Origin of the sequence: Nesterenkonia sp. E16_10 (assembly GCF_017347085.1) — a bacterium.
Lineage (GTDB): Bacteria > Actinomycetota > Actinomycetes > Actinomycetales > Micrococcaceae > Nesterenkonia.
This window is the reverse complement of record NZ_JADPSA010000002.1, coordinates 77,535-135,205: the sequence shown is the minus strand read 5'-3', so window position 1 is coordinate 135,205 and position 57,671 is coordinate 77,535. Positions and strand designations below refer to the sequence as shown.

Genomic DNA, 57,671 nt, shown 5'->3' with positions numbered 1-57,671 from the left:
CCCGCGTTCCGTACTTCCTGATCGGGCGGGCCGACGCGGTCCAGGCCGCGGAGACCCCGGACCCTGCCACGGTCTCCGGGGCCGCCCAGATCGCCGGGCCCGAGCCGCACCCCACCATCCTCTACGGCTATGGCGGATTCCAGATCTCGCAGACCCCGAGCTATCTCGGGCTCGCGGGCAAGGCCTGGCTGGAGGCCGGGGGAGTCTTCGCCGTGGCGAACATCCGCGGCGGCGGAGAATACGGGCCCGGCTGGCACCACGCGGCGCTGAAGGAGAATCGGCACCGCGCCTACGAGGACTTCGCCGCCGTCGCGCGGGACCTGGTGAGCACCGGGGTGACCACCGTGGAGAAGCTCGCCTGCCGCGGCGGCTCCAACGGCGGACTGCTCACCGGCAACATGCTCGCCCAGTACCCCGAGCTCTTCGGGGCCGTGGTGATCCAGGTGCCGCTGCTGGATATGCGCCGCTTCGCCCAGCTCCTCGCCGGGGCCTCCTGGCGCGCGGAGTACGGCGACCCGGAGACCGTCGACTGGGAGTTCATGCAGAGCTTCTCGCCGTATCACCTGGTGGCCGAGGGTGTGGACTATCCGCCGGTGCTGCTGACCACCTCCACCCGGGACGATCGGGTGCACCCCGGGCACGCCCGGAAGATGACCGCCGCGCTGGAGCAGCTCGGCGCGGACGTCACCTACTGGGAGAACACCGAGGGCGGCCACGGCGGCGCGGCGAACCCGGAGCAGCAGGCGAGGATGAACGCGCTGATCTACCGCTGGCTCTGGCAGCAGCTGGGCTGAGAGGGGGTTCCCTTCCGCCGCCGGAAGACTAGACTGGAGCCGTCCAAACGGGCTTCCGGGGCCTCGCCGACTCGTGCGGCGGGTGCCGCCGCAGACTGAGTCAGCACCAATTCCAGGGGGATCGCCGCGCATGAGTGTGCCAGCCATTGAAACGCGCGGGCTGGTCAAACGGTTCGGCAGCACCGCCGCGGTGGACGGGATCGACCTGGACATCGCCCAGGGCGGCATCTACGGCGTGCTGGGTCCAAACGGGGCCGGAAAGACGACTGCGATCCGGATGCTGGCCACGTTGCTGCGCCCCGACGCGGGGGAGGCCCGGGTGCTGGGCCATGATGTCTTCACCGAGCCCAAGACCATCCGCGAGAAGATCGCGCTCACCGGGCAGTTCGCCTCGCTGGACGAGGATCTCACCGGGATCGAGAACCTGATGCTGCTGGGCCGGCTGCTCGGCTACAGCTCCCGACAGGCCAAGTCCCGCGGCATGACCCTGCTGGAGGCCTTCGGTCTCACCGAGGCCGCCAACCGTCAGGTCAAGAAGTACTCCGGGGGCATGCGTCGCCGCCTCGACATCGCCGGCTCGCTGATCGTGAGCCCGCAGCTGATGTTCCTGGACGAGCCCACCACCGGGATCGACCCGCGCAGCCGCAATCAGGTGTGGGACATCATCCGCACTCTGGTGGCGGGCGGCACCACGATCCTGCTGACCACCCAGCACCTGGAGGAGGCCGACCAGCTCGCTGACCGGATCGCGGTCATCGACACCGGCAAGGCGATCGCCGAGGGGACCCCCGGGCAGCTCAAGGCTCAGGTCGGCACCGGCGCGCTGAAGGTGCGGGTGGCGGACCCGGCCCGCCGTGAGGAGGCCGCCGAGATCCTGGGACGCACCCTGATGACCGAGGTCCTGCGCGAATCAGACCCCTCGGCGCTGACCGTCCGGCTTGAAGACGAATCGCGCGCGGCCTCGGCGCTGCTCGCCCTGCAGGACTCCGCCCTGGCGGTGGAGACCTTCGCGCTGGGCCAGCCCAGCCTGGACGAGGTGTTCCTCGCCCTGACCGGCCACAAGACAGCTCACGAGGCGACTGACGGGGAGACCGCAGACGCACAGGAGGAGGCGGCGTGACCACCACGGCGCAGGACCAGAACCAGCGGATCAGGAGCGTGCTGGTCCCGGCAGATCAACGACCGGCCCCGGCGGGCGCGATCAGCGCCTCGCTGACCTATGGCTGGCGGGCGCTGCTGAAGATCAAGCACATCCCCGAGCAGCTCTTCGACGTCACCGTCTTCCCGATCATGATGACCGTGATGTTCACCTATATCTTCGGTGGAGCCATCGCGGGCTCGGTGGACGGCTATGTGCAGTTCCTGATCCCCGGGATCTTCGTGCAGACCATGATCATGATCACCATGTACACCGGCCCGACGCTGAACCGGGACATCTCCAAGGGCGTCTTCGACCGGTTCCGTTCGCTGCCGACCTGGCGCCCGGCGCAGCTGGTGGGCGCGCTGCTCGGGGACCAGATCCGCTACATCCTCGCCGGCACGATCATCCTGGGCGTGGGCTTTGTGATGGGCTTCCGGCCCGAGGGCGGCCTGACCGGGGTGATCACCGCGTTCCTGCTGCTGCTGGTGTTCAGCTTCAGCCTCTCCTGGGTCTGGACGGTGATCTCACTGCTGGTGCGCACCGAACAGGCCGCGATGGGCATCTCGATGTTCATCATGATGCCGCTGACCTTCGCCTCGAACATCTTCGTGGATCCCGAGACCATGCCGAGCTGGCTGCAGGGCGCCGTGGAGGTCAACCCGGTCTCGGTGGTGGTGACCGCGATCCGCGAGCTCATGGCCGGCGTCGGGCAGTTCTCCTCCGTCACCCTGGTGCTGGTCTACTGCGCGGTGCTCATCGGGGTCTTCGGCCCGCTCTCGATGTACTTCTACAACCGCAAGAGCTGAGCGCTCGCGCCCGGTCGGACTCGGCGGAGGCGACTCACTTGATGAAGCGGATGGTCAGCGGGTAGCGATACGGGCGACGGTTGTACGCCGCGACGGCCGCCAGGATGCTGAACACCACGGAGAGCAGCCAGGCGAGGAACAGGATCAGGAAGCCGATCAGGATGATCGTCGTCGCCGCCCCCACCAGGTAGGCGATGAACAAGGTGATCTGGAAGTTCAGCGCCTCCTTGCCATGATCGTCGAGCATTCGGCTGCGCTGGCGGAACACCAGCCAGAGCACCAGCGGCACCAGCCAGGACAGGAAGACCCCGCCCAGGTGCATCGCCACGCCCCAACCCTGCTCCTCGCCCGCGCTCACCGGCACGCCCGGCGCGCCGCTGGGTCGAGCCGACGGCTGGCCGGGCCCCGCCCCGGCGGGGTGCGTCCCCGGGCTGCCGGGTGCCGTGACCGGCTCCCTGGGCACCTTGTGCCACTGACCATCGGGACCCTGCTGCCATTCACCATCGGCACCTGAGGGGTGGGTGGGCTGACTCATGATTCCTCCAGGGTCTGGTGCAGGTCTGGTGCAGGTCTGGCTCCTGGGGCCGCCGTGGGCGGGCCCGTGGAGATCAGCGTAGTCTCCGCGCGCCATGATCGATACGGTGGAGGACATGTCTGCTGCATCCGAGGCTCCCCCGATTCCCGAAGAAGTCCTCACCCTGGCCCGGGCCGCCCGTCGAGTCGCGGTCTTCAGCGGCGCCGGGATCTCCGCGGAGTCAGGCGTGCCGACCTTCCGCGAGGTCCAGGCCGGCCTGTGGGAGCGGTTCTCCGCCCAGGATCTGGCCACCCCGGAGGCGTTCGAGAACGATCCCGCCCTGGTGCACACCTGGTACCGCTGGCGCGCCGGGCTGATCCAGCAGGTCGCACCCAACCCCGGCCATCGTGCCCTCGCCCAGTGGCAGCAGGCGCTGCGCGAAGCCGGGGGCAGTCTCAGCATCGCCACCCAGAACGTCGATGACCTGCACGAACGTGCCGGCGCCGAGGTCCTGGCGCATCTGCATGGAAGCATCACGGCCCACCGCTGTGCCGACTGTGAGGCCCCGGTGGAGCTGCCGGCGTCACGCTACGACGGCGCCGCCGCGCCCAGCGAGCCCGAGGACGCCCCGCTGTGCCAGGTCTGCGAGCAGGGGCTGATCCGGCCCGGTGTGGTCTGGTTCGGCGAACCCCTGCCGATGGCGGCCTTCGACGCCGCGGCAGAGGCGATGCGCGCCGCGGACCTGATCCTCGTGGTGGGCACCTCTGGACTCGTCCAGCCGGCCGCCTCGCTGCCGCTGCTCGGGATGGAACGCGGAACGGCGCTGATCGAGATCAATCCCGAGCCCACCGAGCTCAGCGACGCCATGCACCATCGGCTGCGCGGCCCGGCGGGGGAGCTGCTGCCGCTCCTGGTCGAGTCGATCACCGGCGAAGAGTTGGGGACGACCGAGGTGACGCCGCCGGACCGCACTCGATGAGCCTGTGGGAATCGGTGCTCCTGGGAGTGATCCAGGGGCTGTTCATGTTCATCCCGGTGAGCTCCTCCAGTCATCTGGTGCTGGTCCAGCAATGGATGGCGGCCGAAGGCTCACCCCTGCCGTCTCCGGACACCCCCGAGATGATCCTCTACAACCTGGTGGTGCACCTGGGCACGATGGTCTCGGTCACGGTGGTGATGTGGCGACCGCTCAAGCGCCTGGTCCAGGGCATCTGGCGCGAGTTCGGGCTGTGGCGCCGACGTCGGACGCTCCGGCACCTGATCCACCTGCGGCTCGCGCTGCTGGGCCTGATCACCACCGCGATCACCGGCGTGCTGGGCCTGCTCATCCGGGCCTACGGCACCGATGTCTTCACCACCCCCTGGGCGGTGTCACTGATGCTCCTGGCCACCGGGATCGTGCTGTGGTGGTCGGACTCGGTGAAGACCACCTGGCGCGGCGCCGCGCAGATGACGGTGATGGTCGCCGTCGTGATCGGGCTGGCCCAGGCGGCGGCGCTCTTCCCCGGGCTCAGCCGCTCCGGGCTGACCATCGCGGCAGCGCTCGCGCTGGGCATGCACCGGCGTCTGGCCGCGCAGTTCAGCTTCTTCGTGGCGATCCCCACGATCGTGGCCGCCACCGGACTGCAGTCGTTGAGCCTGCTTGACCCTGCCAGCTTCGAGGGCGGACTGTCCCTGGGCTGGGAGGACTACGCGCTGGGCTTCCTGGTCTCCGCCGTCGTCGGGGCGGGGGCGCTGTGGATGGTGCTGCGCCTGCTCTACCGCGGGCATTTCAAGGTCTTCGCGGTCTACGTGGTGGGACTGGCGCTGTTCGTGCTGATCACCCAGCCAGAGCTCAACGACGCCCCGCCGGTGGACGAGCTCCCGCTGGATGAGCAGCAGCTGAACCTGCAGCAGCAGTGAGCACCGGAACCCGCACGCAGGCCGCGGGATAGGCTGGTCCCATGCTGTGGCTCTATCTGCTCGCCGTGGTCCTGCTCGCACTCGTGGTGGCCGCTCTTCTGGGCCGTTGGGAGGGTGCGGCGGTGCCCGAGGAGGCCACCGATCTCGGGGACTCCGATGTGGATGCGCTGCTGCTGCGCGAGCCGGCGCGGCCGATCACTGCCGATGACCTCCAGGAGGTCCGTCTCGACTCGGCCCTGCGGGGCTACCGGATGGATCAGGTGGATCGTCTGCTCGACGCGCTGGGGGAGCAGCTGCGGGAGCTGCAGGGACTCCGGTCGGAACCGACCTCGGGCGCCCCAGGGATCATGCCCGAGCCTTTAATCGACAGGCCCGAGGGCACCACAGAACCTGAGCGGGGTCGCGCAGATCCCGCTCATGCCGCGCCTGACAAGGATCTAAGCTCCCCCTCACCGCCGGATCCGAGGGTCTGATTTGCTCAGGTGAAGTGACATTCCTCGCAGATGCGAGATAATGGAATCAGTTCAAGCGCTGGATCTTTGCATCGGGCATGGACATGCACGCTCAAGAACTTCGGAAGGGATGCACTCGATGGCTGCAATGAAACCGCGCACTGGCGACGGTCCGATGGAGGTCACTCAGGAGGGCCGCAGCCTCATCATGCGGGTGCCGATCGACGGAGGGGGCCGTCTGGTGCTGGAGATCAACAACGAAGAGGCCCAGGCACTCAAGCAGTGCCTGATCAAGGCCGTCGGAGAATGACCTTCGGTTCAGGCCGGTCGCGCACAGCGCGGCCGGCCTGAACTGCATCCCGGCTCCTTCTGCTGCCGAGGCCTTTCAGCGCCGTGCAGCCACCAGGAGGCCTGTTCCGGCTCCCAGCATCGCGGTCCGGAGCCGATCCTCCTCGAGCACCAGGCGCTCCAGCTCCCGCATCCGCTGGGTGGTCTCCTCGCGCACCGCAGGGCGGGGCAGCCGGTCATGGTCCAGCGCGTCGTTGACGATCAACAGTCCCGAGGGGCGCAGAAGCCGGATCGCCTGAACGGCGTATTCCACGGCATGCGTGGCCTCGGCATCGACGAACACCAGGTCATAGCCTCCGGTGGTCAGCCGTGCCAGCACCTGTTCCGCCCGGCCGGTGATCAGCCGGGTCCGCGCTGAGGCCAGCCGAGCGTCCCTGAAGGTCTCCCTGGCCGCCTGAATATGGTCGGCTTCGTAGTCGATGCTGGTCAGTACGGCATCCGGGGTCGCGCCTCGGAGCAGCGCCAGCGAGGAGACGCCGACGCCGGTGCCGACTTCGACCAGGGCCTGGGCCCTGGTGCTCGCGGCGAGCACGGTCAGCAGCGAGGCCACCCCTTGGCTCACCGGCTGCACACCGAGGCTCTCCGCGCGACGTCGAGCCTGCAGGAGCGCGGGCTCCTCTTCGGTGTGCTGTTCCGCGTAGGCCCAGCTTGAATGTTTGGCCGACTGCTGGGGGTGCTGAGCTTTCATGGGACCTTATCTGCGAGCGGATGGATGAACCGGGCGGCACGAGGCTTGACCATCCGGAGGATCGTCGCTTCTCGGAGCCGTCCTTCTGCTTCCGAGCCTGACCGATCTTCAGAAGAATTTCAGCTTCTGCACAGTTCTAGCCTTCATGATAGTCAGGATGACCAGGCACGATCGAAGCACTCCGGCCGTCCCCGGAGCCAGCAGCTCAGAGTCACACCGCAGCTGGCATCGCGGAGCGGTCGCCAACGAAGCCACTCGGCCACGCGCCGGGTGGCTTGTGGTGTTGGCCCTGCTGGTGCTCGCGATGCTGGGAGTCCTGATGTTCGTCGCCGCATGGGTCGTCGGCGGTCGGGCGCTCCCGCAGATCAATTCGGTGCAGTCGCTGCTGCCGCAGGGGGCGCAGTCCAGCCTGCAGGAGGCGGAGGTGTCCACCGACGGCGCCGCCGACGCCCCGCTGACCAGTACCGACCTGAACCTGATCCCGGTGGACGCCTCCGATGCCACGCTTCCGGGGGCTCCGGAGAGCACCGAGATCCAGCAGATCCCGCTGGAGAGCCTGAATGCGCTCAAGAGCCTGGGCTGGTCGGTGCCGCACCTCTCGGGATTCGGCCTGACCACCGAATACGCCGAGACCGGAGTGGTCGAGGACATCCGCACGGTGCAGCTGCGGCTCACCGACGGTGAGCATCGGCTGGACATCTCGGAGACCCGGCCCGAGGAGTCCGGTGTCGAGCTCGCGGCCCTGGAATCGAAGCTCGAGGGCGTGGTGGACACCTCGGCGGCCGTCCAAGAGACCCTCACCCTGCGCACCGGTGACGAGTGTGAGCTCTTCATCTCCGAGGAGGCTCAGGAGTGGACCGCGGCCATGGAGAGCGGACGGGTCCAGTACGTGGTGACCTCCGATCTGCCGGCCGAGACCGCCGAGCAGATCTCCAACTGGGTGATGGCCACCGACCGCTCCCGGGTGCAGGTGCTGCCGATCGTCCCCACCGGCTCCGAGCGGCTTGAACGCGGCTTCGAGGAGCTGCTCGCCTGGCTCACCGACTGAGCCGGCGCTGACGGTAGGGTTGGGCTGTGCCTGGAATCAACGCCTACGAGTTCGTGATCCTGATCGTTCTCGCGCTCGTCATCCTCGGACCCGAGCGGCTCCCGCAGTATGCCCGGAACCTGGCCCGCTGGGCGCGTCAGGCCCGGGACATGGCCGAGGATGCCAAGGGTCGGTTCAAGGAGGAGACCGGCACCGACTTCGACGACGTCGACTGGAAGCGCTACGATCCCCGGCAATACGATCCGCGCCGAATCATCCGTGACGCGTTGAGCAACGAGTATGGCGAGGATCTCCGCGAGGCCCGGACGGCCGTGACCGGCACCCTGGACTCGGCTCGGGCGGCTACAGACCCTCGTGAGCTCTTCCGCAGCAAGGACCCGGCCAGCCCGGGGCAGGCGCCGTCGAGTGGGGGAGTCCCTCGGTCGGTGACGCGCTCCTCGGGTGCCGTCGCCGCCGGCATGGCAGGAGCGGGGAGGAGCACCACCGAGGCTGAGTCCGCCTCCTCGGCGGCCGATCAGGCCGACGTCGCCCAGGTGGCACCCTTCGACACCGAAGCCACCTGAGGTCGCTCCGGGATCAGGCGGGGCTGAACGGGAGCTTGCGCCCGCTCATTCCGCGCGGCGCCACCGCCAGCCGCGCGGCGATCCCGCGCAGCGCGGCCCCGGCCGGGGAGTCCGGAGCCGAGAGCACCACCGGCTCCCCGTCGTCGCCGGCCTCCCGCAGGCTCATGTCCAGCGGCACGGAGCCCAGCAGCGGGACCTCGCTCTGAAGCGCCGCGCTGAGCCTCTCGGCCACCAGCTGACCTCCGCCGGAGCCGAAGAGCTCGAAGCTGGAGCCGTCGGGCAGGGTCATCGGGCCCATGTTCTCGATCACCCCGGCCACCCGTTGCTTGGTCTGGGAGCTCAGCGCGCCCGCCCGCTCCGCCACGTTGGAGGCCGCGGCCTGCGGGGTGGTGACCACCAGCAGCTCCGAGCCGGGCAGCAGCTGCGCCACCGAGATGGCGATATCGCCGGTGCCCGGGGGCAGGTCCAGCAGCAGCACGTCGAGATCGCCGAAGTGGACATCGGTGAGGAACTGCTCCACCGCGCGGTGCAGCATCGGACCACGCCAGGCCACCGCCTGGTTGCCCTCCACGAACATCCCGATCGAGATGGTCTTCACGCCGTAGGCCACCGGCGGCAGGATCATCTCATCGAGTCGGGTGGGTCTATCGGTGATGCCCATCAGGTCCGGGACGCTGAATCCATGGATGTCTGCATCCACGATGCCGACCTTCAGGCCCTGCGCCGCCATCGCGCAGGCCAGGTTCACGGTGACCGAGGACTTGCCCACCCCGCCCTTGCCTGAGGCCACGGCATAGATCCGGGTCAGATTCTCCGGCTGGGCGAAGCGATTGACCTTCCCGGTCTCACCGCCGCGCAGGTGCTCCTTCAGCGCGGCGCGCTCTTCGGGGGTCATCACGCCCAGCTGGACCGAGGCCGTGGAGACCCCCTCGGCGCGCACGGCGGCGGCGGTCACGTCCTCGACGATCCGGCTGCGCATCGGGCAGGCCTCGATGGTCAGCTTGACCCCCACCTGCGCGGCGCCGGCGTCATCGACGCTGATCTCGCCCACCATGCCGAGCTGGGTGATGGGCAGGCGCAGCTCCGGATCGATGACCTCGTTCAGGCGCTGGCGGATGCGTTCGGTGATGGCGGGATCAGACACCGCCCCAGTCTACGAGCCGGGAGCGCATCGGGGGCACCGGTGGCTGGAGGGCTCCGCCACAGGGGTCCGACCTGAGATGATGGAGAAATGTCGATGAATGCTGGAACCACTGCAGGCGGAATGTTCACCGGGGGACTGCCTCGCGGCGAGCTGCTGGGCCGCTACCGCTCCTACGAGGATGCGCAGAAGGTGGTGGACCATCTCACCGCCGCCGAAGACTTCGACGTGAAGGCGCTGACGATCGTGGGCAATGACCTGCGTTCGGTGGAGCACATCCGGACCCGGCTGACCTACCCGCGGGTCGCGCTGGGCGGGGCCGCCCAGGGTGCGATGTTCGGAGCCTTCATCGGCCTGATCCTCTACCTCTTCAGCCCGGAGGCCAGCCTCTACAACTTCGCCTTCTCGGTGGTGCTGGGCATGGCGATCTGGATGATCATCGGAGTGATCGGCTTCGGCATGCGCAAGGGCAAGCGCGAATACGCCTCCTCCTCCCAGCTGGTGGCGACCACCTTCGACGTGGTCTGCGAATTCTCCGCCGCTCAGCGTGCCCGCCAGCTGGTCCCTGGAGCCGCGGTGATGAGCCTCAACGCCTCCAACGATCCGACCTCTCAGCCCTCCGCCCGGCTCACCTCTTCACCGCCGACCTCCACACCCGCCCCGCAGGCAGCGGGCCACCAGGCCCAGCGCCAGCAGGCCCAGGGCCAGCAGGCCTCGAGTCGGCCGGAGTCCGATCGGCAGGGTGCCGGGGATCATGGTGCCGGAGATCGGGAGTCCGATCAGGCGAGCGCGTCTTCCCCAGCGCCCCAGGCGCCGGTCGCCGCGTTCAACGACCTTCCCGATGGCCGGCCGCGCTATGGCGTGCGCATGCCCGCCGCCGAAGAACCGACGGCGCACACGCCTGAGCCCGAGGAGCCGGCGGAGCAAGGCGAGTCCGAGCCGCCCACCCGGCCGGAGCAGTCCACCCGGCCGGAGTAATCCCGGCCAGAGCAGCCCACCGGCCAGACCAGGCCGGACCGGAGAACGGCCCGCGCAGCTGAGGCCCTGACCCGTCGAGCCGCAGGAACCCTCCGGCACACGCAGAAGCGCCCCGCACATCCGATGCTCCTGTGGAGCTCGGACGTGCGGGGCGCTTTTTCAGCTGTTGCCAACTCCGTGCGGTGGCGGCTCCGTCAGGAACCGTTCTTCGCGCCGGAGCGGCTCAGGCTGAGGCGGTTCAGACGGTCTTGCGACCGCGGCGACCGGTGATGGCCTGCCAGATGAAGGCCACCAGCACGCCGCCACCGATGGCGAAGAGCCATGTGGGCAGATCGAAGAACGAGTCGTTGACGTTGATGCCGAAGGCGGCGGAGGCGATGAAGCCGCCCAGCAGTGCGCCGAGCACACCGGTGATCAGCGCGGCGATCCAGCCGCCGGCCTGCTTGCCGGGCAGGATGGCCCGAGCGATGGCGCCGGCGATGAGGCCCAGTACGAGCCAAGCAATAATTCCCATGGTGTTCCTCCTATGAATTCTGAACCTGACAGGTTCGTCTTAATCCAGCGTAACGCCTGTCAGGAAGTAGTCAGGAACGCCACACGCCTGACAAACATCGCTTTCATCACAGTCGATCAGACGCTTTAGCATACTTCTCAACCGTTGAAGAACACCGTCCTCAGGAACTCCAGATTCCCTGCATCCACTGCTCGATCTCCTCCGCGGAGCGCGGCAGGGCGGCGGAGAGGTTCTCCGCGCCGTCCTCGGTGACCAACACGTCATCTTCAATGCGGATACCGATGCCTCGGAACTCCGCCGGCACCGCGAGATCCTCATTCTTGAAATAGAGGCCGGGTTCGATGGTGAAGACCATTCCGGGTTCCAACACCCCGTCGAGGTAGAGCTCACGTTTCGCCTGCGCGCAGTCGTGGACATCCAGGCCAAGGTGGTGGCTGGTGCCGTGTGGCATCCACCTGCGATGATGCTGGCCGGTCTCCTCCAGCGCCTCCTCGAGGCTGACCGGGAGCAGGCCCCAGTCATCAAGATGCTCCGCGAGCACCCGCACCGCGGCGGTGTGGATGTCCCGGAACCTGATCCCGGGCCGGACCACCGCGAAGGCGGCATCCGCCGCGGCCAGGACCGCGTCATAGATCTTGCGCTGGTTGGGGGAGAACTCCCCGGTGACCGGAAGCGTGCGGGTGATGTCGGCGGTGTAGAGCGAGTCGGCCTCGACTCCCGCGTCGAGCAGCAACAGGTCTCCGCGTCGCACGGCACCGTGGTTGCGGATCCAGTGCAGCACGGTGGCGTTGTTCCCGGAGGCCGCGATCGTGTCGTAGCCGAGGTCGTTGCCCTCCAGGCGCGCGCGGGCGAAGAAGGCTCCTTCTACGATCCGTTCGCCCCGCGCGTGCTCTGCCGCTCGGGGCAGGACCGCGACGACGTCGTGGAAGCCGGCGATGGTGGCCTCCACCGAGACCCGCATCTGGGAGATCTCCCAGGCGTCCTTGACCAGGCGCAGCTCCGAGAGCGCCTCAGCGAGCTCGCCGTCGTAGGCGTCGGAGGTCTCCAGGTCCACGGTGGTGTTGATCCGGGAGGTGTCCACCAGGGCGTCCACGTCCAGGTCGACCTCGCGCAGCAGCCTGATCCGGGTGCCGCCGAACTCCACCGGCCCGGCGTTCTTGGTCACGGCCACCTCCAGGGCGCCGGCGTCCTCGGTGCGCAGCCCGAGCCGCTGGGAGAACTCCTCCAGCCCGGGCCGGGGCCCGATCCAGAACTCCCCGTGCCGCGCGTCGGCGTAGAACTCCTGAGTGTCCCGACCCGCCATCGGCTTGAAGTAGAGCGTGGCCTCATGCCCGGAGCCGTGATCTCCGGTGCCGTCCTCCACCGGTTCAAAGACCAGCACCGCGCCGGGTTCGTGGTCCACACCGAGCCCGGAGAGGTGCGCGAAGGCGGAATGTGGCCGGAACCGGTAGTCGGTGTCATTGGAGCGGACCTTGTGCGGCCCCGCCGGGATCACCAGCCGCTCGTTGGGGAACTGCGCGGAGACCGCGCTGCGGCGCGCGGCCGCATGCTCGGCGACCTCATCGCGCTCATGCTGGACCGGCTCCGCCGGGGCCCAGCTGGAGGCCATGAACTCCTTGAACGCCTCGGAGGTGGGTCGCTGCGAGCGGTTGTTCACCCGGTCCCCGAGCTCCTGCGCGTCAGCGGGGGTGAAGCCGACTGCGGAGGCGCCGGCGACGACGTCGAACTCTTCATGCTTGTCTGAACTGGTCATGGAATCCAGTCTAGGCGGGCCCGCCCGCTGAGGCAGGTGCGCGGCGCCGGTCCTGCCGTGGGCTGGCCGGTAGGCTTGAGGCCATGAGCGTGGACCTGCACACCCATTCACACGTCTCCGACGGCACCGAGTCTCCCGCCGCGGTGATCGCCGCTGCGGCGGCCGCCGGACTGCAGGGGCTCGCGCTGACCGATCACGACACCACCTCCGGCTGGGACGCGGCGATCGCGGCCGCCCGGGAGCATCGGATCACCCTGCTGCCGGGCATGGAGATCACCACGCTGACCGAGAACGGGGTCAGCGTCCACCTGCTGAGCTACCTCCATGACCCGCGGCACCCGGGGCTCGCCTCCGCGGTCGCGCAGGCCCGGGACGGTCGGCTGCACCGCGCGCGACGGATCGCTGATCGGCTCTCGGTGGACTTCCCGCTGACCTGGGAGACCGTGGAGCAGCATGTCAGCGCGGGAGCCACGGTCGGGCGCCCGCACCTGGCCGACGCCCTGGTCGGGATCGGCGCTGTGGCGGACCGGCAGGAGGCCTTCGATCACCTGCTGCATGCGGCCTCGCCCTACTACGTGGGTCAGGACAACATGCACCCGGCGACGGCGATCCGGCTGGTGCGCGCGGCCGGGGGAGTGCCGGTGCTGGCCCACGGCATGGCCTCGGCGCGCGGTCGCACGGTCAGCGCCGAGCAGCTCGAGGATATGGTCGCCGCCGGTCTCGCCGGCGTGGAGGTCTACCACCGGGACAACCCCGAGCCCGGCCGTGAGGTGCTCCGCGAGCTCGCGGCCCGCCACGACCTGCTCATCACCGGCTCCTCGGACTACCACGGGACCGGCAAGGACAACCTCCTCGGGGAGAACACCACCCCCTGGGAGACGGTGGAGGCGCTGTGTGCGCTGGCCACCGGGAGCGAGCCGATCCGCCCCAGGCGCCGCTAGACCCCTAGACCCCTAGACCCCTAGCCCCTTAGGTCCTGGCGGGTGTGACGCCGTTGGGTGTGTTCCAGCAGCACCGCGGCGCTGGCGGCAGACCACGCCTGCGGTCGGCAGGCCGCCGGATAGGGCACCGGGTCCTGTCCCACGGGCTCCCCGGCGATCAGCTCCGGGAAGCGGTGCTGGCTGCGCGCGCTCAGCCGAACCAGCGCGTCGAAGACCTGGTCGGCCTCCTCGGTGTAGCCGCCCTGCGCCATGCCGCGCAGGATGATGGCGGTGTCGTGGACCCACACCGAGCCGGTGTGATATCCGGTGGGGTTATAGGCCGGGTTCTCTGCCGAGAGCGTCCCGATGCCGAAGCGACGCAGCATGTCCGGACGGGTGAGCCGCTCGACGACCAGCTTCTCCTCCTGATCGCTCAGCAATCCGGTGCCCAGTGCGTGGCCCATGTTGCTGCCCACTCCATCGATGGGGTCTCCGACGGCGTCGAGGCCCATCGCCAGGTAGCGCTCACCGTCGCGCTCGACCCAGAAGCGCTCGCGGACCCGCTGGGCCAGGGACCGGCCCCAGGTCCTCCAGTCCTGTGCCCCAGCTTCACCCAGGGCGTCGAGCAGCTCGGCCGCGCCATGGGCGGCCTGGACCGCATAGGCCTGGGCCTCCAGCAGGGCGATGGGTGCCGGGGCGATGGAGCCGTCGGCCCGGCGCATCGAATCGCCGGAGTCCTTCCAGCCCTGGTTGCTCAGCCCCTTGCCGCTGTGATCGACATAGCGCAGGAACCCGTCGCTGGAGGCGTTCACCGCCTCGGCCTGCCAGTCCAGGGCCGCGCGCAGGGTCGGCAGCAGCTCGCGGACCTCGCCGAGGTCGAGCCCGGCCTGCCAGGCCTCATGCAGCAGCACGATCCACAGCGGGGTCGCATCGACCGTGCCGTAGTAGACCGTGGGGAGCTCCATCTCGCCGTGGGCGTAGATCTCACGGCGCACCTCATGGAGCATCTTGCCGGGCTCGGCGGCCGTGGCCGGGTCGGCTGAGCGGGCTTGGCGTCGTGCCAGCGTCCGCAGCGTGCCGCGGGCGAGGCCCGGGCTGTAGGGCAGCATCATGCGGGCCACCCAGATCGAGTCGCGCCCGAAGAGGGTCAGGTACCAGGGGGTGCCGGCGGCGGCGTAGACGTCCTCCGGGGCCTCTGGATCCCTCTGCAGCAGGTGCTTCAGGTCGCTGAAGTTGGTCTGGATCAGATCCCGCCAGGCGTCGTCACCGGTCACCTCGAGACCGTCCCAGTCACATGCCGCGGCTCCGGAGTCGGCGTCGTGGGCGCTGGCGCGGGTCCGGATCGCCTCGAAGCGCAGGCTCACGGTGGTGCTCTGCCCAGGGTTCAGCCGCAGCGGCCAGGTCTGCCGGAAGCGACTCGGGTCCAGCTGCTCCACCGCCTGCGGTGCAGGGCTCGGGTGCACGGTGGTGCGGTGGCGTGCATCCTGCCAGAAGACCTGATCCTGGAGCGTGATCGAGGGGGCGGCGCCGGTGACCTGGCCGCCCTTGACCTCGGAGAGGTCGATGCCGTCGGCACCCACGGTCACCAGCAGGTCGGTGATGACCGGTTCCGAGGCGCGGGAGCTGACCGTGATCTCCACGAGCAACTCATGCAGTCCGACGTGGGTCTTCTGGTGCACATCCACGGTCGGGTCGGCTCCGGGATCTCCCAGGTGCCGAGCCGCGCCCCAGAAATGTGAGGTGGGCCCGGAGCTGGAGGCCGCGACCGGCACCGTGTCCTGGGTCGAGAGGCTGGCATGCAGGCTGCGCAGGATCCGGCGATCATCGACGATCCATCCGGTGGCGCCGTCGCCCATCTGGCCCGATCTGGTGCTCAGCGCCGTCGCCGGGCCGTTCACGGCGATCTCCAGATCGTGCAGCCAGGGTTGCTGTTCGGACATGAGAGCTCCAGATCTTTGCTTCGTCTTGACAGGCGATCGCCGCCGGTCCATTATGACTTGGGACACATTATGAACGTTCAAATGAACGATCTAATGCTACCCACATCGACCTGAAGATCAAGAATCAAGGTGAGCTGATGTTGAACACGCCCCACCCGGCACGCGCCACGATCGTCGATGTCGCGCGAGCCGCCGGAGTCTCCCGCCAGACCGTGAGCAATGCGATCAACAGCCCCGAACGGGTCAGCCCCGACACCCTCTCGAGAGTGCTCCAGGTCGTCGAGGAGCTGAACTACCGCCCCTCCAGCGCCGCCCGCACGCTGCGCCACCAGCGGGCGGGCGCGGTGGGCACCGAGCTCAACGCGGTCACCGGCACCCCGAGCGACGTGGCCCTGCCCTTCCTCACCGCGCTGACCCTCGCCGCCCCGGGCCACGCCTGCCATATGGTGCCCTTCGCCTCCCGAGAGGCGTTCCCGATGCTCAGCGGCTACCAGGACATGGTCCGGCGACGCCTGGTCGACGCCTTCGTGCTCACCGACACCCACCCCGCCGATCCGCGCCCCGACTGGCTGGAGCAGGCCGGCATCCCCTATGCCTCCTTCGGGCGGATCTATGACGACTCCTCGCGAGTGTGGTGGGCCGACGTCGACGGTTCCGCCGGCACGAGCGCCGCCGTCGCGCACCTGGCCGAGACCGGGTTCCGCACCGTGGGCTTCCTGGGCTGGCCCGCCGGCTCCGCGGTCGGTGACGACCGCCGGCTCGGCTGGCTCGCAGGTGTCGAACAGCATGGCCTCGCCCTGGGCCCGGAGGCGGCTGCCCCGCAGTCGCTGAGGCAGGCGATCAGCGCCGCAGAGCGGCTGCTGGATGGCCTTGCGGTCGGGGACGCCATCGTCTGCGCCTCCGACGTGCTCGCCCTCGGAGTCCAGCAGGCAGCCCTGGCGCGAGGCTGGCGGCCCGGACGCGACATCGGCATCACCGGCTTCGACGGCTCGGCCACGGCCCAGCTGCACGGCATCTCGACCCTGGTCCAGCCGCTGGATGAGATCGCCGAACACCTGCTGACCCTCGTGCATGACCAGCTCGCCGGCGCCCCCGCTCCCACCCGGGGCGCACTGTTCCTCCCGACCCTCACTGTTGGTGCCAGCACCGTCACCACATCAACGAAAGGCACACCATGAAGAACCAGAAGAACCAGAAGAACCGCCTCGCCGCACCCTTCGCGGTGGGACTCCTCAGCGCCCTCGCGCTCACCGCCTGCGGCGGCGACGGCTTCGATGACCAGGACACCGGCGACGCCGAGGAGGCCACCTCCGCCGAAGGCGAAGCCAGCCTGGTGATGCTGATCGCCTCCTCCGGCGAGGCCGAGACCGCCGCAGTGGAAGAGGCCGCGGCAGAGTGGGCCGAGGCCTCGGGCAACGAGGTGGAGGTCCGGGTGGCCGCCGACATGAACCAGGAGCTGGCCCAGGGCTTCGCCGGCGGCAACCCGCCGGACATCTTCTACCTCGACGCGGCCCAGGTCGCGCAGCAGGCCTCGGACGGGAACCTCCACGCCTACGAGGCGCAGGACAACGAGGACTACTTCCCCGCCCTGCAGGAGGCCTTCACCTATGAGGACACCCAGTGGTGTGCGCCCAAGGACTTCTCCACCCTGGGGCTGCAGATCAACACCGAGAAGTGGGAGGCCGCCGGTCTGACCGACGAGGACATCCCCACCACCTACGAGGAGCTCGCCCAGGTCGCCGAGACCCTCACCGAGGGCGACACCACCGGCCTGGTCTTCTCACCCGGCGTGGACCGGGTCGGCGCCTTCGTGGTCGGCAACGGCGGATGGTGGCTCAACGAGGACGCCACCGAGCCCACCGGCACCAGCGAGGAGGTCCTGGCAGGTCTGGAGTACGTCAAGGAGAACATCGCCGAGGGCAGCTTCGCCTATGCCGGGGACGTCGACGCCGGCTGGGGTGGGGAGGCCTTCGGCACCGAGCGCGCCGCGATGACCATCGAGGGCAACTGGATCCGCGGCGCCATGAGCAACGACTACCCGGACGTCGACTACACCGTCGCCGAGCTCCCCGAGGGCTCGGCAGGACCGGGCACCCTGCTGTTCAGCCAGTGCTGGGGCGTCGCAGCCGACTCCGAGGCGCAGACTCAGGCCGTCGACCTGGTGAACCACCTCTCCACACCGGAGCAGCAGCTGGAGTTCGCGGAGGCCTTCGGCGTGATGCCCTCGCGCCAGGCCGCGACCGAGGACTATTCCTCGGCCTTCCCCGAGGACGCACCGTTCATCGCCGGCGGCGACTACGGCCGCGGCCCGGTCAACGCCCCGGACATGACCCAGGTGGTGGCGGATCTGAACTCGCAGCTCGAGGGCATCGGCAGCGCAGACCTGCAGCAGATGATGGAGAGCTTCGACTCCAACGCCTCGGCGGTGCTGGAGCAGTGAGAACTCGAGACCCACAGCGCCAGCAGGGCGCGGGGTGGCTCTTCGTCAGCCCGGCCATCCTGGTGCTGGGCGTGTTCCTCGTCGCGCCGATCGGCATGGCGCTGTGGGTCTCGCTCAGCGACTGGAGCGGCAGCGGCAGCCCCATCTCGCGTGATGTGAACTTCATCGGCACGGAGAACTACAACGCGCTGCTCGCGGATCCCGGTCTGGCCCGCCAGGACCTGATGATCTCCTTCCGCAACACCTTCTATTACGTCCTGGGCGTCGTGCCGCTGCAGACCATCCTGGCGCTGAGCCTTGCGGTGCTGCTGAACAACCGGTTCCTGAAGGGCCGCACGTTCTTCCGCACCGCCTTCTACTTCCCCTCGGTGGTCTCCTCGGTCGCCATCTCGCTGCTGTTCCTGTTCCTCTTCGCCGGCAGCGGGGCGATCAACAACGTGCTGGGCTGGTTCGGGGTCAACGGCCCCAACTGGTTCCAGGACTCTCGCGGCCTGATCCACATCTTCGGCGACGCCGTCGGACTGTGGAGCCTGGCTGCCCCGCCCTCCTGGATGACCGAGCCCTCGGTCATGGGGCTCTCCTTTTGGGAGTGGTTCTCCGGGCCCTCGGTGGCGCTGAGCGCGATCATGATGCAGGTCATCTGGACCACCGCCGGGACCTTCATGCTGCTCTTCCTCGCGGGTCTGCAGGACCTGCCGGTGGAGGTCGAGGAGGCGGCGATGGTCGACGGCGCCAATAAGTGGCAGCGCTTCATGAACGTCACGGTGCCGCATCTGCGCCCGACCATCCTGCTGGTGGTGACCCTGGGCTTCATCGGGACCTGGCAGGTCTTCGATCAGATGTATGTCATGACCCAGGGCGGGCCCGCCAAGACCACCCTGACCCCGGCGTATCTGTCCTACCAGGCGGCCTTCACCAATGGTGACTGGGGCCAGGGTGCGGCCATCGCCTTCATCCTCTTCGCGATCATCTTCATCCTGACCACGACCCAGCGCTGGCTGATGCGCGATAAGGACGTCTCGGCCCAGAAGCGCGCCGATCGCGGCGTGCGACGGCGGCAGCGGAGCCGCCGGACCCGAGCGATCGTCGAAGAGACCCAGCGAAAGGCGCAGAGCTCATGAGTGCACTCAGCAAGGACGACCGCACCCCGATCCGGCCCGTGGTGGCCGCGGTGGGGGAGGGCAGGCCCTCTCGGGGGAAGAAGTTCTGGTTCTACGGGATGCTGATCTTCTTCGCGCTGCTCTACATCTATCCCTTCATCATCCAGCTGGTCACCTCGTTCAAGACCGACCCGGATGCGACCGGCAACGCGCTCTCGCTGACCCCCGACCCCTTCACCACCGGGGCGTGGGAGACGCTGTTCAGCTCCAACTATCCGACCTGGTTCACCAACAGTGTGATCGTCACGCTCTGCGTCACCCTCGGGCGGGTGTTCTTCTGCTCCCTCGCCGGCTACGCGCTGGCCCGGCTGAAGTTCACCGGACGGATCGCGCTGTTCACTGGTCTGCTCGCGGTCATGGCAGTCCCCGGGATCGTGCTGCTGATCCCGAAGTTCCTGATCCTGAACTACGTCGGGATTTACAACACCTACCCGGCGCTGATCGTGCCGCTGATGATCGACGCCGCGGGCATCTTCATCATGAAGCAGTTCTTCGAGACCATCCCGGAATCGGTGGAGGAGGCGGCGCGGATCGACGGGGCCAGCACCTTCAGGACCTTCTGGTCGGTGGTGCTGCCGATGGCCAAGCCGGCGCTGATCACCCTGACCATCCTGTCCTTCCAGGGGTCCTGGAACGAGCTGGGACACTTCATCGTGGCCACCAACGATCCAGACCTCTACACGCTGACCCGCGGCGTCGCCGGCTTCACCACCGGAGGGCTGGGCTCGGGGAACCAATATCCGGTGGCGATGGCGGCGGCGCTGCTGATGACCATCCCGACGGCGCTGGTGTTCATCGTGTTCCAGCGCTACTTCACCCAGGGGGCGAACGCCGGAGCGGAGAAGGGCTGAGCTCCGGCCCGGTGGCCGCTGTCCCGGTGGTCCCGGCCCCGGCCCTGAATAGACTGTCCCCATGACTCAGAGCACCAGAGATCCCGCCGGCGTCGTGCGCGCCAAGCGGCTGCCCCGGGAACAGCGCCGGACCCAGCTGCTGGAGTGCGCGCTGCAGGTCTTCGTGGCCCGGGGATATCACGGCGCGTCGATGGATGACATTGCCGAGATCGCCCAGGTCTCCAAGCCGGTGCTCTACCAGCATTTCCCCGGCAAGCACGAGCTGTTCCTGGGACTGCTGGACACCCACCTGGGCGCCCTGGAGCATGAGCTCACCCAGGCGCTGTCGACCTGTGAGAACAACAAGGACCGGGTGCAGGCCACCATGGGGGCCTTCTACGAGTTCATCTCCCGCAAGGACGAGGCCTACCGGCTGGTCTTCACCTCGGGCATGGACAACGACGAAGAGGTCGAGGACCGGCTCGAGCGATTCCACGACGACATGGCCGGCGCGATCGCCGAGGTCATCGCCGATGACACCGGACAGCCGATGGCCGAGGCCACGATGCTGGGCCACGGCCTCATCGGCATGGCGCTCTCCGCGGCCCGGCACTGGAGCCGGCTCTCCGAGCGCCCGGACCGTGAGGTCTCCGCCCAGCTGACCGCACGTTTGGCTTGGCGCGGAATCTCGGGCTTCCCGAAAGAGTCTGAAAGCGCAGACAGCGCAAGGTAGGTAGACTCGGGGGCAGGTAAATCCGCCCGCTTCTCTGCACGCTCCCGCATCCGGGCAGCTGCGGAACTCTTCGAAGTGGGCGCAGCCCATAGATTCAAGGAGTTGGCATGGAAGTACGTATCGGCATTCAGCACGTCTCTCGCGAGATCGTCATCGAGACCGACGCCAAGCCCGAAGAGATCGAGCAGGCCGTGGCCACCGCCATCGAAGGCTCACAGTCGCTGCTCAGCCTGGAAGACCGCCGCGGCAAGAAGATCGTCGTGCCCGTCGCGTCCATCGGCTATGTGGAGATCGGCTCCGACACCAAACAGACCGTGGGCTTCGCAGCCGCGGTCGCCTAATGAAAGTACCTATGACTGAACAGACCACCGAGTCCTCAGCCGCCGAGATTGACGACAACATCTCCGCCGTTGACCCCGAGCTCGTCGAGGCCGTCGAAGCCTCCAGCCTCACCTTCGCAGACTTCAACGTGCGCCCCGAGATCGTCGAGGCCCTGGCCGCCAAGGGGATCACCACCCCCTTCCCGATCCAGGCGGAGACCCTGCCGATCGCGCTGGGCGGCTACGACATCATCGGCCAGGCCAAGACCGGCACCGGCAAGACCCTGGGCTTCGGCATCCCCGCCATCCAGCGGGTGACCAGCCCCGACGACGCCGGCTATGACGAGCTCCCGGCCCCCGGAGCGCCCCAGGCGCTGATCGTGGCCCCCACGCGCGAGCTCGCCGTGCAGGTGGCCTCCGACATCAAGGTCGCCGCGGCACGCCGCGGCATCCGCGTGGCCACCATCTACGGCGGCCGCGCCTACGAGCCGCAGATCGAAGAGCTGGACCGCGGCGTCGAGATCGTCGTGGGCACCCCCGGCCGGCTGATCGACCTGCACCGGCAGCGCCACCTGAAGCTGAAGAACGTCAACATCGTGGTCCTCGACGAGGCCGACGAGATGCTCGACCTCGGCTTCCTCCCCGACGTGGAGACCCTGCTCTCCGCCGTCCCGGAGGTCGGTCGCCAGACCATGCTGTTCTCCGCCACCATGCCCGGCCCGGTGGTCGCCATGGCGCGCCGCTACATGTCCAAGCCCACGCACATCTCCGCGGCGGATCCGCTGGACGAGGGCATCACCAAGAAGGACATCCGGCAGCTGGTCTACCGCGCGCACCACCTGGACAAGGACGAGGTCATCGCCCGCCTGCTCCAGGCCGAGGGCCGCGGTCGCACCATCGTGTTCACCCGGACCAAGCGCCAGGCCGATCGGCTCTCCGCGGAGCTGCAGTCCCGCGGCTTCGCCGCCGGCGCGATCCACGGCGACCTGGGCCAGGGTGCCCGCGAGCAGGCGCTGCGCGCCTTCCGCAACGAAAAGATCGACGTGCTGGTCGCCACCGACGTCGCCGCCCGCGGCATCGACGTCACCGACATCACCCACGTCATCAACCTCACCGCTCCCGATGATGAGAAGGCCTATCTGCACCGGGTGGGCCGCACCGGCCGCGCGGGCAAGACCGGCATCGCGGTGACCTTCGTGGACTGGGAGGACATGCCCAAGTGGAAGCTCATCGACAAGGCCCTCGGCCTGGGCATCCCGGAGCCCATCGAGACCTACTCCTCCTCGCCGCACCTCTACGAGGACCTCGACATCCCCAAGGGCACCAAGGGGCGCCTGCCCCGGCATAAGCGCTCCAAGGCCGGCCTGGACGCCGAGGAGCTCGAGGACCTGGGCGGTCCCGAGAAGCGGAAGTCCAGCGGCGGACGCGGTGACCGCGACGGCGGGCGAGGAGGACGCGACGGCGGACGCGGCGGTGACCGCGACGGCGGCCGTGGCGGACGCGATCGCGACTCCTCACGCGGCGGACGCTCCGGCGGCCGGGACTCCGGCCGCGGTCGTGACCGCAGCGAGAGCACCGGTCAGGACTCCGCAGCCGAGGGCGCAGCCGCTCCGCGCAGCCGCAACCGTCGCCGCACCCGCGGCGGCGAGGACGCCGGCTCCGCAGCCCAGCAGACGCAGCAGGGTCAGCCTGCCGCCTCTGCTGCGTCCTCTGAGGGTTCAGACTCCGCCACCCAGCCCAGGCGGCGGCGTCGTCGTCGCGGCGGCTCCGGGTCCGGCGGCGAGAACACCTCCAGCGAGAGCTGAACGGCAACGATGTGAGTGCCGGGGAGAGTGCTGCGGCGCGCAGCCGCGGCTTCGACCCCGCCGGTGGTTCGCAGGTGCTCGAGGGGGAGAACCTCGAGCTCCTGCCGGACCTGCCCGACGGTGCCTTCACCGTGATCTACCTGGACCCGCCCTTCAACACCGGGCGGGCCCAGCGGGCCACCAAGACCACCAACACCCGGCGCCCCGACGGTGAGGGCAACCGGGTGGGCTTCGCCGGACGCAGCTACGACACGGTTCGCCGTGCGCTGGCCGAATACGACGACTCCTTCACCGACTACTGGGAGTTCCTCGAGCCCCGGCTGCTCCAGGCCTGGCGGCTGCTCGCCGATGAGGGCACCCTCTACCTGCACCTGGACTACCGCGAGGTGCACTACGCCAAGGTCCTGTGCGACGCGATCTTCGGGCGGGAGTGCTTCCTCAACGAGATCATCTGGGCGTATGACTACGGCGGGCGCACCAAGAAGCGCTGGCCCACCAAGCACGACACCATCCTGGTCTATGTGAAGAACCCCGCGGGCTACATCTTCAACGCCGAGGCCGTGGATCGCGAGCCGTATATGGCACCGGGCCTGGTCACCGCCGAGAAGGTCGCGCTGGGCAAGCTGCCCACCGATGTCTGGTGGCACACCATCGTCTCGCCCACCGGCCGGGAGAAGACCGGCTACCCCACCCAGAAGCCGGTGGGGCTGGTGCGCCGTATGGTCCAGGCCTCCTCGAACCCGGGGGACTGGGTGCTCGACTTCTTCGCCGGCTCCGGGACCCTGGGCGCGGTGGCCGTGGAGACCGGACGTCGCTTCATCTGCATCGATTCCTCCCCGCAGGCCATGGATGTGATGGAGAATCGTCTGGGCGAGCATGCGCAGGTCCACCGACAGGCATTGATGGAGGCGTCATGATTGAATTTCGGCAGGTCACCAAGACCTACCCGGACGGGACCGCTGCGGTCCAGGACTTCAGCCTCACCGTGCCCTCGCACACCACCACGGTGCTCCTGGGCTCCTCCGGCTGCGGGAAGACCACGCTGCTGCGCATGGTCAACCGGATGGTGGAACCCAGCACCGGCGCTGTGCTCATCGATGATGAAGACGTGGCCCAGGCCGAACCGGTCGCGCTGCGCCGCCGCATCGGCTACGTGATGCAGCATTCCGGGCTGCTGCCGCACCGCCGGGTCATCGACAACATCGCCACCGTGCCCCGGCTCAACGGCGCCTCCCGCGCCGACGCCCGGGCCCGCGGCTACGAGCTGATGGAGGTGGTCGGCCTCGACGCCTCGCTCGGCGTGCGCTACCCGGGCCAGCTCTCCGGCGGCCAGCAGCAGCGCGTCGGCGTCGCCCGCGGACTCGCCAGCGACCCCAACATCCTGCTCATGGACGAGCCCTTCGGCGCCGTGGACCCGCTGGTGCGCGTGGAGCTGCAGCGCGAGCTCTCCCGGGTCCAGGCGGAGCTGAAGAAGACCATCATCTTCGTCACCCACGACATCGACGAGGCGCTGACCCTGGGGGACCAGATCGTGGTGCTCAAGGCCGGCGGCGAGGTCGCCGCGGCGGGCACCCCGGCCGAGCTGGTGCAGAACCAGCAGGACGAGTTCGTCTCCCGCTTCCTGGGCCTGGACTCGGGCCGGCGGTCACTCACCGCGGCCACGGCCGACGACGGCGGCTGGCTGATCTCCGACGCCCAGGGCCGGCCCCTGGGCCTGGTGGACTCCCAGCCCGAGCCTGCACGATCCAACGGCGTCCGGACCAGCGCTGACCAGACCAACGCTGACCAGACCAACCCTTCCCAGCACCCATGACCTGGATCCTGGACAACCTCCCGCGGATCGGGGAGCTGACCCTGGCGCACCTGGCGCTGAGCCTGCCCGCGGTGATCATCGCGTTCGTGCTCTCGATCCCGCTGGCCTGGGGCGCGAACCGAGTGCGGGTGCTGCGCGAACCGGTGCTCACCGGCACCGGGCTGCTCTACGCGGTGCCCTCGCTGCCGCTGTTCATCCTGCTGCCCGCGCTGATCGGCACCTCGGTGCGCGACCCGCTCAACGTGGTCATCGCGCTCTCGATCTTCGGCCTGGCCCTGATGGTGCGCTCCGCCGCAGAAGCGCTGGACGCGGTCACCGACGACGTGCGCACCTCCGCCACCGCGATCGGGTTCTCCGGGGTCGGACGCTTCTTCACCGTGGAGCTCCCGCTCGCCGGTCCCGCCCTGCTCGCCGGGGTGCGCGTGGTCTGCGTGAGCTCGATCAGCCTGGTCTCGGTCAGCGCCGTGCTCGGGGTCAGCTCGCTGGGCTCGCTGTTCACCGACGGGTTCGCCCGGGACATCATCGGCTCCATCGTGGCCGGGATCCTGATGACCGTGGTGCTCGCGCTGATCTGTGACCTGCTGCTGGTCCTGGCCGGGCGGATGCTGATGCCCTGGCAGCAGACCCGTCGTCGTCGTCCGCTGCTGGCCCGGTCTCGGGAGGTCGCGGCATGAGCAACATCCTCGAGGCGCTGAACTGGCTGCTCACCGCTGACGCCTGGACCGGACCCGGCGGGCTCTGGGTGCGCTCCCTGGAGCATCTCGCCTACACGCTGATCGCGCTGGGCATCTCTGCGGTGATCGCGCTGCCGCTGGGCCTGGCGATCGGGCACACCCGCAAGGGCCGCGGCATCGCGATCGTGGCCACCGGCGCGGCCCGCGCGCTGCCCACGCTGGGCCTGCTGACCCTGGTGGCGCTGGTCACCGGCATCGGGCTCACGGCACCCATGGTGGCGCTGGTGGTCCTGGCGGCACCCTCGGTGCTGGCCGGCGCCTACGCCGGGGTGGAATCGGTGAACCAGGCCACCGTGGACGCCGCCCGCGCCCAGGGGATGAACGGCTGGCAGGTCCTCACCCGGGTGGAGATCCCGCTGGGCCTGCCGCTGATCTTGAGCGGTCTGCGGCTCGCCGCGCTGCAGATCATCGCCACCGCGACGCTCGCCGCCTATGTCGGTGCCGGAGGGCTCGGACGGCAGCTGTTCCTGGGGCTGCAGACCTACGACTATTCGGTGATGCTCGGCGCCTCACTGGTGGTGATCCTGCTCGCGATCCTGGTGGACACCGCCTTTGGACTCACCCAGCGGCTGCTGCGCCGGGTCCCTGGACTTGCCGGGCCGGGAAAGGCCCCCAGCACCGGCACTCGTTCGCGCAGAGTCCGGGCGAATATGACTGCGAACTGATCACACTCCGTCAGAGAGCTGAAGTTTCTGCGAAGATTTCTCCCGAGGACAAGTTGCCGCCGAAGTCGGAGCTGCCGAGAGAAAGAGGACGACTATGAAGACCACCGGACTTTTGGTCACAGGAACGATCGCCGCTCTGGCACTGAGCAGCTGCGGCGGCGGAGACCCGCTCGCCGACGGCGATGACGCAGAGGCTGAGCAGGGCGAGGCCCTGGTGATCGGATCCCAGCAGTACTACTCGAACACGATCATCGCGGAGCTCTACGCCCAGGCGCTGGAGGCCGAGGGCATCGAGGTGGAACGAGAGTTCGACATCGGCCAGCGCGAGGTCTACGTCTCGGAGATCGAATCCGGGGCCATCGACATCTTCCCCGAGTACGCGGGCAACTTCCTGCAGTACTACGACGAGGAGGCCGAGGCGGCGACCCTGGAGGAGATCACCGCCGCGCTGGAGGAGACCCTGCCCGAGGGCCTGCGGGTGCTGGAACCCGCCGAGGCCACCGACCAGGACAGCTTCGTGGTCACCGCCGAGTTCGCCGAGGAGAACGACCTCACCGAGATCTCCGACCTGGCCGGGATCGAAGATCTGCGCATCGCGGCGAACTCCGAGTTCGAGACCCGCCCCTATGGCCCCGAAGGGCTCCAGGACGTCTACGGCGTGGAGATCAGCGTGGTCACGGTGCAGGACTCCGGCGGGCCGCTGACCGTGGACGCGCTGGTGAGCGGGGACGTGGAGGTCGCCGACATCTACAGCGCCGATCCGAACATCGAGACCGAGAACCTCGTGGTGCTTGAGGATCCCGAGGAGCTGGTGCTCCCGCAGAACGTGCTCCCGGTGGTCTCCGAACGGGTCGACGAGGCCGCAGCCGCGGTGCTCGACGAGGTCAACGCCGCGCTGACCAGCGAAGAGCTGATCTCGCTGAACACCCAGAGCGTCGACGAGCAGGCCGATGCCTCCGACGTCGCCGCCGACTGGCTCAGCGAACAGGGCCTGGACTGACCTGACCCGGAGGAGATCCCCTCTCGGGCATGAAAAATCGTAGACCTGGGGTGAATCGTAGGGCTTGAGCTCTACGACAAACCCACAGGTCTACGATTTTTCTGCTTCGGGGGAGGGGCCGGCTCAGCCGGCGCGGCGGATGTCGAGGTCGCGCACGGCGTCGATGCGTTCGATCGCGAACTCGCCGGGGCGGTGATGCTGACAGAACCCGCCGGCGGGGACCTTGGTGAGGTAGCTGGCCATCTGGGCGAGCTCCGCGGCGGAGAACTCCTCGGCGCGCCGACGCTTCGCCGGGGAGGTGCGGGTGGTCTCTTCGCGCGCCGTGACCTCGATGCCATGCAGGTCCTGGAGCGCACGCACGTAATCCTCGGTGCGCCCTGCGGCGGCCATCTCACGGGCCCGCACCGTGGGGGTGTGCAACATCTTGCGCACGATCCGGCGCACCGCGAACTCCACCTCCTCGGTGGCTCCGGTGCAGCCGTGCTGCCTGCGGACCCGGTCCATCTCCTCGTCCAGCAGCGACTGGGTGTGCCGGCGCAGCGCGACGATGGCGTCATCAGCGGTGCGCTCGCGACGTTCGGTGAGGTAGCTCTCCACCGCCGAGCGCACGACGTCGCGCGCCTCCTGCACCGAGTCCTCGGTCTCTCCGGGAGCGGCCATCTTCACCGATTCCAGGGTGATCAGATCCACCCCAGCGAGTTCTGCGACGTCGGGATCGAAGTCATGGGAGAGGGCGAGATCGATGACGGTCAGCGGCTTCAGCCGGGCGGCGTCCCCGGTGAGTCCGGCCAGGTTCTCGACCTCTTTGGCGGTGATCCGGCGATTGCCGCCGGAGCAGCCGATGATCACATCGGCCTCGCGGAAGGCGGCGGGGAGTTCCTGCATCTGCAGCGCCCGGGCACCGCCGGCGCGTTCGGCCACGAAGTCCTCGGCGCGCCCGGAGCCGGAGAAGACCCCGATATCGGTGACCCCACGCTCGACCAGCTGGGCCAGCGAGGTCCCGGAATAGGCCCCGGTGCCGATCAGCACGACCTTGGCACCGGGGAAGAAGGCGGGGCCGTCGCCGCGCATGTCCCCGGCGATATCCAGGGCCACCGAGACGATGGAGCGTCCGCGGGAGCCCAGCGCGGTGCGGGTGCCGACGTCCTTGGCGGTCCGCGAGGCGGTCTCGAAGAGTTTGGTCAGGCTTCCGGAGATGGTGCCGGCGTGCTGGGCGTCGGCCAGGGACTTGCGCACCTGGCCCGCGATCTCGCGCTCACCGATGACCGCGGAGTCCAGACCGGCACCGACCTCGAAGAGGTGCGAGACGGCGTCGTCCTCCACCAGGGTGCGGAAGGAGCGCCCGACCAGCTCACGGTCCAGCCCGGAGGTCTCGGCCACGACATCGAGCAGCCGCTCCCGGGTGCTCTGGACATCATCATGGGATCCACCGACGGACTCGGCGTAGATCTCCATCCGGTTACAGGTGGCCAGCGTCACGGCAGGCATGTGCACGGACCCGGCCAGCTCGGCCGCTCCTGCGCTGAGAGTGCCCACCGTCTCGAGGTCCAGCTCCGAGTGGGTGGCAACGAGAGAAATAAGTACCACGACGTCATTGATTCTACAGCGGGTCGAACTGTGCCGCGGAAAAGTGGAGAATGTGGCATATGACTTCTGGATCTTTCGCCGGCATGGCCGCGTCCTCTCCGGCCACCGGCTCCGTGACCGCCATCCCGCGGGCAGCCGTACGTTCCCAGGCTTCCACGGCGCAGCTGCCGCAGGACCACCCGCTGCTCACCGGGCTCACCGCCGACTCTGCATTGCTGAACCAGTATCGCGGCGGACGTAACAGTGCGGGAGAGATCACACGTCCGCACCGCCGCCCGGTGTGGTTCATGCGCCAGGCGGGCCGTTCCCTGCCCGAGTACCGGGCGCTGCGCGAGGGCACCACGATGCTGGACAGCTGCCTGGATCCGGCGCTGGCCTCCGAGATCACGCTGCAGCCGGTGCGCCGACACGACGTGGACGCGGCGATCTTCTTCTCCGACATCGTCATCCCGCTGCGCCTGGCCGGGATCGACGTCGAGATCCAGCCCGGGGTCGGCCCGGTGCTGGGCTCCCCGGTGCGCACCCGCGCCGACGTCGAGGCGCTGCCCACGCTCGACGACGCCGCCTTCGCGCCGATCACCGAGGCGGTCAGGCGCACCGTGGCCGAGCTGGGCTCCACCCCGCTGATCGGCTTCGCCGGCGCCCCGTTCACCCTGGCCGCCTACATGGTGGAGGGCAGGCCCTCCCGGGACCACCTCGGCCCGCGCACCATGATGCACGCGGATCCCGAGACCTGGCACGCCCTGGCCTCCTGGGCGGCCGAGGTCTCCGGCCGGTTCATGCGCGCCCAGCTGATGGCCGGCGCCTCCGCCGCGCAGCTCTTCGACTCCTGGGCCGGCTCGCTGAGCCGCGAGGACTACGCCCGGCACGTGCTGCGCCACTCCGCCGAAGCCTTCACCCACGTCAAGGACCTCGGAGGCACCACGCCCGAGGGCCACCGGGTCACCGCCCCGCTGATCCACTTCGGCACCGGCACCGGGGAGATCCTGGACCTGCTGCGCGCGGCCGGCGCCGACGTCGTCGGCGTGGACTACCGGCTTAACCTGGCAGAGGCCACCCGCCGGGTCGGGGCCGAGACCCCGCTGCAGGGCAATATCGACCCGGCGCTGCTGTCAGCGGACTGGCCCACGCTGGAGAAGCATGTCCGCGAGATCATCGCGGCCGGCTCCGGCGCGGCGGGGCACGTGCTCAACCTCGGCCACGGGGTGCCTCCGGAGACCGACCCGGAGGTGCTCACCCGTGTGGTCAGCCTGATCCACGAGATCGGCTACAGGGACTGAGTGCTGCCTGGATGAACGTCCCGACCAATGTCCCGATCGACGTCCCGGCAGGCTCGCCGACCAGAGTCCCGGCAGGCGCCCCGATCGACGCCCCCGAAGGCTTGCCGACCAACGCCCCGGCAGGCGCCCCGGCAGGCTTGCCGGGCGGGCTGCCGCATGTCGCCGTGGTCGGCGGAGGCATCGCCGGGCTGATCGCCGCCTGGGATCTGGCCCGCGCCGGAGCCACGGTGACGCTCTACGAGGCCGGAGACCGGCTGGGCGGGGCGATCGGAGCCCACGAGATGGGCGGGGTCGCCTACGACGCCGGAGCCGAGGCCTTCGCGACCCGCTCCCCGGTGGTGCCGAAGCTGCTGCAGGAACTGGGTCTCCACGAACAGGTGGTGGCTCCGCAGCACTCCGCGGCCTGGCTGCAGCTGCCGGATCTGGCGGCCCCGCTGCCGGCCACCGGGATCTTGGGCATCCCCGCCGATCCGATGGCCCCGGATGTTGTGGCGATCCTGGGCGAGGCCGAGGCGCGCCGCGCCGCGCAGGACCTCACCGCCTCCATGGAGCCCTGGGTGCAGGCCGAGGCCGCCCGATCCGGGCAGATCACGCTGGGCGAGGTGGTCCGGGACCGGATGGGCCAGGCCGTGCTGGACCGGCTGGTCACCCCGATCGTCTCCGGGGTGCATTCGGCCGACCCGGATGACCTGGACATGAACAACGCCGCCCCCGGACTCTTCGAGGCGATGCTGCGCGAGGGCTCGCTGGCCCGGGCCGTGGCCCTGGTGAAGTCCAAGGCCCCGCCCGGCTCCGCGGTGAACTCGCTGCACGGCGGGCTCAACCGGTTGGTCGGCGCCCTGGAGGCGGAGCTGGTCCAGCTCGGCGTGGAGATCCGGCTCAACACCGAGGTCACCGACCTGGCCGCGCTGATCACCGGCGAGGACCCGGATCATGTGATCCTCGCCCTGGACGCCCCCGCCGCGGTGCAGCTGGTCGGATCCGTGGTCGACCTCAGTGGACTGGACCTCACCGGCCTGACCCCCGATGGTGCTCAGGAGGCCCCGGGTGGTCTGCCGGAGGCCGCCGGGCCGGAGCAGCAGGCCGCCGCGCAGGACCGCGGCGTCGCCCTGGTCTCGATGATCCTCGACGCCCCGGAGCTCGATGACCACCCGCGCGGCACCGGGGTGCTGGTGGCGCCGCAGGTGGAAGACATCGCGGCCAAGGCGATGACGCACATCAGCTCCAAATGGGAATGGGCGGACACCGCCGTGACCCACGCCCACGGGCCCGGCCACCACGTGGTGCGCCTGTCCTACGGACGGGTCGGGCCGCGGCACCAGGAGGCGCTGGGCGCGGAGTCCAGCGACGAGCAGCTGCTCGACGCCGCAGCGGCCGACGTCGGCGCACTCTTCGGGATCCCCATCGAGGCGGACCAGATCCTCGAGGCCAGCGTGATCCGCTGGCGCAAGGCGCTGCCGCAGAGCTCCGCCGGGCACGCCGAACGGATCACCGCGCTGCGCGAACGCCTCACCGAGGCCTCGGCCGCGTCGCCGGCCAAGGAGACCACCGCAGTGCAGCCCGCGGGGGAGCGACGGCCTGGGCTGCACATGATCGGGGCCTGGTTCGCTGGCACCGGGCTGGCCCGGGTGGTGCCCGACGCGCGGGCCGCCGCCGTGACGATCCTGCGCACCTCCCGCTGAGCCCGCCGCACCGGTCACCACGGGGTGAGCGGTCCGTCACTTTTTTCGACGTCATGTAGAAAACCGTGGAAGACCGGGCGATAAGCTGGATGCGGGAGATCACCACTAGGCCCCGCACGGACGATCAATGCTGATGGAGGCATCTGTGAGCTACGGCAGCAACGCTCAGCGCACGCCCGAAGAGGTCAACACCTCGGGCAAGGACTGGTTCACCCTCTACACCGTCTTCGCACGGACCGGGCCTGCCCCACAGGGCGCCGACGTGGAGGTCGAGTTCGATGAGCTCGCCGGAACGTTCGCCGACCAAGAGGTCAGCTTCCGCGGCACCTATGACGTCTCCGCCATGCGCGACGAGGCCGACATCCTCACCTGGGTCACCGGTCCCTCCGCCGAGGACCTGCAGGCCGCGGTGCGCCGCATCCGCCGCACCGCGATGTTCTCCCAGACCCGGATCGCGTTCTCCGCCATGGGCGTGCACCGCACCGCCGAGTTCGCCCGCAGCCACGTCCCGGCCTACGCCCTCGGGGTGCCCCCGGAGGACTGGCTGGTCATCTATCCGTTCAACCGTTCCTATGACTGGTACCTGCTGGACCCGGCCAAGCGCGGGAAGATGCTGCGCGAACACGGCCTGCTCGGTCAGGAGTTCCCCTCGGTGCTGGCCAACACCACCTCCGCGTTCGCGCTGAACGACTGGGAGTGGCTGCTCGCCCTGGAGGCGCCGAAGCTCACCGACCTGGTGGACATGATGCGCAAGCTGCGCGAGTCCGAGACCCGGTATCACGTGCGTGACGAGATTCCCTTCTATACCGGCCGCCGCCTGAAGGCCGCGTCGGAGATCGCTGAGGTCCTGCTGTGACGATCACCCCAGACAACACCGAATCGGCCGAGGGCACCGAGAACACCGGGCCGGCCCACCCGACCGAGACCTCCGATCACCCCACCGAGGAGCAGGCCGCCTCGGCGGTGGCGGACTCCTCGCAGGCCACGCCCACCCCGGGCACCGAGACCTCGCCCGAGGCCGCCGAGGTGCCGGCCCCGCTGCCGGTGGACTACGCCGAGGGCTCCACCAAGGATGAGCCGGGCAACTATGACGCGATCCTGCTCGCCTCCTTCGGCGGTCCCGAGGGTCAGGACGACGTGCTCCCGTTCCTGCGCAATGTGACCCGCGGTCGCGGGATCCCGGATGAGCGGCTCGAAGAGGTCGCCACCCACTACCGCGCCAACGGTGGGATCAGCCCGATCAACGAGCAGAACCGGGACCTCAAGGCCGCGCTGGAGGCCGAGGTCGCCTCCCGGCAGCTGGACATCCCGATCTACTGGGGCAACCGCAACTGGAACCCCTTCTTCACCGAGACCTTCCGCGAGATGCACGCAGCCGGACACCGCCGGATCCTGGCGCTGGTCACCTCCGCGTACAACGGCTACTCCTCCTGCGGGCAGTACCGCGAGGACTTCTCGCTGACCCTGGACGAGACCGGACTGCGCGAGGAGATGAGCGTGGTGAAGGTCCGCCAGTACTTCATGGACAAGGCGTTCATCGACCCGTTCAAGGACGCCCTAGCCGCTGGCATCGCCGATGTCCGGGCGCAGCTGGAGCAGGCAGGCAAGGCCGAGGCGCAGCCCAAGATCGTCTTCGTCACGCACTCCATCCCCAGCCGCAACGCCGAGGCCATGGGCCCGGACCGGGTGATCGAGGAATACGGCACCGACGTCTACTCGGCCGAGCACCTCGCCGTCGCGCGCCACCTGATGGCCAGCGTCCCCGAGGCCGAGGGTCTGGAGCACTCCCTGACCTTCCAGTCCCGCTCCGGCAGCCCGAAGACCCCGTGGCTGGAGCCCGACATCAACGACGCCCTCACCGAGGATGCCGAGGCCGGCGTCGCCGGTGTGGTGGTGATGCCCATCGGCTTCGTCTCCGACCATATGGAGGTGCTCTGGGACCTCGACACCGAGGCCAAGGACACCGCCGCGGAGCTCGGCCTGGCCTACCACCGCGCCGCGACCCCGGGCATCCAGGAGAAGTTCGTCTCCGGACTCGTCGACGTGCTCAGTGAGTACCTCCAGGGCGTCAACGGCGAGCCCGTGGGCTTCGGCGAGCAGGTCGTGCCCGGCAAGTGGTCCGGCATCTGCGGACCCTGCAACTGCACCCGCTTCCGCAAGGACGTCCAGAGGAGCTAGATGGCGACATTCACCGTAGGCACCCGCGGCAGCAAGCTCGCACTGACCCAGACGACGACGGCGGCCGAGGCGCTCGCCTCCCACGCCGAGGCAGGCTACGAGCTGGTCACGGTCAAGACCGAGGGCGATGTCCTGACCGGACCGCTCGCGCAGATGGGCGGCACCGGGGTGTTCGCCTCCGCGCTGCGCCAGGCGCTGTTCGACAAGACCTGCGACGTGGCGGTGCATTCGCTCAAGGATCTGCCCGCCAAGGACCTCGAGGGGCTCGCGATCGCCTCGGTGCCCTCCCGGGAGGACGTGCGCGACGCGCTGTGCTCCGCCGATGATGTGCCCCTTGCCCAGCTGCCGCAGGGCGCGAAGGTGGGCACCGGGTCCCCGCGCCGCGCCGCCCAGCTGCGCGCCGCACGGCCTGATCTGGAGATCGTGGACATCCGCGGCAACGTGGGCACCCGGCTGGCCCGGGTCCGCGGGCACGGGTCTGCTGCCGAGGCCTCGCCGCAGGCGCCGAATGCCGCCCGAGGTGACCTGGACGCCGTCGTGCTCGCCGGGGCCGGTCTGAAGCGGCTCGGCCTGGAGCATCACATCGCCGAACTGATCCCCACCGAGGTGATGCTGCCCGCCCCCGGCCAGGGGGCTTTGGCAGTGGAGGTCCGCGCCGAGGACGCCGAGCCCACCGCGCCGCTAGGCATGGCGCTGGCGCTCTACGACGACATTCCCACCCGGCTGGAGACCTCAGCGGAACGGGGAATGCTGGCCCGGCTCAACGCCGGATGCTCGGCGCCGATCGGCGGACTCGCCCGCTACGACGACAACCCCGACGGCGGCGCCACCCTGCGCCTGGACTCGGTGATCTGCGCCCCCGACGGGACCAGGACGCAGCGCGCCGGAGCCGAGATCTCGATCGAGGCCGGGGCGGATCGTCGGGTCTCGGTGGAGCGCGCGATCCAGCTCGGGACTCAGGTCGCCGAGCAGCTGCTCGCCGAGGACTTCGGGCTGCTCAAACACGTGGTGGACGCCTGATTCTCTGACCATTCGTTCTTGTCGAGCGTTGGATTCCTCACCCTCATGTGTTCTAGGGTCGAGGGAACCCTTAATAGGTGAACCAAATTCTGTGGCACAGAATTCGCTTTGCTGAGAAATTCCCTGGACAGCTCGAGGGCGTAGAGGAGACCGGATATGCGCAACCCCGCAGCGCCATTTGGAGCACGAGGAAGAGCACGAGCCTCGACCATTTCGTTGCTTGTCGGATCGGCCCTGCTTCTCGGATGCAGCACCGATTCCGGCGCGGGCGCGGCCCAGGGGCCGAGCTTTGACAGCGTGGAGGGGCTCTATGACGCCGTGGACGAGGTGCTGCAGTGCCCGGTCTTTGAGAACAACGGCGTGCAGATCGCGCTCCCTGACAACGGTTTTCTGGACGGCCTCACCTGTGGCGAGGGAATGGTGATGGCCTGGTCCGAGGATGCCGACACGATCGAGGAAGCTCGCGAGATGATGACCGAATCCTCGGAATCACGGCCGGCGGTGCAGGGACCCGGCTGGTTCGTGGTGGACGCGGAGGATGCCGTACCCGCAGACTCCGGGGACGGCCCCGAACCGTTCCAGCCGAACTCACGCGATCTCAATGCCCTGGCCGAGGAGCTCGGCGCCGAGTACACCGAGTACTGAGGTCCCAGGTGTCAACGATCACCACCCTTTTTCGCGCCTGAGGACACATCGAACTGCGCGATCGGTCCTCACGCCCTCACACCTCAGGCTCGCGCGTCCGGCCCGACCCAGAGGCACATCCTCGCTGGGGGTGGATGGGGGCCTACGGCCGCTCGGAACCACTCCCGCTCACCGGGCGTCACCCATGTCGTGACTCATTGCACCTGGCGCGTGGGGTCCCACACTTCTTGGTGGCGGTGAGCGAACTCAGCGAAGCTCCTGGGGGCTCGGCCCAGCACGTGGGAAAGATCTGTGCTGATGCCGTCAGCTCGGCCGAGACGGGCGGCGGTGTAGATCGCGATGGTCAGACACACCATGCCCCAGGGCATGCCCAGTCGCTTTCTGGCATGGAGGCCGTAACGCAGAGCACCGGGCCGGGAATATCGCACCGGCCTGCCGAGCTCCGCCGTGAGGATCTCGGCGACCTGGGTGTAGCTCAGCGCCTCATCTCCGGTGATCGTCCATGCCAGGTTCTTGTGCTCCGCGGGACTGAGCAATGCGGCGGCTGCGACGGCACCGACGTCCTCGGCGTCGACGAAGGAGGTCCTCCCGTGCCCGGCCGGAACCATGATCTCTTCACGGTCGCGGATGTCCGAGACGTGGGTGGTGGAGAGATTCTGATGGAAGAAGGACGCCCGCACGAACGTCCAGGACACTCCTGAGGCCCTCAACCACCTCTCGATCTCAGCATGAGGCACCACCGGGTTCCGTTCCGCCCCCTGCAGGGACAGGAACACGATCTGCGAGAGGCCAAGTTCCCGAGCGTGTTCGAGCGCGGGAATCATCTGCGTCTTGGGTCTTCCCAGCTGTGGTGGTCGCAGCAAGAACATCCCTCGCACCCCGGTGAAGGCACCCCGCCACGTGGCTTCGTCCGTGAAGTCCAGGGCCACCGCCTCGACCCTGTCGCCGAATGCCGCCTGGACCGACTCCACGGATCTTCCCGCGGCGCGCACCCGAACACCGGCCTGAAGAAGCCGCTCGACCACGGCACGGCCGACATTGCCTGTCGCGCCGGAGACGAGTATCGGTTCCGCTGTCATGGGAGGTGCCTTTCGAGTCATGTGTCCTCTGAAGTCTCCCCGCGCGCCTCGTTGAGGCCTGGCACGGGGTACACACCTGCGGTCACCATTGTCCACGGACTCTTCTCGGTAAGCTGGCAACATGCGCATCGCCCTGACCCGAGACCCCGCACAGGCGGGCCCATTGGAAGCGGGTCTGCGCGCGTCTGGGCTCCAGGTCCGGTTCCTCCCGGTCACCGAGCAGCGACTCCCCGCGGACACCGCCGAGCTGAACACGGCGCTCGCCCGGCTTTCCCGGGGTGACTTCTCCTGGGTGCTGTTCACCAGCGCCAACACGGTCCGAGCCCTGGTGAAGCTGGGCTGGGACGGCTCGCTTCCGACGCAGACCCGCGTCGGCGTCGTCGGCCCCGGCACCGCCCGGGTGCTGCGCACGCATACCGGCATCACCGACCCGTGGATGCCCTCAGGGGAGACGAGCGCCGCCGGGATGATCCAGGAGATCCCCGAGCCGACCCCCGATGCGAGCACCTCGCTGTTGCTGCCGCAGTCGGCGCAGGCCCGGTCCGAGCTCCGCGAGGGCCTGAGTGCCATCGGCTGGCAGGTCACCCAGGTCAGCGCCTATGAGACCAGCTCTCTGGTGGTGGACGGGGTTCTGGTCGCCGGAGATCCGCAGCGGCGACTGCTGCCGCAGCCGGTGGCCGAGGACCTCCTGGACCTGGACCAGCTCGCCGCCGACCTGCGTCGCGACCGGCTCAGCCATGTAGACCCCACGGTGCTGCTGGTCACCAGTTCTTCGGCGGCCGACGGGCTCGCCGACCTCGGGCTCCCGGAGCGGGTCCGAGTGCTGGCCATCGGAAGGCCCACCGCGAAGACCCTCGGCCGCCGCGGCATCCCCACCTCCGGTGTTCTCTCTGAGCCGAGCGCCGACGCTGTGATGGCCGCCCTCGGTCGCTGAGAACTAGACTGTCCGGCGGCGACACGTTCACCGCTGCCCTTCCGAGAAGGCCAGCTCGAGCGCACCGACCGCCGTCCCCCGGATCACCAGGAGCCGCACGTGAGTTTCCCCGAACAGCGCCCCCGCCGGATGCGCCGCAGCCCCGCCATGCGCCGGATGGTGGCCGAGACCCGGCTGCACCCGGCCGACCTTATCCTGCCGGTCTTCGTCCGCGAGGGCCTCGCCGAACCGGTGCCGATCAGCTCCATGCCCGGCGTCTTCCAGCACACCGAAGCCTCGCTGCTCAACGCCGCCGAGCAGGCCCGCGACCTCGGACTGGCCGGGATCATGCTCTTCGGCATCCCCGCTACCCGCGACGCCCAGGGCAGTGCCGGCCTGGACCCGCAGGGGATCCTGAACCGCTCCATCCGCGCCGTGAAGGACCGGGTCGGCGATGACCTGGTCGTGATGAGCGACCTGTGCCTGGACGAGTTCACCGATCACGGGCACTGCGGGCTCGTGGACGAGACCGGCGAGGTGGACAACGACGCCACACTGGAGGTCTACGCCGAGATGGGCGTGGCCCAGGCCGCGGCGGGCGCCGACGTCGTCGCCCCCTCGGGCATGATGGACGGCCAGGTCGCGGTGATCCGGCAGGCCCTGGATGAGGCCGGACACCAGCACGTGCCGATCCTCGCCTACGCCGCGAAATACGCCTCCGGCTTCTACGGCCCGTTCCGCGAGGCTGTGGACTCGCAGCTGACCGGGGACCGCAAGCAGTACCAGATGGACGCCCCGAACCGCACCGAGGCGCTGCGCGAGGTGGAGCTCGACCTCGCCGAGGGCGCCGACATGGTGATGGTCAAGCCGGCCAGCGCCTACCTGGACATCCTTTCGGACACCGCCGCGATCAGCGACGTCCCGGTCTCGGCCTACCAGGTCTCCGGGGAGTACGCGATGATCGAGGCCGCCGCCGCCAACGGGTGGATCGACCGGCGCACCGTGATCACCGAATCGCTGATCGCGATCCGCCGTGCGGGCGCGACCAACGTGCTGACCTACTACGCCGCCGAGGTGGCCGGATGGCTGCGCGAGGAGCTCGCCAGCACGCGGGCGCCGGTGGCGCCGATGCCCCCGTCTCACCGGGCTCCTGCCGCGTCCAGCGCGAACACCCCGGTGCACCCGCCGATCCAGCCGCACACGACCGCGGCCCCGGCAGGAGCTGACGCTGCGACACCGGCTGAGTCACCGGCGGAGACCAACGCACCGGCGGAGAACCGCCCGCCGCGCGAACCCACCGACGAACCCCGCACCGACGCCGGCTTCCCGCCGGTCAGCTGAAAGGACCCTGCTCCGCGATGACCACGAACCAGGAACTCTTCGACACCGCCCGCGAGATCATGCCCGGGGGAGTGAACTCCCCGGTCCGCGCCTTCGGCTCGGTGGGCGGCACCCCGGCGTTCATGGTCTCCGCCGACGGGCCCTACCTCACCGACGCCGAGGGCACCCAGTACGTGGACCTGGTCGGCTCTTGGGGGCCCGCGCTGCTCGGGCATAAGCACCCTGCGGTGATCAAAGCCGTGCACGATGCGGTGGACGCCGGACTCGGCTTCGGCACCTCCCACCCCTCCGAGGCGCGGCTCGCCGAGCTGGTCCGCGGCAGGGTCCCCGGCGCGGAGATGATCCGAATGGTCTCCACCGGCACCGAAGCCACCATGACCGCCATCCGGCTGGCCCGCGGGGTCACCGGGCGCAACATCGTGGTGAAGTTCGCCGGCTGCTATCACGGGCACTCCGACGGGCTGCTCGCCGCCGCCGGCTCCGGGGTGGCCACGCTGGGGCTGCCGGGCTCCGCCGGGGTCACCGAGGCGCAGGCCTCCGAGACCATCGTGGTGGAATACAACGACCGCGCCGCCCTGGAAGCCGTCTTCGCCGAGCACGGCGAGCACATCGCCGCGGTGATCACCGAAGCTACCCCGGCCAACATGGGCGTGGTGGTCCCGGAAGCCGGCTTCAACGGCTTCATCCGCGAGATCACCCAGCGCCACGGGGCCCTGATGATCTTCGACGAGGTGATGACCGGATTCCGGATCACCGAGGCCGGCTACTGGGGCGCCTCCGGGCGGGTCGAGGGCTGGGAGCCGGACCTGTTCACCTTCGGCAAGGTCATCGGCGGCGGACTCCCCACGGCCGCGCTGGCCGGTCGCCGCGAGGTCATGGAGCACCTGGCGCCCACCGGCCCGGTCTATCACGCAGGCACGCTCTCGGGGAACCCGGTCGCGATGGCCGCCGGGGTGGCCACCCTGGAACACGCCACCGCGGGGGTCTACGCGCACGTCGATGAAAAGGCCCAGATCGTGGCCGATGCGCTCACCGCCGCGCTGAGCGAGGCCGGGGTGGATCACACGCTGCAGAAGGTCGGCTCGCTGTTCTCGGTGGCCTTCGGCACCTCAGCCACCGGGGTGCACAACTACGCCCACGCCCAGGCCCAGGAGAGCTTCCGCTACGGGCCGTTCTTCCACGCGATGCTCGACGCCGGGGTCTACCTGCCGCCGAGCGTCTTCGAGGCCTGGTTCCTGTCCTCAGCCCACGACGACGCCGCGATCGGCCGCATCCTGGATGCACTGCCTTCCGCCGCGAAGGCCGCCGCGCAGGCGCAGCCCTGAGGGTTCAGGTCTGAGGGGTCAGGTTCAAGGGGGTCAGAGGCTGGTCACGCGACCCTGGGGTTGATCATCGTCATCCCCGGGGTCGCGGACCGCTGCATCGCTGGCAAGAGGCTGGCGGCTTCCTGCAGTCCGACCACGCGTTCGATGAGGTCCTGCGGGCGCAGCGCGCCGCTCGCGATCAGGGCCAGCATCCCGGGATAGTCGGCGGCGGCCATGCCGTGGCTGCCTAACAGATCCAGCTCCCAGGCGATCGCGCGGGCCATCGGGACCTGGGAGAGACCGGTCTCGGTGGGCAGCAGCCCGATCTGCACATGCCGTCCTCGGCGGCGCAGGCTCAGGACGGCGGCCGTACAGGTCTGTTCGCTGCCCACGGCGTCCACCGAGACGTCGCTGCCCTCACCGGTGATCACCCGAACGGCATCGGGGACGTCGCGCCCATCGGCGAGGATCACGTGATCGGCGCCGAGGTCCTTCGCGGCCTGCAGCGCGTCGGGGCTGCGGTCCACCGCGACCACCTGGGCGCCGAGCGCCTTCGCGATCATCACCGCGCTCAAGCCGACCCCGCCGGCACCCACCACGGTGACCCATTCCCCTGTATGCACCGCGGCACGTGCGGTCAGCGCACGGTAGGCGGTGGCGAAGCGGCAGCCCAACGCCGCCGCGGCCTCGAAGGAGACGGCCTCCGGGATGGCGACAAGGTTGGTGTCCGCGGCATGCAGGGCCACGTGCTCCGCGAAGGATCCGTCATGGGTGAAGCCGGGCTGCTGCTGGTTCGGGCACACCTGGGCGTTGCCGTTGCGGCACCAGTCACAGGAGCCGCAGCCACAGACGAAGGGCACCGTCACCCGATCACCCACCGAGAAGTGCTGCACCCCGGGGTCCACCGCGGAGATGACCCCGGCGAGCTCATGGCCGGGCACATGGGGCAGGGTGAGCTCCTCGTGTCCGGCCCATGCGTGCCAGTCGCTGCCGCACAGGCCGGTGGCATGGACCTCCACGACCACCCCGCCCGGCGGTGGGGTGGGGTCGGGCACCTCTCGGACCTCTAAGGGGCCTGCGATCTCATCCATCACCAGTGCGCGCATGAGACCGAACTTTACCGAAGACCGACTCGCCGCACCTGCCCCATCTGTGGGGCGCTCACGGGTGGAATGCACCGAGTTTTGCAGCTGCGGCCCCATCTGTGGGGCGCTAACGGGTGGAATGCACCGGGATTCGCCGGTCATTCCACCCGTTGGCGGCCCCGGGACGAGGGTTTTAGCCCAGGCCGCTCAGCTCAGGCAGCTCAGCGGGCGTCCTCGCGGATCGTGCCGTACTCCAGGGCGCCCCAGAAGTCTCCGCGCACATAGCGCTGCTCGGGCTCCGGGTTGTGGTCGAACGACCGTTTCCGCCCCATGCTCAGGGCTTCGGCGACGAGCCGGCGCTGATCCTGACTCTCCAGGACCCCGGCCTCCAGCGCCTCCATGTCATAGCGGGAGTCCAGCTCGCCGCGCAGCCGCGCCACGGTCCCTGCATGGTGGCCCTCGCGGGCCGCGTTGTGCAGCTCATGGGGGTCCGCGGCGAGGTCGAAGAGCTGCTCAGGGTCGCCCGGGCAGAGCACGTACTTGTACTGCCCGCTGATGATGCTCAGCTGCGGCCGGTAGGTGCCCTCGGCGAGGTACTCGATGATCACCGGGCGGTCCTTGGGCCCGATGTCGCCGGTCTGCTCGCGCCTGGCGATCCCGAAGACGGAGTCCCCGGCAGTCTTCGGCGAGGGGGCTCCGGCCAGGTCCACCAGGGTGGGCATCAGGTCCAGCAGCGAGACCGGGGTCTGATACCGGCCTCGCGGCACCAGGTGCTCCGGGCCGTAGGCGATCAGCGGCACCCGAGAGGAGCGCTCATAGGGCGACATCTTGTACCAGAGGCCGCGCTCGCCGAGCATGTCTCCGTGGTCGGCGGTCACCAGGACCACGGTGTTCTCGCTGAGCCCCAGAGAATCCAGGCGCTCGCGGATCCGGCCCACGTGGTCATCGATGTAGCTCACCGCCGCGTAGTAGGCCCGCCGAGCATTGCGGACCTGTTCGATGTCCGGGTAGCGCTCGTCGAAGCCGCTCATCGCGCGGAGTCGATGGCTGTGTGGATCCTCCGCGATATCGGGCACCTCGGGGTGTGCCGGGTCAGGGATCTCGACGTCGGCGAACCGGTCCCAGTGCTCCTGCGGCGGCTCATAGGGGTCATGCGGGTGGATGAAGCTGCTCACCATCAGGAATGGCTGGGCGTCCTCACCGGCCGCGGCGGCCGCCTGGTTCGCGCGGACCCGGTCATTGAGGTGGCGCAGCGTGCGGAAACCGACCTCGTCGTCGAAGTCCTGCTGGACCGAGGCCTTGGAGACCCCGGCGGTGAAGACCGCGTCGGCGTCGTGATACCACTGCAGCTTCTGCTCCAGCGGCAGCGTCCAGTCCGGGACCATGTCCAGGTCAGCCGGGTAGACGTCGGTGGTCAGGCGCTCTTCGAAGCCATGGTGCTGGTCTGCCCCGACGAAGTGCATCCGGCCGACCAGGGCCGTGTGATAGCCGGCGTGACGCAGTCGATGCGCGAAGGTCGGCACGGAGGACGCGAAGTCATCCCCGTTGTCGAAGCAGCCCAGGTCAGAGGGCATCACCCCGGTCATCATGGAGGCGCGGGAGGGCGCGCAGAGCGGCGAGTCGGCACGGAGGACGCGAAGTCATCCCCGTTGTCGAAGCAGCCCAGGTCAGAGGGCATCACCCCGGTCATCATGGAGGCGCGGGAGGGCGCGCAGAGCGGCGAGTTGCAGTAGGCGCGATCGAAGACGGCTCCATCCTCGGCGAGAGCATCCATGTGCGGGGTCTTCGCGGCGGCGTCGCCATAGGCGCCGAGCGCCTGGGCGGCCATCTGATCAGCCTGGATGACGACGATGTTCGGAGGTGAGACGCTGTGGGGAGGTGAGACGGTCTCAGGAGGTGAGACGGTGGAGGAGTGCTCGGGTGGAGACACGGTTCCGGTGTGGTGTGAGATGTTCTGGTCGTCAGACATAGTGTGTCCCTCCTTCGTGATGAGCACTGAAACGAGCTTCTGTGCGCCCAGAAGTGCAAGCGGCGCGCTCTGCCAGGCTACAGGTCATCTTCCGCGTAATTCCGGGGATCCGACGGCCTGTGACGATGATCAGGAGACAGACAGGGGAGCAGCATGACCGAGGCACAGCACCGTTCCGAACCCGCGTCCTGTTGCAGCCCGCCACGCCCGAAGACCACCAGCACCAGCTCGAACGGCGCCGCGAGCACCACCCCGACGACGTCGGCCGCACCGGACTCAGCCGACAAGGCCGCGCTGGTCGCCCAGCTGGCCGCCACGGCCGCCTCCCAGCTGTCGATGATCGGGTTCTCCGCCGATGAATTCCGCATGGGCTCCGTGGACCCGCAGGCTTACCCGCAGGACGGTGAGGGCCCGGTCAGGTCCGTCCGCGTCGAGGCCTTCGCGATCAGCCCCACCACGGTGACCGTGGCACAATTCGCGCAATTCGTGCAGGCCACAGGACACCTCACCGACGCCGAGCAGCACGGGGACGCCCTGGTCTTCCAGGGGCTGCTCGCTCCAGAGCTGCGCGACGCAGCCCCGGCCCCGGAGGCCTCCGCCCCGTGGTGGCGGCAGTTGCGCGGCGCCGCCTGGTTCGCGCCCGAAGGTCCTGGGTCCACCGCCGCGGGGCGGGAGGATCACCCGGTGACGCAGGTGTCCCAGCGCGACGCGCAGGCATATGCCAGCTGGGTCGGGGCGCGGCTGCCGAGCGAGACCGAATGGGAGTATGCCGCGCGCGGCGGATTGGACCAGCAGCCCTACCCCTGGGGGTCTGAGCGGGACCCGCAGGGGCAGCGCAGGATGAACATCTTTCCAGGGGAGTTCCCCGAGGGAGTGGCCGGGGAGGTCGGCACCCGAGCGGCGGAGTCCTTCGCGCCCAACGGGTATGGGCTCTACAACACCACCGGCAATGTCTGGGAGTGGACCGCCTCGGGATTCACCAGAGCCGATGGCGGAGCGTCAGGGTCTTCGCGGTCCGGAGCGGATCCGGTGATGCGCGGGGGCTCCTATATGTGCCACAGCTCCTACTGCCGGCGCTACCGCACCTCGGCGCGCACCTCGGCCTCGGCGGACACCTCGCTGGGTCACACCGGGTTCCGGCTGGCGTTCACACCGGCCAGGCCGGGCTGACCTCCGCATCGGGGCGGGTACGGCGCAGGTACTCCTGCAGGTCCGCGGCCTGCCCGACCTTCCACCCGGCCTGGAGCCGGTGCAGCTCAGGCGCCGGGATCTGCAGCTGCGGGAACCGCTCGGCCTGCGCGCAGGCCACCTCCACGGCGGCCCAGGCGTCCGGGGTGGCCGAATGCGCGGCGTCGAGATCGACCTCATAGTGCAGGCACATCTGGCTCAGCGTGCGCTTGCCGCGGCGATACTTGTCCACCTGCTTATCGATCACCAGCGGGTCGATGACCCCGACCGGCTCGGGGAACTCGACCCCGTGGCGCAGCGCCTCCTGCTGGAGCACGGTGAAGTCATAGGGGGCGTTCATCACCACCACGGAGCTGCCCGCGGCGAACTCCTGCGCCAGGGCAGTGGTGATCTGAGCGACCGCCTCGGCCGCCGGCTGCCCATTGGTCTGCGCGTACTCGGTGGAGATGCCGTGGATCGCGGTGGTCTCGGCCGGGATCTCCACCCCCGGATCGACCAACCACTCCCGGGTGCGCACACGCCGACCACTCGGAGCGGGAGGCTCCACCACACCGGCTTTGGCGCTGATCTCGGCGCCGGCACTGACCTCGGCGTCGTCGAAGATCACCAGCGCCGCGGAGACGATCCGCGCCACCCGGGGATCCCGGGAGGTGGTCTCCAGGTCGAAGCCGACCCGGCGGCGGGTATGCCAGGACTCGCTGCTGGGAGTGATCTCGAAGAGGGTGGGGGTCTCGGCCATGGTTCTACGGTAGCGCGCGGGTCGGACATGGCCGCGGACATCACCCTGAGCCGCGGCAGCGCGGCTGCGCGGCTGAGCGGCGGCAAGGTTGCGTGGTCACGTGGGGATGCGCCATTGCGCCGCGACATGTCCGGGGCCTCTGATTGAATGACCCTCATGGAGTTCGATCAGTCCCAGCAGCAGGTGCTCGCCGCTGCCGAGCGCCCCGGACATGGGCCGATCCTGAGTTTCGGGGGTCCCGGCAGCGGCAAGTCGACGCTGGCGGCGGAGCTTGCGCTTCGCCATCTGGAGTCCGGGCAAGACTCCTCCCGGCTGTTGCTGCTCTCACCGACCCGCGCCACCTCAGCGGTGCTGCGCGAACAGGTGGAGGCGGCCTGGGTCGCCCGGGACACCAGCCCCCGCGGTGGGTCGCTCTCGGAACAGCCCTCCCGTTCCTTCGCCTCCTACGCCTTCTGGCTGCTGGGGGAGGCCCGGCGCCGGGAGATCCTCACCTTCACCGCGCGCCGACCCCGGTTGCTCTCCGGGGCCGAGCAGGACAGCATCATCCGCGAGCTGCTCAGCTCGGATCCCGAGAGCGGGATGCCGCCGCTGAGCTGGCCGGTCTCCTTGGCGGAGGCCGCGGACACCGACGGGTTCCGCAAGGAGATCCGCGAGCTCTTCGACCGTGCCGCGGAATACGGGGTCTCACCCGAACAGCTGCGCGGTCTGGCCGAACAATGCCGGCGCCCAGAATGGGCTGCCGCCGCAGAGCTCTACCAGCGCTACCGCGAGGACCTCGACGCCGGAGCCAACGCCGACGCCTTCGACCCGGCGGGGCTGATCAACGAGGCCTGCAATCTGCTCGAGGAGAACCCTGAGTTCCTGGAGACCGAGCGCGAACGGCTGCGCCGGATCATCGTCGATGACCTGCAGGAGGCCACCCCCTCGGTGTACCGGCTGCTGCGCCTGATCGGCGCCGGCGCCGACGTGCTGGCCTTCGCCAGCCCCGAGACCGCGGTGCAGGGCTTCCGCGGGGCACGCCCGGACAAGCTGCGCAGCTGGACCGTGGCCCCGCGCCGGGTCACCGCCGAGAGCGTGCTCGGGCTGAATCCCGAGACCGACGCCGAGATCGAAGGCATCGTCCGGCGCAGCATCTCTGGGTCGATGACCCCTGACCCGCACGGTGGCCTGCCCGGCGTCGAGCCCAGCGTGATGGTGCTCGAGGGCAACCACCGGATCACCGATGCGGTGGGTCGGGCCTACGCGCGGGCGCTGCGCAGGATCGCCCCGGCGGGACCCCAGCAGCCGCGCCAGCGCTGGCTGCAGCTGCTCAGCGAGACCACCGCGGAACAGGCCGACGCCGCGCCCGAGCCCACCGAGGTGGGGTCCTGCGCCGTGGAGATCGTGCCCGGGGACTACCTGGCCGAGCAGTTCGTGCTGCAGGAGGTCCTGGACCGTCACCACCGGCACGGTGTGCCCTTCGATGAGATCGCGGTCATCGCCCGCAACGGGGCCCTGCTCAAACGGCTGGTGCGGATGTTCCAGACCCAGGGCGTCCCGGTGCGTCAGTCCATGAGCGATGTGATCCTCAACCAGGAGTCCGCTGTGGCCCCGCTGCTGCGCGTCCTGCATCTGGTGACCGCTCGACCGGAGCCCGAGGCCGAGTACCCCGTGCCGCTTCCCGAGGTGCTCACCCTGCTGACCAGCCGGTACGGCGAGACCGATTCGATGACCCTGCGCAGTCTGCGCCAGGTGCTGCGCAGCCAGGAACGCCGTCGGCTGCGCGCAGCGGCCGACGTATCGGAACCGCGCAGCTCCGATGAGCTGCTGGTCGCCGCGGCGAACAACGCGGGGGATCCGGTCTTCGAAGCGGTCCGCACGCAGTCGCGCTTCCAGCATCTGACCCGCGGGCTGGAACGGGTCGCCGCGATGCTCGCCGCCGGACACGCCGCCGCAGGGCCCTCCAGCGGGCCCGAGGAGCTGCTCTGGGAGATCTGGAGCGCCGCCGATGTGAGCCGCCACTGGGCGGGTCTCACCCGGTGGTCCAGCGCCGAGGGCCGCCGGGCCGATCACGATCTCGACGCGGTGATGGCGCTGTTCCAGGCGGCGGAGCGGTTCTCCGACCAGAACCCGGGGGCCTCTGCGCTCGCGTTCGTGGACCACATCGAACGCCTCGAACTGCCCATGGACACCCTGGCCAAGACCTCCGCCGTGGACGCGGCGATCGAAGTCCTGACTCCTGCCAGCGCGGCAGGACGCGAGTTCGACACCGTGATCCTCACCGGACTCCAGGAAGGCGCCTGGCCGAACCTGAACCCACGCGGAGCGCTGCTGGGCAGCGGCCACCTGGTCGACGTCGTCGAGGGCCGCGCTGATGCCTCCGCCCAGTCCCTGCTGGTCAAACGGATGAACGTGCTCCAGGACGAATACCGGCTCTTCGCCTCCGCAGTCTCCCGAGCGAAGAACCGGCTCTACGCCGTGGCCGTGCACGCCCAGGAGGAGAGCCCCTCGATGCTGCTGGACCTCGTGGTCCCGCCGGGGGAGCGCACCGCCCGCAGCGGGGCGATCCCACGCCCGATCACCGCACACCGGCTGATCGCCGAACTGCGCCGCCACCTGGAGATCAGCATCCAGGCCGAACTCGACGACGCCGCCGCCGGCCTCGCCGAATCCAGCGACGCCGAATCCAGCGACGCTGGGTCCAGCGTCGTCGAGACCACCGAGACCCAGCGCCAGGCGGCGGCCCGGGCGCTCGCCGTGCTCGCCGAGGGTGGACTCATCGGCGCGGAGCCCGATACCTGGTGGGGCCTGCCGGAGCTCAGCACCACCGCACCGCTGCTGGAGCCAGAAGACCCCGTCCGGGTCTCGCCGTCCTCGGTGCAGAGCGCCATCGACGCGCCGCTGCAATGGTTCACCGGCGCCGCCGGCGGTGTTGAGGCCACCGACTTCAGCCGGATGCTCGGCTCGCTGATCCACGAGATCGCCGAGCACCACCCAGCGGAGACCGACCGCGAGGTGCTGGGTGCTGAGCTCGACGCCCGTTGGGAGAGCCTGGGCCGCGAGGAGGGCTGGGAGACCGAGAAGGACCGATCCCGCGCCCGGGTGATGCTCAAGAAGCTCGCCGGATACTTCGGCCACGTCCAGGGCCAGGGGCGCCAGGTGATCGCCCGCGAGCTGCAGGTCGAAGCCAGCCTGGAGATCCCGCTGCCCCCGGAGGAACCCGGCGGGGCCACCCAGATCAGGTCCGTGGAGATCCGCGGCGTGATCGACCGCGTGGAACGCACCGAAGCCGGTGAGCTCTTCGTCATCGATCTGAAGACCGGTCGCCACCAGCCGACCAAGGCCGAGATTCTCACCCACGGACAGCTTGGCTCCTATCAGCTGCTGGTGGCGCTGGGAGCGGTGGACCGCGCACTCGTCGAGACAGATGACGTTCAGGACCGCGTCCCTGTTGCGTCGGGCGGTGGCGCAGCGTTGCTCCAGGTGGGCACATCCGCGAAGGCCTCAAACCTGCAGCGGCAGGAGGCGCTCGACGCCGAGGCCAGCTGGCCGCTGGAACAGTTGACCCAGGCCGCCCAGGTGATGAGCGGTCGGGTGTTCTCGGCCTACCACTCACCGAATCAACAGCGCTGCCTGGTCGGCTCGCTCTGCCCGCTCTGCGAGAACACGAAACAGGTGACCCAGCCATGATGACCCTGGAGACCATGCGCTACAGCGCCCGAGACATCGCCGATGCGCTCCAGCGGGACACCCCCGCCGAGGACCGGCATTACCCCACCGCCGAACAGCAGGCCGTGATCGAATCCGGATTGGACCCGATGCTCGTCGTCGCCGGTGCCGGCTCGGGCAAGACGGCCACCATGGCCGACCGAGTGGTCTGGCTGGTCGCCAACGGGATCGTGCGTCCGGACCAGATCCTTGGGGTGACCTTCACCAAGAAGGCCGCCGGAGAGCTGCGCGAGCGGATCACCCGGAAGCTCGAACAGCTGCTGGAGGCGGAGCTGATCTCCCCGGCCGATGTGGTGCCGGTCGAGGTCTCCGACACCGTGGAACACGCGGACATCTCGGAACTGCTCGCCCCGGCGGTCTCCACCTATCACTCCTATGCGAACACCCTGGTGGCTGAATACGGTCTGCAGATCGGCCTGGAGCCCGAGACCCAGCTGATCGGGGAGGCCAAGGCCTGGCAGCTGGTGCATCGATTGGTCAGTGCCTATGACCGCGCCGAGGTGCTGGTGGAGGCAGAACAGTCGGCCGGCAACCTCGCCGGATACGTGATGCGCCTGGCCGGAGACTGCGCCGAGCACCTGCAGTCCCCGGAGGCGGTAGAGGCCCACCTCGACGTCGAACTGGCCCGAGTGGATGCCTGGCAGGAAGCCGGCGCCGAGCTCAAGGGCAAGCAGATCGATCTGGTCCGGGCGCTGCGGGTGCGCCGTGAGATGGCCGAGCTGGTCCGCCGCTACCAGGACAGGAAGCTGACCGAGGGGCTCATGGACTACGGGGATCTGCTGCGCTTCGCCGCGCAGATCGCCCAGGACGTCCCCAGCGCTGGGGAGGCCGAGCGGGAGAAGTACAAGGTGGTGCTGCTCGATGAGTTCCAGGACACCTCCTACGCGCAGCTCGCGCTGTTCAGCAGCCTCTACGGCGCCGGCGGCTCCGGCGGCGGAATGGGCCACGCGGTCACCGCCGTGGGAGACCCGAACCAGTCGATCTACGGGTTCCGCGGCGCCTCCGCCGGGCAGCTCTTTGACTTCCCCCAGTCCTTCCCCGCCGTGGACCCCGCCACGGGGCAGCGCCGTCCCGCCGCGCTGCTTCAGCTCACCATCGCCTGGCGCAACGGGGAGCGGATCCTCGATGTCGCCAACCGGCTGGTGATGCCGTTCGCCCCAGATGCCGCAGACTCACTCGACAAGCCGTGGCGCGCGCACAACGCGCACCTGCGCGGGCAGCTCAAACCGCTGAGCCCACCCGATGGCGCCCACACCGCCACCGTGCGCTACGGCTGGTACACCTCGGACATCGAGGAATCCCAGGCGATCACCGAACAGCTCAGTGCCGCGCTGCAGCCCGAGGCCGAGTCTGGGTCCCGACCAAAACCACAGCAAGAGGCCCCGAGCTGCGCGGTGCTGGCCCGAACCCGCGCCCAGCTGGAGACCATCGCCGAGCAGCTGCGCCTCGCCGGACTGGACTACGAGCTGGTCGGGCTCTCCGGGCTGCTGAGCACCTCGGAGGTGGCCGAGGTGCTCGCCTACCTCCGGGTCATTGCCGACCCCGGCCGCTCGGACGCGCTGATCCGGATCCTCGCAGGGGCCCGGTATCGGATCGGGCCCCGCGATCTGCTCCAGCTGCAGCGCTCCGCCCGAGATCTGGAGGGTCTGCGGCTGCGCGCGCCGGTTTCCGAGCAGCACCAGGGCAGCGGTCAGTCGGGGGAGGGAGTCACCGACGCGGAGGACCGGTATGAGTCCACCGAACTGGAGATGGACGAACGCGCCTCCCTGGTTGAGGCGTTGGAGCGTCTCAAGGACTCCCCGGACCATGCCGAGCGGCTCGGCCTCTCCGCAGAGGGGCACCGTCGGCTGCTGCTGGCCAAGGAACAGATCCGCCGGTTGCGCCAGTGGGCCACCCTGGACCTGGGGGTGCTGATCCAGCGCATCGTCAGTGACACCGGCCTCGACATCGAGGTCGCGGCGCGGCCGTGGGAGGAGCAGCACTATGCCGCCCGTCAGCTCGACGCGCTGATCGATCAGGCCGAGAGCTACGCGGCCACCGAGACCACCCCGGACCTGCGCAGCTTCCTAGACTGGCTGGACGCGGCGCAGGAGAAGGAACGCGGCCTGGAGCAGGCGGATGTGGAACCGACCCCGGGTGCGATCCAGCTGATGACCATCCACGCGTCCAAGGGACTCGAATGGGACGTGGTCGCCGTCGCCGGGCTGCGCGAGGACAAGTTCCCCAGTGCCAAGGCCGACCGGTGGACCGGCAGCAACGGCATGCTGCCGGCCCGGCTGCGCGGAGATCGACGCAGCATTCCGCAGTGGGAGTCTGAGCAGCCCGATCTGCGTTCCTGGGCCGTATCGGCGGGAGTGGGCGACTGGAAGCAGTTCACCGAGGACAACCGGGTCTTCACCCAGGACGTCAAGGACTTCAGCCGGGAGGAAGAACGGCGCCTGGCCTACGTCGCGGTGACGCGAGCGAAGAAGCTGCTGCTGTGCACCGGCGCCTGCTTCTACGGCACCTCCGCCGGCAAGGAGCCCTCAGAGTTCCTCGATGAGATCCGCGAGGTGGCCGATAGCTTCGGCGACGCTTCGGCGGCATTGGAGTGGGCAGAGATCGCCGATATGAAGGACAACCCGGTGGGCAACGACCTCTTCGGCGCCCAATGGCCCTATGACCCGCTGGCTCCGCTGCCGATAGGCCGCTACCGCCGGCAGGGGGCAGAGGGAGAGCAGACCACGCTGCCGCAGATCAACACGGTGGAGGCTCCAAAGGTCCAGCCCGGTCGCCGCGCCGCGCTGACCCGGGCCGCCGTGCTGGTGGAGCAGGCCATCGCCGACCGTGCGCAGCCCGGGACGACGTCCGGCGACGACGGAGCGGCGGCTCGACCGCTGACTCCCTGGGAGCAGGAGGCCGAATGGGTCGTGGACCGGGCGCGGGAGCAGCAGCGCGGGACCGGCAAGCCGCATTTCCCCGCGCACATCAGCGTTTCCAGCGTGGTGGGCATGGCCCGCAATGCCGAGTCCATGGCCGAGTTCGCCCGGCGTCCGGTACCGGTGAAACCCTCCCAGGCGGCACGCCGCGGGACTGTCATGCACGAATGGATCGAGGAGTTCTACGAGACCCGCAGCAGGCTGCCCGGTATCGAAGAGCCGCACCGCGGTGATGAGGACCTCGACGACGCCTTCGACCTCTCCACGGTCAAGGAACGCTTCGTGGCGACCGAGTGGGCGCAGCGACGCCTCTACGCGGCAGAGATCCCGGTCGAGACGTCCCTGGACGGTGTCGTGGTCCGTGGCCGGATCGACGCCATCTTCGGCAAGGACGACGCCGGCCAGGACCTCACCGCTGCCGACTTCGAGCGCTGGGAGCTGAAGTCAGCGGAGGAGCGAGATGCTCAGATGCAGCGGTGCACCTGGGACCTGGTCGATTGGAAGACCGGCATGGTGCCCACCGGTAAAGACCTGCGCGAGAAGCAGATCCAGCTGGCGGTCTACCGGCTGGCTTTCCATCGGCTCTATGGCGTGCCGCTGGAACAGATCGGAGCGTCGTTCTTCTACGTCGAGCATGGCGTCACCGTGCCCGGGACGGATCTTCCGGAGGAAGAAGCGCTTCAGGAGCACATTCGAGACGCTCGGCTACATTTTTCAGAATAGTTTTAATTCAGGAATCGCTGCCATAGTCTTGGTCCTCTCGATGCAGGCTCGTAGAAAGTGGAATATTCCATGACATTTCCTCCAAGTGAGCAAGAAATGTTGTTCCGTGAAGTGGCGTTTGAATGGCTCTACCGAAAATCTGACAAGGGCTCAAGGTCGCTTTCTCGGGACGAGATCGGCGACTTCAAAGCCGAAACCAATTCGTCGACGTCGCTCATCCAGCAACAAGGAATCTGGGTTCCCAAGGGTTTCTCGGGCGCGGTGTCAGTGACGACAACAGTGCCGAGTGGTCGGCAGGGTCGCTTGAGCTACGAGGACGTGCTCACTGACGGCTATGTGCAGTATTCGTTCCAGGCTACAAACGAGAAGCACAACGATGGGCTTCGTCGGGCAAACAAGTACTCAATCCCATTGATCTACTTCAGGGGAATCGCGGTCGGCCACTACGACGCCTACTTTCCCGTCTACGTCGACGAGATACGCGAAACGGACCGAAAGGCACTGCTCGATCTCAGCGGTGGAGCCCAAAGGATGGGGCGCGTCGATGTTGGGTTCCAGGAGACCACGGTCTCAGTGGGGCCTCGATACGGGGAACAGCTCGTTCGAACCCGACTTCACCAGCGAGCATTCCGATCAACGGTGATGCTTGCGTACAAATCTCGGTGCGCGATCTGCGCCTTGGGCCACGGACGCCTGTTGGATGCGGCCCACATCCTAAGAGACAGTCACGGAGGCTCCCCGGAAGTCCGTAACGGCCTCGCCCTGTGCAAGATTCATCATTCCGCCTACGACGCGAACATTCTGGGCGTGGACCCGGATTACCGGATTCACATTCGTAGCGACATCCTTCAGGAGGTCGACGGACCAATGTTGCGTCACGGTCTTCAGGAACGTGATGGAGAAGTTCTCAGGGTTGTTCCGAAAGCTGAAAATTTGAGGCCCAACAAGACAAGTCTTGCTACCCGATTCGAAGAATTCACGATTGCTGGCTAGAGCTGTTTCTACCGGCCCACGTACGCCGCATTAAAGAACGCCCGCTCGATCGCCACAACCCGCTTCCACCGTGCGGACAATCGCGCGACGTCGTCGGAGTCCAGCGGCGGTGCCACCCGGTTGAGCTCATCGATCAGGAACTGGGTCCACGCCCGAAAGTCATCACCGCGGTGCAGGTCGATCCAGCCGCGGTGCTTCGCCGCCTTGGGCAGCGGCAGATCGCGCTGGCCCCAGTCCAGATACAGCCACTCAGCGATCACCAGCACCACCAGCAGATCCGCGTAGTCGCGGGACTGCGCGACCTCCCACATCTGCCCGATGAACTCCGCGGTGGGGTCTGCGAGTTGAGGGCTGACCACATCTGAACTCGGCACACCAAGCTCGGCGAAGCTCTGCTGGAAGTACCCGTCCTCATCGGCGGCGAGCATCCCGAGCTGTGCGGCGAACCGCAGCCGCGCCGGCTTGGAATCGGTGGTGGCCACGCAGGCACCCAGCATCGCCACGAAGGCGTCGAAGAACTGGTAGTCCTGCACCAGGTAGCGAGCCAACACCTCATCGCTGAGCGTTCCGGCGAAGAGCTCGTCGATGAAGCGATGATGCACCGAGGCATCCCAATCTTCAGCCGTGGCCAGCCGCAGCGCGCCTGCGAAACTGTCCGCGGCGACGTCGGCGGTCGTGGAGAACGAGGTGGGGGAGCTCATGGGCTCAGCCTACTCACCCCGCACAGCCCCTTTCAGCAGGGTGAACCGGTCAGATCGCGGTGCGCGGAGTCTTCATCTTCCGGGTCAGGTGAATCGCGTAGAGCGCCACGCCCACGCCCAGCACCGCGGCACCGGCGCCCACATAGCTCGGGGCGCGCAGACCCATCTCGGCGGCGATCACCTGACCACCCACCAGGGCGCCCAGCGCGTTGGCCGCGTTGAATGCGGAGTGGTGCAACGAGGCCGCGAGCTGCGGGGCATCCGGAGCGGTGTCGATCAGGTGGGTCTGCATCGACGGGCCCAGCGCGCTGGCCGAGACGCCGACCAGGAACAGGAAGATCAGCATCAGCGCGGGGATGTGTGCGGTGGAGGCGAAGAGCACCATGAACACCGCCACCAGCGCCATGGCGATCACCACGGTGCCCAGCACGGACTTGTCCGCCGCCCAGCCGCCGACGAAGTTGCCGACCACCATGCCGGCGCCGAAGAGCCCCACGATCCAGGGCAGCGAGCTCTCGCTGAACCCGGTGATCTCGGTGCTGACCGGGGCGATATAGGAGTACAGCGCGAACATGCCGGAGAAGCCGACCACGGCGAGCATGATGCCCACCCAGAGCCGCTTGTTCTTCAGGCCCTTGATCTCAGAACGCATCGTAGCCTTGGCCGGGGGCATCTGCCGCGGCGCATAGCGGGCCACCGCGGCCATGGTGATCAGCGCCAGCACGATCACCGAGATGAACATCCAGCGCCAGCCGAACGCCTGACCCAGCGCGGTCACCACCGGCACGCCCAGCACATTGGAGATCGCCAGACCACCCAGGACGACGGCGATCGCGCGGCTGCGCTTGGCAGGGCCCGCCATCTCGGCCGCCATCAGCGCCGCCACGGCGAAGTAGGCGCCGTGGGGGAGTCCCGAGAGGAACCGGGCGACCAACATCGTCTCGTAGTTCGGGGCGAAGAAGCTCAGCACATGACCCAGCACGAAGACCCCCAGCAGCAGCAGCGCGTAGGACTTCCGCTCCCGCTTCGCACCCAGAATCGAGAGGATCGGCGCACCGACCACCACTCCGATCGCGTAGGCGCTGATCAGCATCCCCGCCTGCGGGATCGTGATGCCGAGATCAGCGACCGCCTCGAGCTGCAGCCCCATGATCGCGAACTCGGTGACACCGACGGCGAACCCGCCGATCGAGAGCGCGACGATGGCCAGCGCCACCTGTCTGCGGGTGTATTTGGGCCCGGAGGGGGCCGGGTGTGGTGAGCCGATGCTCGCTGAGGTCTGTTCCGCCGTGGTCATATCGTCATCCTGTGCTGCAGCCGGTCAAAGGAAGGGTGCGCCTGTCCGAGCGCGCGTGGAGCCTGGCCAAATCCGGGGAGCCGGGTGGAGACACTCACCCGACAACTGCGGCGCGGCGGGGATCATTCCCGGGGCGGCGCAGCCCCTCGTCGCTGAGGGCCCGCTGGCAGGGGTCCTGGACTTCGCGGCTCCTCGGCGGTGAGGAGGCCGAGCCAGGGGAATCAGGCGGTCGGTGGGCGCAGGCCCGGGTGCCGCTGGTAGATCGTGCCTTCGCCGGCTTCATCCGCTTCCGGGGAAGCTGCCGAATCGGCAGACGCCGGGGAGTCCGGGGAATCGGGGGATTCCGGCGAGTCAGGGGACGCTGGTGAGCTGGAGGGCTCACCGGCAGGAGCGACCGGCGCGGCGGGCTGCACCGGCTCTGGAGATTGCACCGGCTCAGCAGACCGCACCGGAGCGGCAGACTGCGCCGAGGACGCGGACTGGGCCGAGCGCGCCGACTGGGCGGAGGCGGCAGACTCCGTGGAGGCCGCCGAGCTGGCCGAGGCGACCGCAGGGAAGAAGTGCTTCTCCTTCGCCCGACGCTCGGAGGCCTCATCGGGGTGGATCGGGAGGTCGCCCTCGTCCTCTTCCTCGAAGATTCGCTCCGGCAGCGGCTCCTCAGCAGGGGGCTGGTCCAGGATCACCGGGATCGAGCCGGTGGGCTCATCCCCGGGAAGCGGCCGCGGCGCGAAGGTCGGGACCTTGCCGGTCTGATCAGGATCCTCGGGGACCTCGTCGCGGAGGTCCTCGTGGTTGGTCCTGCCGGAGGCCGCGGCGTCGGTGATCACGGCGGGCTCGTCGTCGTCCTCGCCGGAGTCTGCCCACTCGCCGGTATCGGCCACGGTCGCCGCGGCACCCGCGCGAGCCACGGGTCGCGAGTCTTGGACCTCGGCCGGTGCTGCGGTCTCTTCGCCCTCGGCGGGGGTCAGCGCGATCGGCTGCCCGCCATAGGTCTCGATGTCGGTCTTCAGCTGCTCCAGCAGGCCCCTGGCCTCGGCGATCATCTCAGGGTTCTCACTGGCGTGGCCGCGGACCAGCCACTGAGCCAGTGCGAACTCTGCGGTCAGCGCGGCGCGGCGCATCAGGTGCTCGTCGACCTCGCCGGTGCGGTGCCGCCGGTAGGCCGCAAGGACCTTCTCGGTGAACTCGGCATCTCCTGCGGCGGTGAGCCAGGCGAAGTCATCGGCCGGGTCCCCGCTGTGCAGGTCGGTCCAGCCGGTGACCGCCATGACGCGCTCGCCTTCGATGAGCAGCGAGTCTTCATGCAGGTCACCGTGGGTGACGGCGGGAGTGAAGCGCCACAGGTCGCGGTCCTCCATGGCGTGTTCCCAGCGGCGCAGCAGCAGGGCCGGGATCTCCCCGGTGGTCGCGGCCTGGTCCAGCTCGTTGAGTCGGCGCTGGCGGTAGCGCTCGGCGGAATAGCGGGGCAGATCGGCGTTGTCGACCACGGCCTCGTCGAGGTCGTGGATCGCCGCGATGGTGCGCCCGATGTCCTCGATCACGGCCTGCGGCTGCTGGGCGAGCGCGCTGAGCTCCAGCGAGGTGCCGGGCAGATGGTTGTAGACGAAGGTGCGCATCTCGCCGCGGCGCACGGCGCCGGCGACGGAGGGGACCCGGAAGGGCAGCTCGGCGCGGATGCCGGTGGAGAAGCCGCGCAGCACCTGCAGCTCGGTCTCCAGGCGCATCGCCGCTTCCTGATGCTGAGGGGAGCGGATCCTCCAACGGTGACCTTCGGAGTCGATCACGACGGCGGAGGTGAAGTCGCGGGCGTCGTCAGCCGCCGCAGCCACGCCGGTGGGGGAGAGCCCCGGCACTGCCGCGGTCGCCAGGGCCGCAAGTTCCATCGATGTCCATCGCACGAGGACCAGCGTATGGGGTCCGAGCGCCTACCCGGTGCCAGGCCACGCGGAATTCAATAAAATCACCCGGGATTGGTCCACAGAGGATCCTGTCGATGCGGCGACGCTCACTCTCCACATGGATCTCGTGGGTGCTCGTGGCAGCCACGAGCCCGGTACGGTGGAGGGTATGCATATGCACTCCCGGGACCCTGGCGAAGGCCTGCTCGTACTGCCCCAGGACGGGGCCCGGATCGACCGGCTCGACGCTGAGCGCAAACGCCCCGAATGGCTCAGCGAGATCTGGTCCACCCCCGGCACCCGGGTGCTGCGCCTCTACGGCCGTCGCGCCCGGCTCAGCGGGAACCGACTCGACTACGAGGTGGCCGCCGGGCCGCTGCCCGAGGGCGCCGTGGCGCTCGGCGCGGTGGACCCCGCCGAG

Annotated in this window: 49 protein-coding genes and 3 pseudogenes (1 of these 52 only partly in view); 37 read left to right on the top strand and 15 right to left on the bottom strand. The window is 69.0% G+C overall.

What is annotated here, in order from left to right; genetic code table 11:
• The 3 genes from I2487_RS01955 to I2487_RS01945 form a co-directional block, all read left to right on the top strand.
• Positions 1-794: the end of a prolyl oligopeptidase family serine peptidase gene (locus I2487_RS01955; protein ID WP_207170533.1), read on the top strand. The gene continues 1,381 nt to the left of window position 1, outside the view; 794 of the gene's 2,175 nt are visible here — the last part of the coding sequence; its start codon lies off the left edge, out of view; it ends in the stop codon at positions 792-794.
• Positions 795-924: 130 nt separating this feature from the next.
• Positions 925-1,914: an efflux ABC transporter ATPase subunit, DrrA-related gene (locus I2487_RS01950; RefSeq protein ID WP_207170534.1), complete on the top strand. Its 990-nt coding sequence runs from the start codon at positions 925-927 to the stop codon at positions 1,912-1,914.
• Positions 1,911-2,741 (top strand): ABC transporter permease, encoded by an 831-nt coding sequence (locus tag I2487_RS01945; RefSeq protein ID WP_207170535.1) that lies wholly within the window; start codon positions 1,911-1,913, stop codon positions 2,739-2,741. Before I2487_RS01950 ends, I2487_RS01945 begins: the two co-directional genes overlap by 4 nt.
• Before the next feature lie 34 nt (positions 2,742-2,775).
• On the opposite strand, the gene I2487_RS01940 is transcribed toward I2487_RS01945, so the two are convergent.
• Positions 2,776-3,276 (bottom strand): DUF4870 domain-containing protein, encoded by a 501-nt coding sequence (locus tag I2487_RS01940; protein WP_207170536.1) that lies wholly within the window; start codon positions 3,274-3,276, stop codon positions 2,776-2,778.
• Positions 3,277-3,391: 115 nt separating this feature from the next.
• Between I2487_RS01940 and I2487_RS01935 the strand changes: the two genes are divergently transcribed.
• The 4 genes from I2487_RS01935 (at position 3,392) to I2487_RS01920 (ending at position 5,919) form a co-directional block, all read left to right on the top strand.
• A complete protein-coding gene (locus tag I2487_RS01935) occupies positions 3,392-4,234 on the top strand; it encodes an SIR2 family NAD-dependent protein deacylase (RefSeq protein WP_207170537.1) in 843 nt (280 codons plus the stop codon).
• Positions 4,231-5,157 (top strand): undecaprenyl-diphosphate phosphatase, encoded by a 927-nt coding sequence (locus I2487_RS01930; protein ID WP_207170538.1) that lies wholly within the window; start codon positions 4,231-4,233, stop codon positions 5,155-5,157. Before I2487_RS01935 ends, I2487_RS01930 begins: the two co-directional genes overlap by 4 nt.
• 41 nt (positions 5,158-5,198) lie before the next feature.
• Entirely contained in the window at positions 5,199-5,630 is a 432-nt protein-coding gene (locus tag I2487_RS01925) for a DivIVA domain-containing protein (RefSeq protein WP_207170539.1), read from the top strand.
• Between the two features lie 118 nt (positions 5,631-5,748).
• Entirely contained in the window at positions 5,749-5,919 is a 171-nt protein-coding gene (locus I2487_RS01920; protein WP_084479395.1) for a DUF3117 domain-containing protein, read from the top strand.
• 75 nt (positions 5,920-5,994) lie between these two features.
• Here I2487_RS01920 and I2487_RS01915 read toward each other — a convergent pair whose 3' ends face one another.
• Positions 5,995-6,645, bottom strand: a complete 651-nt coding sequence (locus tag I2487_RS01915; RefSeq protein WP_207170540.1) for an O-methyltransferase — start codon at positions 6,643-6,645, stop codon at positions 5,995-5,997.
• A 157-nt stretch (positions 6,646-6,802) separates the two neighbouring features.
• Here I2487_RS01915 and I2487_RS01910 point away from each other — a divergent pair, with 157 nt between their 5' ends.
• Together I2487_RS01910 and I2487_RS01905 are read left to right on the top strand one after the other, a co-directional pair.
• Positions 6,803-7,693 (top strand): hypothetical protein, encoded by an 891-nt coding sequence (locus tag I2487_RS01910; RefSeq protein WP_207170541.1) that lies wholly within the window; start codon positions 6,803-6,805, stop codon positions 7,691-7,693.
• 26 nt (positions 7,694-7,719) lie between these two features.
• Positions 7,720-8,256 (top strand): twin-arginine translocase TatA/TatE family subunit, encoded by a 537-nt coding sequence (locus tag I2487_RS01905; protein WP_207170542.1) that lies wholly within the window; start codon positions 7,720-7,722, stop codon positions 8,254-8,256.
• Positions 8,257-8,269: 13 nt separating this feature from the next.
• Here the strand turns inward: I2487_RS01905 and I2487_RS01900 are convergent, their stop codons facing one another.
• Positions 8,270-9,400, bottom strand: a complete 1,131-nt coding sequence (locus I2487_RS01900; RefSeq protein WP_207170543.1) for a P-loop NTPase — start codon at positions 9,398-9,400, stop codon at positions 8,270-8,272.
• 93 nt (positions 9,401-9,493) lie between these two features.
• Here I2487_RS01900 and I2487_RS01895 point away from each other — a divergent pair, with 93 nt between their 5' ends.
• Positions 9,494-10,375, top strand: coding sequence for a YflT domain-containing protein (locus I2487_RS01895; protein ID WP_207170544.1), 882 nt, complete (start codon positions 9,494-9,496; stop codon positions 10,373-10,375).
• Positions 10,376-10,613: 238 nt separating this feature from the next.
• Here the strand turns inward: I2487_RS01895 and I2487_RS01890 are convergent, their stop codons facing one another.
• Together I2487_RS01890 and I2487_RS01885 are read right to left on the bottom strand one after the other, a co-directional pair.
• On the bottom strand, positions 10,614-10,889 hold the full coding sequence (locus I2487_RS01890) for a GlsB/YeaQ/YmgE family stress response membrane protein (RefSeq protein WP_207170545.1): 276 nt from the start codon (positions 10,887-10,889) through the stop codon (positions 10,614-10,616).
• 160 nt (positions 10,890-11,049) lie between these two features.
• Complete coding sequence (locus tag I2487_RS01885) at positions 11,050-12,642, bottom strand: aminopeptidase P family protein (RefSeq protein WP_207170546.1); 1,593 nt, start codon at positions 12,640-12,642, stop codon at positions 11,050-11,052.
• Positions 12,643-12,725: 83 nt separating this feature from the next.
• Between I2487_RS01885 and I2487_RS01880 the strand changes: the two genes are divergently transcribed.
• On the top strand, positions 12,726-13,583 hold the full coding sequence (locus I2487_RS01880) for a PHP domain-containing protein (protein WP_207170547.1): 858 nt from the start codon (positions 12,726-12,728) through the stop codon (positions 13,581-13,583).
• Between the two features lie 20 nt (positions 13,584-13,603).
• Here I2487_RS01880 and I2487_RS01875 read toward each other — a convergent pair whose 3' ends face one another.
• Positions 13,604-15,502, bottom strand: a complete 1,899-nt coding sequence (locus I2487_RS01875; protein WP_207170548.1) for an MGH1-like glycoside hydrolase domain-containing protein — start codon at positions 15,500-15,502, stop codon at positions 13,604-13,606.
• Between the two features lie 137 nt (positions 15,503-15,639).
• Here I2487_RS01875 and I2487_RS01870 point away from each other — a divergent pair, with 137 nt between their 5' ends.
• The 12 genes from I2487_RS01870 (at position 15,640) to I2487_RS01815 (ending at position 27,002) form a co-directional block, all read left to right on the top strand.
• Positions 15,640-16,680, top strand: coding sequence for a LacI family DNA-binding transcriptional regulator (locus I2487_RS01870; protein ID WP_207170549.1), 1,041 nt, complete (start codon positions 15,640-15,642; stop codon positions 16,678-16,680).
• Positions 16,677-17,942, top strand: coding sequence for a sugar ABC transporter substrate-binding protein (locus I2487_RS01865; protein ID WP_207170550.1), 1,266 nt, complete (start codon positions 16,677-16,679; stop codon positions 17,940-17,942). The genes I2487_RS01870 and I2487_RS01865 overlap by 4 nt, the downstream gene beginning before the upstream one ends.
• Positions 17,939-19,063, top strand: a complete 1,125-nt coding sequence (locus I2487_RS01860; protein ID WP_345941300.1) for a carbohydrate ABC transporter permease — start codon at positions 17,939-17,941, stop codon at positions 19,061-19,063. Before I2487_RS01865 ends, I2487_RS01860 begins: the two co-directional genes overlap by 4 nt.
• 98 nt (positions 19,064-19,161) lie before the next feature.
• Entirely contained in the window at positions 19,162-19,953 is a 792-nt protein-coding gene (locus tag I2487_RS01855) for a carbohydrate ABC transporter permease (RefSeq protein ID WP_255545856.1), read from the top strand.
• A 61-nt stretch (positions 19,954-20,014) separates the two neighbouring features.
• Positions 20,015-20,665 (top strand): TetR/AcrR family transcriptional regulator, encoded by a 651-nt coding sequence (locus I2487_RS01850; protein ID WP_207170552.1) that lies wholly within the window; start codon positions 20,015-20,017, stop codon positions 20,663-20,665.
• Positions 20,666-20,772: 107 nt separating this feature from the next.
• On the top strand, positions 20,773-21,006 hold the full coding sequence (locus I2487_RS01845; RefSeq protein WP_207170553.1) for a DUF3107 domain-containing protein: 234 nt from the start codon (positions 20,773-20,775) through the stop codon (positions 21,004-21,006).
• A gap of 11 nt (positions 21,007-21,017) precedes the next feature.
• Complete coding sequence (locus I2487_RS01840) at positions 21,018-22,790, top strand: DEAD/DEAH box helicase (RefSeq protein ID WP_207170554.1); 1,773 nt, start codon at positions 21,018-21,020, stop codon at positions 22,788-22,790.
• Positions 22,791-22,801: 11 nt separating this feature from the next.
• Complete coding sequence (locus I2487_RS01835; protein ID WP_207170555.1) at positions 22,802-23,707, top strand: DNA-methyltransferase; 906 nt, start codon at positions 22,802-22,804, stop codon at positions 23,705-23,707.
• Positions 23,704-24,603 carry an ABC transporter ATP-binding protein gene (locus I2487_RS01830; RefSeq protein ID WP_207170556.1) on the top strand — a complete coding sequence of 300 codons (900 nt, stop codon included), beginning with the start codon at positions 23,704-23,706 and terminating at the stop codon, positions 24,601-24,603. Before I2487_RS01835 ends, I2487_RS01830 begins: the two co-directional genes overlap by 4 nt.
• A complete protein-coding gene (locus tag I2487_RS01825; RefSeq protein ID WP_207170557.1) occupies positions 24,600-25,277 on the top strand; it encodes an ABC transporter permease in 678 nt (225 codons plus the stop codon). The genes I2487_RS01830 and I2487_RS01825 overlap by 4 nt, the downstream gene beginning before the upstream one ends.
• A complete protein-coding gene (locus tag I2487_RS01820) occupies positions 25,274-26,002 on the top strand; it encodes an ABC transporter permease (protein ID WP_207170558.1) in 729 nt (242 codons plus the stop codon). Before I2487_RS01825 ends, I2487_RS01820 begins: the two co-directional genes overlap by 4 nt.
• Positions 26,003-26,096: 94 nt before the next feature.
• Positions 26,097-27,002, top strand: coding sequence for a glycine betaine ABC transporter substrate-binding protein (locus I2487_RS01815; protein ID WP_207170559.1), 906 nt, complete (start codon positions 26,097-26,099; stop codon positions 27,000-27,002).
• A 288-nt stretch (positions 27,003-27,290) separates the two neighbouring features.
• Here the strand turns inward: I2487_RS01815 and I2487_RS01810 are convergent.
• A pseudogene (locus I2487_RS01810) lies at positions 27,291-28,589 on the bottom strand (glutamyl-tRNA reductase); the annotation flags it as partial.
• 59 nt (positions 28,590-28,648) lie between these two features.
• On the opposite strand from I2487_RS01810, the gene hemE reads away from it, so the two are divergent.
• From hemE to I2487_RS01780, 6 genes are all read left to right on the top strand, one after another.
• The gene (hemE, locus tag I2487_RS01805) at positions 28,649-29,869 is read left to right on the top strand and encodes a uroporphyrinogen decarboxylase (protein ID WP_207170560.1); all 1,221 of its coding nucleotides are present in this window, start codon (positions 28,649-28,651) and stop codon (positions 29,867-29,869) included.
• An 11-nt stretch (positions 29,870-29,880) separates the two neighbouring features.
• On the top strand, positions 29,881-31,551 hold the full coding sequence (gene hemG / locus I2487_RS01800; protein WP_207170561.1) for a protoporphyrinogen oxidase: 1,671 nt from the start codon (positions 29,881-29,883) through the stop codon (positions 31,549-31,551).
• Between the two features lie 133 nt (positions 31,552-31,684).
• Positions 31,685-32,407: a hydrogen peroxide-dependent heme synthase gene (gene hemQ / locus I2487_RS01795; RefSeq protein WP_255545846.1), complete on the top strand. Its 723-nt coding sequence runs from the start codon at positions 31,685-31,687 to the stop codon at positions 32,405-32,407.
• Complete coding sequence (locus tag I2487_RS01790) at positions 32,404-33,729, top strand: ferrochelatase (RefSeq protein WP_518523686.1); 1,326 nt, start codon at positions 32,404-32,406, stop codon at positions 33,727-33,729. The genes hemQ and I2487_RS01790 overlap by 4 nt, the downstream gene beginning before the upstream one ends.
• Positions 33,730-34,749, top strand: a complete 1,020-nt coding sequence (hemC, locus tag I2487_RS01785; RefSeq protein ID WP_207170563.1) for a hydroxymethylbilane synthase — start codon at positions 33,730-33,732, stop codon at positions 34,747-34,749.
• Between the two features lie 216 nt (positions 34,750-34,965).
• Entirely contained in the window at positions 34,966-35,394 is a 429-nt protein-coding gene (locus tag I2487_RS01780) for a hypothetical protein (protein ID WP_207170564.1), read from the top strand.
• Between the two features lie 194 nt (positions 35,395-35,588).
• Here I2487_RS01780 and I2487_RS01775 read toward each other — a convergent pair whose 3' ends face one another.
• Complete coding sequence (locus I2487_RS01775) at positions 35,589-36,473, bottom strand: NmrA family NAD(P)-binding protein (protein ID WP_207170565.1); 885 nt, start codon at positions 36,471-36,473, stop codon at positions 35,589-35,591.
• 121 nt (positions 36,474-36,594) lie between these two features.
• On the opposite strand from I2487_RS01775, the gene I2487_RS01770 reads away from it, so the two are divergent.
• From I2487_RS01770 to hemL, 3 genes and pseudogenes are all read left to right on the top strand, one after another.
• Entirely contained in the window at positions 36,595-37,407 is an 813-nt protein-coding gene (locus I2487_RS01770) for a uroporphyrinogen-III synthase (RefSeq protein WP_207170566.1), read from the top strand.
• Between the two features lie 99 nt (positions 37,408-37,506).
• Positions 37,507-38,481: pseudogene (hemB, locus tag I2487_RS01765) on the top strand (porphobilinogen synthase); the annotation flags it as partial.
• A 263-nt stretch (positions 38,482-38,744) separates the two neighbouring features.
• The gene (gene hemL / locus I2487_RS01760) at positions 38,745-40,052 is read left to right on the top strand and encodes a glutamate-1-semialdehyde 2,1-aminomutase (protein ID WP_207170567.1); all 1,308 of its coding nucleotides are present in this window, start codon (positions 38,745-38,747) and stop codon (positions 40,050-40,052) included.
• A 44-nt stretch (positions 40,053-40,096) separates the two neighbouring features.
• On the opposite strand, the gene I2487_RS01755 is transcribed toward hemL, so the two are convergent.
• The 3 genes from I2487_RS01755 to I2487_RS01745 form a co-directional block, all read right to left on the bottom strand.
• The gene (locus tag I2487_RS01755; protein ID WP_207170568.1) at positions 40,097-41,137 is read right to left on the bottom strand and encodes a zinc-dependent alcohol dehydrogenase family protein; all 1,041 of its coding nucleotides are present in this window, start codon (positions 41,135-41,137) and stop codon (positions 40,097-40,099) included.
• Positions 41,138-41,337: 200 nt separating this feature from the next.
• Positions 41,338-42,690 carry a choline-sulfatase gene (betC, locus tag I2487_RS01750; protein WP_255545854.1) on the bottom strand — a complete coding sequence of 451 codons (1,353 nt, stop codon included), beginning with the start codon at positions 42,688-42,690 and terminating at the stop codon, positions 41,338-41,340.
• An 11-nt stretch (positions 42,691-42,701) separates the two neighbouring features.
• Entirely contained in the window at positions 42,702-43,085 is a 384-nt protein-coding gene (locus I2487_RS01745; RefSeq protein ID WP_207172998.1) for a sulfatase-like hydrolase/transferase, read from the bottom strand.
• Positions 43,086-43,238: 153 nt separating this feature from the next.
• On the opposite strand from I2487_RS01745, the gene I2487_RS01740 reads away from it, so the two are divergent.
• The gene (locus I2487_RS01740) at positions 43,239-44,255 is read left to right on the top strand and encodes a formylglycine-generating enzyme family protein (protein ID WP_207170570.1); all 1,017 of its coding nucleotides are present in this window, start codon (positions 43,239-43,241) and stop codon (positions 44,253-44,255) included.
• Here the strand turns inward: I2487_RS01740 and I2487_RS01735 are convergent.
• Complete coding sequence (locus I2487_RS01735; protein ID WP_207170571.1) at positions 44,233-45,012, bottom strand: 3'-5' exonuclease; 780 nt, start codon at positions 45,010-45,012, stop codon at positions 44,233-44,235. The two genes, I2487_RS01740 and I2487_RS01735, sit on opposite strands and share 23 nt — an antisense overlap.
• A gap of 156 nt (positions 45,013-45,168) precedes the next feature.
• Between I2487_RS01735 and I2487_RS01730 the strand changes: the two genes are divergently transcribed.
• From I2487_RS01730 to I2487_RS01720, 3 genes are read left to right on the top strand one after another with little or no spacing between them, the layout of a single operon-like run.
• The gene (locus I2487_RS01730) at positions 45,169-48,681 is read left to right on the top strand and encodes an ATP-dependent DNA helicase (protein WP_207172997.1); all 3,513 of its coding nucleotides are present in this window, start codon (positions 45,169-45,171) and stop codon (positions 48,679-48,681) included.
• Positions 48,678-52,361, top strand: coding sequence for an ATP-dependent helicase (locus I2487_RS01725; RefSeq protein ID WP_207170648.1), 3,684 nt, complete (start codon positions 48,678-48,680; stop codon positions 52,359-52,361). The genes I2487_RS01730 and I2487_RS01725 overlap by 4 nt, the downstream gene beginning before the upstream one ends.
• Positions 52,362-52,418: 57 nt before the next feature.
• The gene (locus tag I2487_RS01720) at positions 52,419-53,354 is read left to right on the top strand and encodes an HNH endonuclease (RefSeq protein WP_207170649.1); all 936 of its coding nucleotides are present in this window, start codon (positions 52,419-52,421) and stop codon (positions 53,352-53,354) included.
• A gap of 8 nt (positions 53,355-53,362) precedes the next feature.
• Here the strand turns inward: I2487_RS01720 and I2487_RS01715 are convergent, their stop codons facing one another.
• From I2487_RS01715 to I2487_RS01705, 3 genes are all read right to left on the bottom strand, one after another.
• On the bottom strand, positions 53,363-54,055 hold the full coding sequence (locus I2487_RS01715) for a TenA family protein (RefSeq protein ID WP_207170650.1): 693 nt from the start codon (positions 54,053-54,055) through the stop codon (positions 53,363-53,365).
• Positions 54,056-54,104: 49 nt separating this feature from the next.
• A complete protein-coding gene (locus tag I2487_RS01710) occupies positions 54,105-55,352 on the bottom strand; it encodes an MFS transporter (RefSeq protein ID WP_207170651.1) in 1,248 nt (415 codons plus the stop codon).
• Positions 55,353-55,573: 221 nt separating this feature from the next.
• On the bottom strand, positions 55,574-57,250 hold the full coding sequence (locus I2487_RS01705) for a phosphotransferase (protein WP_345941298.1): 1,677 nt from the start codon (positions 57,248-57,250) through the stop codon (positions 55,574-55,576).
• 169 nt (positions 57,251-57,419) lie between these two features.
• On the opposite strand from I2487_RS01705, the pseudogene I2487_RS01700 reads away from it, so the two are divergent.
• Positions 57,420-57,671, top strand: a pseudogene (locus I2487_RS01700) (hypothetical protein); the annotation flags it as partial.

Coding starts and splice junctions, on each gene's coding strand:
- I2487_RS01935 (WP_207170537.1), top strand. CDS start 3,392: ATGTCTGCTGCATCCGAGGCTCCCCCGATTCCCGAAGAAGTCCTCACC.
- I2487_RS01745 (WP_207172998.1), bottom strand. CDS start 43,085: ATGTCTGACGACCAGAACATCTCACACCACACCGGAACCGTGTCTCCA.
- I2487_RS01865 (WP_207170550.1), top strand. CDS start 16,677: ATGAAGAACCAGAAGAACCAGAAGAACCGCCTCGCCGCACCCTTCGCG.
- I2487_RS01910 (WP_207170541.1), top strand. CDS start 6,803: ATGACCAGGCACGATCGAAGCACTCCGGCCGTCCCCGGAGCCAGCAGC.
- I2487_RS01730 (WP_207172997.1), top strand. CDS start 45,169: ATGGAGTTCGATCAGTCCCAGCAGCAGGTGCTCGCCGCTGCCGAGCGC.
- I2487_RS01710 (WP_207170651.1), bottom strand. CDS start 55,352: ATGACCACGGCGGAACAGACCTCAGCGAGCATCGGCTCACCACACCCG.
- I2487_RS01890 (WP_207170545.1), bottom strand. CDS start 10,889: ATGGGAATTATTGCTTGGCTCGTACTGGGCCTCATCGCCGGCGCCATC.
- I2487_RS01850 (WP_207170552.1), top strand. CDS start 20,015: ATGACTCAGAGCACCAGAGATCCCGCCGGCGTCGTGCGCGCCAAGCGG.
- I2487_RS01895 (WP_207170544.1), top strand. CDS start 9,494: ATGAATGCTGGAACCACTGCAGGCGGAATGTTCACCGGGGGACTGCCT.
- hemQ (WP_255545846.1), top strand. CDS start 31,685: ATGGAGGCATCTGTGAGCTACGGCAGCAACGCTCAGCGCACGCCCGAA.
- I2487_RS01830 (WP_207170556.1), top strand. CDS start 23,704: ATGATTGAATTTCGGCAGGTCACCAAGACCTACCCGGACGGGACCGCT.
- I2487_RS01735 (WP_207170571.1), bottom strand. CDS start 45,012: ATGGCCGAGACCCCCACCCTCTTCGAGATCACTCCCAGCAGCGAGTCC.
- hemL (WP_207170567.1), top strand. CDS start 38,745: ATGACCACGAACCAGGAACTCTTCGACACCGCCCGCGAGATCATGCCC.
- I2487_RS01925 (WP_207170539.1), top strand. CDS start 5,199: ATGCTGTGGCTCTATCTGCTCGCCGTGGTCCTGCTCGCACTCGTGGTG.
- I2487_RS01885 (WP_207170546.1), bottom strand. CDS start 12,642: ATGACCAGTTCAGACAAGCATGAAGAGTTCGACGTCGTCGCCGGCGCC.
- I2487_RS01725 (WP_207170648.1), top strand. CDS start 48,678: ATGATGACCCTGGAGACCATGCGCTACAGCGCCCGAGACATCGCCGAT.
- I2487_RS01880 (WP_207170547.1), top strand. CDS start 12,726: ATGAGCGTGGACCTGCACACCCATTCACACGTCTCCGACGGCACCGAG.
- I2487_RS01740 (WP_207170570.1), top strand. CDS start 43,239: ATGACCGAGGCACAGCACCGTTCCGAACCCGCGTCCTGTTGCAGCCCG.
- hemC (WP_207170563.1), top strand. CDS start 33,730: ATGGCGACATTCACCGTAGGCACCCGCGGCAGCAAGCTCGCACTGACC.
- betC (WP_255545854.1), bottom strand. CDS start 42,690: ATGCCCTCTGACCTGGGCTGCTTCGACAACGGGGATGACTTCGCGTCC.
- I2487_RS01845 (WP_207170553.1), top strand. CDS start 20,773: ATGGAAGTACGTATCGGCATTCAGCACGTCTCTCGCGAGATCGTCATC.
- I2487_RS01770 (WP_207170566.1), top strand. CDS start 36,595: ATGCGCATCGCCCTGACCCGAGACCCCGCACAGGCGGGCCCATTGGAA.
- I2487_RS01870 (WP_207170549.1), top strand. CDS start 15,640: ATGTTGAACACGCCCCACCCGGCACGCGCCACGATCGTCGATGTCGCG.
- I2487_RS01940 (WP_207170536.1), bottom strand. CDS start 3,276: ATGAGTCAGCCCACCCACCCCTCAGGTGCCGATGGTGAATGGCAGCAG.
- I2487_RS01840 (WP_207170554.1), top strand. CDS start 21,018: ATGACTGAACAGACCACCGAGTCCTCAGCCGCCGAGATTGACGACAAC.
- hemE (WP_207170560.1), top strand. CDS start 28,649: ATGACTTCTGGATCTTTCGCCGGCATGGCCGCGTCCTCTCCGGCCACC.
- I2487_RS01875 (WP_207170548.1), bottom strand. CDS start 15,502: ATGTCCGAACAGCAACCCTGGCTGCACGATCTGGAGATCGCCGTGAAC.
- I2487_RS01820 (WP_207170558.1), top strand. CDS start 25,274: ATGAGCAACATCCTCGAGGCGCTGAACTGGCTGCTCACCGCTGACGCC.
- I2487_RS01825 (WP_207170557.1), top strand. CDS start 24,600: ATGACCTGGATCCTGGACAACCTCCCGCGGATCGGGGAGCTGACCCTG.
- I2487_RS01950 (WP_207170534.1), top strand. CDS start 925: ATGAGTGTGCCAGCCATTGAAACGCGCGGGCTGGTCAAACGGTTCGGC.
- I2487_RS01715 (WP_207170650.1), bottom strand. CDS start 54,055: ATGAGCTCCCCCACCTCGTTCTCCACGACCGCCGACGTCGCCGCGGAC.
- I2487_RS01815 (WP_207170559.1), top strand. CDS start 26,097: ATGAAGACCACCGGACTTTTGGTCACAGGAACGATCGCCGCTCTGGCA.
- I2487_RS01775 (WP_207170565.1), bottom strand. CDS start 36,473: ATGACAGCGGAACCGATACTCGTCTCCGGCGCGACAGGCAATGTCGGC.
- I2487_RS01930 (WP_207170538.1), top strand. CDS start 4,231: ATGAGCCTGTGGGAATCGGTGCTCCTGGGAGTGATCCAGGGGCTGTTC.
- I2487_RS01920 (WP_084479395.1), top strand. CDS start 5,749: ATGGCTGCAATGAAACCGCGCACTGGCGACGGTCCGATGGAGGTCACT.
- I2487_RS01915 (WP_207170540.1), bottom strand. CDS start 6,645: ATGAAAGCTCAGCACCCCCAGCAGTCGGCCAAACATTCAAGCTGGGCC.
- I2487_RS01855 (WP_255545856.1), top strand. CDS start 19,162: ATGCTGATCTTCTTCGCGCTGCTCTACATCTATCCCTTCATCATCCAG.
- hemG (WP_207170561.1), top strand. CDS start 29,881: ATGAACGTCCCGACCAATGTCCCGATCGACGTCCCGGCAGGCTCGCCG.
- I2487_RS01755 (WP_207170568.1), bottom strand. CDS start 41,137: ATGCGCGCACTGGTGATGGATGAGATCGCAGGCCCCTTAGAGGTCCGA.